Genomic DNA, 57,671 nt, shown 5'->3' with positions numbered 1-57,671 from the left:
CCGTGGTCAACGTGTGCAATGATGGCAATGTTTTTAATAGATGTCATTCTAGCCTTTTAATTTGAAGGCGCAAAGGTACGGTATTCTTTTAGTTGTATCACTGTATTCGCAAAATTTATTTAGCTGCACCACAACACCCTACGTGACTCAAAACAAGGAAGTTGCACTCAAACAAACAAAGCACTTTGAAGAGTCACATACTTCCTCATGCTTCCTATCCTTTCTGCATTAATACCGTTTATTATCCTATCTTTGCGCTCAAAATTGAACAGCATCATGAAACTGGAACATATTCCTCAGTTAAAACACCTGGATAGCAACAACTTCTTTTTATTAGCCGGACCCTGCGCTATAGAAGGCGAAGAGATGGCGATGCGCATTGCTGAAAGGGTGGTAGAGATCACGAATAAACTGGAGATCCCTTATGTATTTAAGGGGAGTTTTAAAAAAGCTAATCGCAGCAGGATCGATTCCTTTACCGGAATTGGCGATGAAAAAGCACTTAAGATCCTGAAGAAGGTCTCAGAAACCTTCGAGGTACCAACAGTTACCGACATCCACGAGGTAACCGACGCTGCCATGGCTGCAGAATATGTAGACATCCTGCAGATCCCTGCTTTCCTGGTAAGGCAGACCGATCTGGTGGTGGCTGCAGCACAGACCGGCAAAACCGTAAATCTTAAAAAAGGGCAGTTCATGAGTCCTGAAAGCATGCAGCATGCCGCTAAAAAAGTATACGACAGCGGCAATGAGCAAGCTATGATCACCGACAGAGGCACCATGTTCGGGTACCAGGACATGATCGTTGATTTTCGAGGTATTCCCACCATGAAGCAATACGCACCGGTGGTACTTGATGTTACCCATTCTCTCCAACAACCTAATCAAAGCAGCGGGGTAACCGGAGGACGTCCGGATATGATCGAAACCATTGCCCGTGCAGGAGTAGTTACAGGAGTTGACGGACTCTTCATGGAAACCCATTTCGACCCTGCCAATGCCAAGAGTGATGGAGCCAATATGCTTCACCTGGATCATTTGGAAAAGTTGTTGAGTAACCTTGTAGCGATTAGAAAAACAGTAAATTCACTTTAAAATTCAGATACTATATATTGCTAAAATGCCGGGAAATCCCGGCATTTTTTGTGAGCAGTGAACAACTTATAACATCTCATTAACAAATAGTTGGCGTAAACTCATTATTTTGTAGGCTTTTAACCACAAATACAACCTAATGAGAACCTTTAAATTCATCACCCTGCTGGCAGTAACCTCTTGCTTTGTTGCCTGTCAGGAAACATCAAAAAACGACCCGGGCATTACTGTTGGTGATGTTCATATTTCAAAAACATATCCTGTTCAGGGTGACTCCATACAGCTGGCCTTTGCTGCTGACGAAGAAGTAGACAACGTTATTTTATACTACCACACGGGAAAGAAAGGGTACTTAAAAGACCTTGAATTTCAACATACCAACGAGGGGGTTACCGCCAATTTTCAGGTGCCCGACAGCGCTGTTAGTATGGCCTTCGATTTCATGAAAAAATATGAAGCCGTTAATGAGACGGCGGCTATAGCCGTCTATTCTGAAGAGGGAGCCGCTTTACCCGGTGCCCTGGCAGGCCAGGCCTACTATTTAACATATACGGGCAAGAGATTCGGTCACAATATCGACAATGACAGTATTCTTGCACTTTATAAGCAGGACCTGGAGACCTACCCGGAAATCAGCCCGGATCACGATATCGCATATGCCTTTCTTTTGATCAAATCCAGTAAAGAAGATGGAAAGGCCATGTTAAACTCCATGGAAAACGAACTTTTGGAAAAAGACAGCCTGGCTATGAAAGAACTGACAAGATTATCAGATGTATACATGGCCATGGACAACCGCGGAAAGGTAGATTCGATCTACGGAGTATTAGCAGACAACTACCCAAACAGTAATCCGGGTATCAGGAAGCAATTTAATGATATTCAACAGATGAAGGACCTGGAGGAGAAAGATGCTGCCACCAAAGAATTTATAGCCGCCCATCCGGAACATGTTACTGCCGGATACCTGACTTCCAGCCTTGCCCAGGCCTATGGACGGGAGGGAGACTATGATAAGTTCAACACCACGGTAGCTCTCATTAACGATCCTCAATCTCGAGGTAGAGCCTTAAATTCCTTGGCCTGGAGCCTTGCGGAAAAGGGAGAAGATCTTGACCGTGCAGCCCAGCTCTCTAAAACGTCATTAGATGTTATACAGGATGCCATGGACGCTCCGGATTGGGATCCAACATTTTCAACGAAAACGCTAACACAACTCCAATTAGATTACTCCCTTAATATGTATAGAGATACCTACGCCCTTATCTTATACAAACAAGGAAATATCAAAGAGGCTATAAAATACCAGGGACTGGCTTCAGGAGTTGAATCAGCTCCTGATGTTAATGAGAAATATATTCAGTATTTAATTGAAGATAAACAATACCCTCTTGCACAAGAGAAAGCAGCATTATACATTAGAAACAATGCGGCTACAGGAAAGATCTCAGAATACCTGGAGGTTGCTTTTTCGGAAAACGGCAGTGAAGGTGTTTTTGCCGATTACCTCGCATCTCTCGAACTGGAGGCTGAAGAGAAATTCAGGGAAGAGCTTATGAAAGAGATGCTGAATGAACAGGCTTCAGGATTTACCCTTAAAAATACCGCCGGAGAAGAGATCTCATTGGCTGAGCTAAAGGGCAAAACCGTGATCCTCGACTTTTGGGCCACCTGGTGCGGGCCTTGTATTGCCTCCTTCCCGGGAATGCAGCAAGCCAAAGAAAAATATGCTGATAATGACAAAGTCGTATTCCTGTTCATCAATACCTGGGAAGGTAAGTCTGATGAAGAGCGACTCAAGCTGGCCGCTAACTTCATGGAGAAAAAGGGGTATGACTTCAACGTTCTGCTCGACAATTACGATCCGGAAACCAGTGCCTTCGAGGTGGTTGAGAATTACAATGTATCGGGCATTCCTACAAAGTTCATTATAGGCCCTGACGGGAAGATCAAATTCAAGTCTGTAGGTTGGAACGGAAGCGCAGAAAAACTTTTAAAGGAAATCGAAATCATGGTAGAATTGGCGCAATCGTAAACAAGTCAGATCATATATTAAAAAGCACTCCCAGGAGTGCTTTTTTTTAATACAAGCCGGCAGCCTCATCCAGCACGGTTTGCAATACCTCGAGATCAAAATCATCCGGATCTTTATAACGCAGGGATCTCACGGTTTGTCGTTTTCCTTTTTCCAGGTTATCCAGGTTGTTCGTTAATCTGTTACCCCTCACGATCCCCAGATCAACGTACTTTTTGTTGGCCAGTAAATAGCAAAAAGGACGTCCTTTCAAGTAGTAAAAAGGGATACCGTATTTGAACAATAAATCTGCTTCGGGCACTTGTTTTTCCACCAATACTTTCAGTTGTAACAAAAAGTCTCTCCAGGGTTCCTTTTGCTGTAGAATATACTGTTCTGCTGGGTTCATCATTTTGCATTTTAAGGCTGGTAATATAACACGAAGCTTCTATTGACGTTTACCTATAAAGAAACCTTTTTTTTGTATATTTAAATTATTCCTCCCCATGAGAACCCTTAGCTTAACTACTTTTGCTCTTTGTGCTTTGTTCGTTCTATGCTCTTGCGCAGGACATAAATCGCAACCCATTTCAGTCCCTGATCTGATCACATGGCAATTGAATTTTATATCAGGATTACAAATGCCTTTAGATGCCCTATACCCTGAAAAGCCGCCCTTAATTATTTTCAATAGTGAAAGTATGATGGTACATGGATATAATGGATGTAATGACTTTTCTATTTCTTATCAGGTAGAAGGCAATGGCCTGGAGTTTTCAGAAACCGGTAAACAAACCCGAAAGGCTTGCCCCGGACCGGGAGCCGATTTTTTTATGGGGCAATTAAAGGCCGTTGACAGTTTCAGCGTTTCAGAAAACCGACTTTTTCTATATGGTAAAAAGGTGCCCTTAATGCGCTTTGTTAAAAACACCGAATTATGATGAAATTAAAACCATTTTGCGCTCTGCTAACCCTATTTGTTATGACCATTGCCGGCTGCGGCCAAAAGGAACAAAAAAACAATAGTGAGAGCCGGCCGGAAAAATCGGAAGTCAACGACCGGTTTAAAGCATCTGACAGTTCTAAACAGAAAGAGACCATGACATTTTTTAAGGCACAGGGCAATGAGCCCTTTTGGAATTTAACCCTTAATGACCAACAACTCATATTCACCTCAATGCTGGAAGGATATGAAGAGTTCATCACGCCTCTCCCGCAGGTGAACAGGGCTGCAGATGCCAATGTAAAACGATACCGGGCAGCAACTGAAAAGGTTACCCTAACAGCTACCATTACACATGAGCCCTGCGCAGATACCATGGCCGACAACAATTATGAATACCAGGTGGCTCTGGAAGTACAGTTAACCGGAGATAGCAAACCGGTTTCCTTAAAAGGATGCGGGAATTATGTGACCGACTACAGACTTCAGGATATCTGGATCCTGGAAAAACTGGGAGAGGAAATTGTTCAAGAAGGTTGGTTTGCCAAAGAACCTCCGACCATGGAAGTGAACGTTGCTGAAAATCGATTTACGGGGTACGCCGGCTGCAATCAGATGAGGGGTAATATTTTTTGGGAGCCCGGACTCTTAAGGTTCACTGATGTGATCTCTACCAGGAAAGCCTGCCTTCCTGAAAACAAAGAAGGTGAGTTTCTTGACAAGCTGCGTAAAACCACCACCTATAGCATTGAAAACAACCGTTTAATGCTCTCCAACCCGAACCATCCCCTGATGGTTTTCAGGAAGACAGATTAAATAAGTATACATTCGTCTAAAATTTCTGCACTATACTAAATAACTGACAATCAGAACATTATTTTTCGCTAAATTTAAAAACCCCTATGCCCTGCTCACTCACCTCATTTATGTGCCTGGTAAGTTTACCGGACGTTACACCTTGTTATTCCTCTAAAAAGTACATTTATGAGATCTATTTACATTCTTTTCGCAATAGGATTATTCCTGGTTTCTTGTGGTTCCAGCACCTCGATCAGCGAGTCATGGACCAACAAAGAAAAATTAACCACCAAGAGTTATAAAAACGTATTCATTGTGGCCATTACGGGAAATATGGCTGCAAAAACCCTGATAGAAGATGAACTTGCATTTTATGCCGAGAAAAGTGGTACCAGGGCTATAAAAAGTCATGAGGTTTTTCCCGCTACCTTTATAAAAGGTAACACGCCCTCCAAAGAAGCTATTCTTGAGATCATACAAAATAGCGGGGCTGATGCCATTTTTGCTGTTTCCCTCCTGGATGAACAAAGTGAAACCCGTTATGTTCCGGGCAACACCAATTATGCTTACGGGTATAATCCGCTCTCTTACAGCTATTACGGCAGTTTCTATGGTTATTATAATACCATGAGACCCATAGCCTACGACCCGGGCCATTATACCACTGATAAGATCTATTACCTGGAGAGCAATCTTTACGATGCACAGTCAGGCGAATTGCTTTGGTCTGCGCAATCGAAAACATACAACCCCTCCAGTTTAGAGTCGTTTACTCAGGATTATACAGAGGCCCTGATAAAAAGGCTGGAAAAAGACGGACTACGGGAGCCTGAAAGTTGATAACCGATGATATGCATCGGCAGAATAACAGATCACATCATAAAACATACATCCCGCATCGTGGGCTGTCAGGTTTTCTATGGGTTTTAACCTTTCTGATATGCTTTATCCAGGGATATAGTCAAACCCAAAACGACACCATCTTTTTAAAAAATCAGGACAGGATCATAGGAGAGATCAAGAGCTTAGTGAACGGCGTTTTAAAGGTTGAAACCGATTATGGTAAAAAAGATTTTGAGATCACCTGGCTGGATGTGGCGGTGATCCGGTCTACCCAATATTACCTGCTTACCCTCGAGGACGGAGGCAGATACAATGGCACCATGCGAACAAGAGAAAGAGACAGCTCTGTAGTAACCCTGTATACCTTTGAAGGCACACATACCATTGATCTTGAAAAGATCGTGTATTTACATCCCATAGAATCGCAGGTAATTTCCAGGTTTGATGCCTCCATATCAGTTGGGTTTAATTTTACTAAAAGCAACAATTTGCAACAATTCAGCATTAAGGGCCGCTTAGCGTATAGTGCGCGAATTTGGGCCGCCAGTGCTTCGATCAATACAATTAGTAATACCCAGGAAGGTGTAGAATCGACAGCTCGGACTGATGCCGACATCGGCGCCATGTACTTTCTGAAAAAGGATTGGTTCGTCGGGTTGAACGCAGATTTTCTGGCCAATGAAGAGCAACAACTTGATCTGAGAACTGCCCTGAAAGGTTACATAGGAAAATACCTGATACATTCTAACAGGATCTATTTGGCATGTGTTGGAGGGATCGGTTGGAACAATGAAAATTTCAGCGATGCAGAAAACACGAATCGGAACAGTTTGGAGGCCGTTTTAGGGAGTCAGTTTAACGCTTTTGACCTTGGTGATTTTAAGGTGTACGCCAGTCTTTTTGCTTATCCAAGTTTAACCGAATCAAACAGGATACGGGCAGACTTTAAGACAGATCTCAAGTACGATCTGCCAAAAGATTTTTTTATCACCCTTGGTTACACCCTGAACTTTGACTCACAACCGGTAGAAACGGCCGCCAGAGAAGATTATATTTTCCAGGCTACTTTTGGATGGGAACTTGATTAATAAAACTGAAACAGGCCTCATCGGCAATCAACTAAATAAGACAAAACCAAAAATTCATTCACTATGTTAAAATCTCTTGCAAACAGCTGGAAGGCCCTCATCTTTAAAGGTATTATTCTGATCATCCTTGCATTATTAATGTTTAGCAATCCAACCGCTACGGCTGCCAGTATCGTCATGTGGTTCGCCATCATGATCGCTCTGGACGGTATTATTACCCTGATCACAGCCATTCGCGAATGGAAAGAAAGGGAACATAAATGGCGGTTTCTTCTGGAGGGTGTACTGGGACTAATCGTTGGAGCGGTTCTCTTCGTATCCCCGGAAATCCCTATGACTTTTATCGGACTGGCCGTAGCTTTCTGGTTCATCTTTATCGGTATCAACCGCATCCTGATGGGTCTAAGATTGCGCAAAGAAATGGAAGGAGAAGGCTGGGTGATCTTTAATGGTTTTCTTACCCTTCTACTCGGACTGGCCATAGCAGCCACACCCTACCTTGCGGTTTCCTTTCTGGTTTGGGTAATGGGAATAGGTTTTCTTTTGGCTGGGGTCGCATTAATTTTCCTGGGGGTTAAATTGAAAAAGGGCAAGAAAAAGATCCTTGACAAACTTGATGATCTAAAGGATAATATGCGTTCAGAAATGTCTTCTGATTAAAATAAACCCGGGCTCCGATATAAATAAAGAAAAAAGAAGAAGAAGATTTCCGAAACCCGGGATACCTGTTTTCACGTGGTCAGGTCGGCTTCATTTATCGCTTTAGCCGTCTCTCCACCTCATGTTGTTCATTCCCGATCACCAATAGGATGGCATTGGAGTGGGCAAATATGCTAGGTAATTTTCATAATATTTTATTTATATTTATTACTCTTTACATAAATAAAAAATTATGGATTTCACTTTGCATCAAATGAAGATCTTTTTGAAGGTCGCCGAACTGGGAAGTATCACCCGGGCAGCAGAAGAGTTATTTCTCACCCAACCTGCTGTATCCATACAACTTAGAAACATGCAGGATCAATTCGATGTACCTCTTACCGAGGTCATCGGACGCAAATTATATATAACCCCTTTTGGAAGAGAGGTGGAAAAACACGCCAGGAGTATCGTCAGGGAAATGGAGCAGATGAAGCACCAGACCATGGCCTATAAGGGGTATTTGGCAGGTGAGCTGAAAATTTCCATAGCCTCTACAGCTAAATATGTGATGCCGTATTTTCTCTCCGAGTTCATGAATCGGCATCCCGGACTTGACCTGACCATGGACGTTACCAATAAGCAAAAGGTGATAAGAGCTCTGAACAATAATGAGGTTGATTTTGCTATGGTATCGGTTATTCCCGAAAAGCTTAAGGTAAACACCATTCAGCTCATGAAAAACACCCTATGCCTGGTGGGTGCCTCAGGAAAAGAATATCAGATTCGCAAACCCAAAGATCTGGAAGACACCTCCCTTATTTTTCGTGAAAAGGGATCAGCTACACGGGGGGCCATGGAGGATTACCTTCGACTGCATGAGGTAGATTCGCATAAACAGATCGCCCTTACTTCTAATGAGGCCGTAAAACAAGCGGTGATTGCAGGGTTGGGTATTTCTATCATGCCTCTGATAGGCATACGAAATGACCTTAAAAAAGGTGATCTCCAGATCATTCCTATCAAAGGACTACCCATAACTACCTACTGGCAATTGGTGTGGCTTTCAGATAAGGAATTAACTCCCGCCAGTAAAGCTTACCTGGAATATGTAGAATCTCAAAAGCAACAGGTGATCGATAAACATTTTTCCTGGTTTGAATCCTTCGATCCCGAAAAACAGATCTCGATCTGATACCGGGCGGATAAGCTGTCAAATATCAGGAAATGAAGGGCATAAATTTTGTAGTTTTAACAGGGTTCATCGAATTTCAGTCATGAATATTAGTTATGCCATCATTACCGGATGCCTTGCCGCAGCCGCCCATGTATTCTCCGGGCCGGATCATCTGGCCGCAGTGGCCCCATTGGCCGTAGGAGGTTCGGCAAAAAGCTGGCAAATAGGGTTATTCTGGGGACTGGGGCACCTGGCAGGTATGTTGTTGGTCGGGGTATTATTTACCCTGCTGCAGGACTTTCCTCCTCTTGAAGTGATCTCTTCTTACAGTGAGGCCCTTGTAGGGTTCGTATTGATCGGAATCGGAATTTGGGCTCTTATCAAGGCCTTTGCGCCGAACGCCGGAACTGTTGCTCACAGGCCCCATACTCATGGTAATAAAGATCACCTGGCCTCTTTCTCTATCGGCTCCCTTCACGGGTTGGCCGGGGTTGCCCATTTTATTCTTTTTCTCCCTGTCCTGGGGTTTGAGTCCAGGTCTGAGTCTGTTTTTTACATCATTGGGTTTGCCATTGGAACTGTGGCTGCCATGGTCATTTTCACCTTTGCATTAGGAAAAATCAGTTCTTTTCCTTCCTCTGCCAACAAGAAAAACTTTATGAAATCACTGCGGATTATCTCGGGAATAGCAGCCATTGCGATCGGGATTTACTGGATCTTGATCAATTAACAGATCCTCGGCAGTTGTTCTCCTATCAAAGGAGTTACCACTCTTCGGCCTCCTATTTTACTTTCCAAAACAACCATTTCAGGATGAGCTGTAGTAATCTCTCCGATAATGGCAGGCGATGCTTCCGGATCCTGTACTTTTAACGCTTCCAGCAGATCATGGGCAATGTCTTGGTGAGCAACCACAAGGAACACCCCTTCGTTGGCTACATACAAGGGGTCAAGCCCCAGAAGATCGCAGGCAGCTGCCACCTGCTTTTGAAGAGGAATCGCTTCTTCTTTCAGAAATACTCCCAGGGATGTGTCTACAGCGATCTCGCTAAGCACTCCGGCCACACCACCACGGGTTGCATCCCTTAACAAATGTATTTGTGTTCCAAAACGATCCAGAATATCAGAGACTACATAATTAAGATTGGTGGTATCACTGGAAATAGCTGATTCAAAAGCAAGCCCTTCCCGTTCAGACATAATCGCCATACCGTGTTGCGCCAAACTGTTGTTTACAATGATCTGGTCGCCGGGCAGAATTCTCGACATGGTAATATCAGCCCCCGGATGCTTCATTCCGACAGCAGTGGTATTAATAAAGATTCGGTCACCCTTGCCTTTTTCCACCACCTTTGTATCGCCGGTAACCACCTCAACACCGCTACGCTTAGCCGCTATGCTGATACTTTGTAAGATCTTTTTCAGATCTTCCACCGGCAATCCCTCTTCAATAATAAAAGCAAGAGAAAGATACTTGGGTATGCCCCCGCACATAGCCACATCATTGACAGAGCCATTTACCGCTAACTCTCCAATATCCCCTCCTTTAAAGAATATGGGAGACACCACAAAACTATCTGTTGAGATGACCACCTCCCCTGTTAGAGGAAGTACCGCCCCGTCATGCTTTTGATCAATATACGGATTACGAAAGGTAGAGAATATCAATTCATCCAGCAGCTCTCTGGTAAGAAGGCCTCCACTGCCATGTCCCAGCTCGATCTTTTTTTTATCCATTTCAATTCAGGTTTTAATCAGGTGATCGGAAAAATGATAATAGGCTGCACAAGCCCCTTCAGACGATACCATAGGGGCCCCCAGGGGCTTCGCAGGGGTGCACTCTTTTGCGAAATACGGACATTGATGTGGTTTTTTTAACCCTTTCAGGATCTCGCCTGCAATACATCCGGATGTGTTTTCAGCCGTATCAGAACACACTCCGAATTTAAGTTCTGCATCAAAATCGACAAAGGCATCCCGAAGCCTATACCCACTATCGGGAATGGGGCCAATACCTCTCCATTCACGGGTAGCGACCTCAAACACAGTTTCGATCACCTTTCTGGCTTCGAGGTTCCCTTCCTTGCGAACCACCCTTGAATATTGATTCTCCACCTTATACTTGCCTGCTTCCAACTGTTTTACTGCCCTGTAGATGCCATCAACCAGGTCCAGAGGTTCAAATCCGGTAACCACAATAGGAATTTGATATTTTCGGGCTAATGGCTCATAAGCGGTCGTACCCATGATGGCACATACATGCCCTGCTCCCAGAAAAGCATCAATGACAGCATGCTCATCGGCCAGGATAGCCTCCATGGCCGGAGGCACCAGCACATGAGAAACCAGTATCGAATAGTTGGTAAGTCCCTCCTTTTTTGCATGCAATACAGAAAGGGCGTCAGCAGGGGCGGTTGTTTCAAAGCCTACAGCGAAAAAAACCACTTCTTTTTCAGGGTTGTCACGGGCTATGGTTACTGCTTCTATAGGACTATAAAGCACTCTGAGGTCGCCTCCTTCGGCTTTTGCCTGCAATAAACTTTTAGTGGTTCCCGGTACCCGAACCATATCTCCGAAAGAACAGACAACAACTCCTTTTTCCATGAGCTGAACCGCCATATCAATTAGGCTTTTCGGGGTCACACAGACCGGACAACCGGGGCCATGTATCATTTGCACCTCATCAGGGAGCAGATCTAATAGTCCGTTTTTAACCAATCCATGGGTTTGCCCTCCGCAGATCTCCATGATCTTCCAGGGGCGGGTTACCGTTTCCCGGATCTGTTTTAGAAAAACCCTGGTGGCATCCCGGTCGCGATATTCATCCAGATACTTCATCTTCTTCCTGTTTACAGTTAAGGGCGTACATCAATTGCCCAAAGCATGTATTCTCATCATTAGGGCTTAACTCTTTATGAAAATACAGCTTGTAGTTATTCCCTGCCTCGTCAATAACCAGATCAGTGAGAATGGCATTCTGAAATACACCTCCACTAAATGCAAGGTGATTGAAATGGTAGTTTTCAGCTACCTTAAAGATAAACCTTCCCAGGGTTTTCAAAAAGCTCATGGCCAATACCTCAGGCGAATAACCTTGCTGTAATTCATTGAATACCCGGCTGATAAGCGCAGCCGGATTCAGATCTCCGTCAGCCACCAGATCGTTCCAGGCCACAGCTTCTTCAGGATCTGCCTTTTCCGCAAGTGCTTCCAATTGCATAGCGGCCTGCCCTTCAAAACTATTGTGATGGCATATCTTCAGTAAGGCTGCCACTGCGTCAAAAACGCGACCCATTGAAGAGCTTCTAAGGGTGTTTTTCTCTTTTAACTTTTGGTAGACTGTCCATTCCTCCCGTGAGAATTCTTCAGATAGGTATTTTAACACCTCTGGATCATCAGTCATGGCCAGCAAAGCTACACGAGGTTCTACTGCCATTTTATCACCTGCGATCCACGGAAAATATTCAAGATGGCTCAGCCTGCTGATCCTGTGATCTTCATACCGAAAAAACTCTCCACCCCAAACCTGTCCATCGTCACCATATCCGGTGCCATCCCACACCACCCCCAGTACATCATGAGGTTGATCGAAAAGGTTGTTTTCAGCCAGTACAGCGGCAAAATGTGCTTTATGATGCTGTATTAACTGAAATTCTGCACCTGATTTCCCTGCCAGCTTTTTCCCTTCAGCACGGCTTTGATAAGCCGGGTGTTTATCGGCCAGAACAATATCAGGAGTAAATCTGAACATGCTTTGCAGCCTTTGAAGTACAGCGTGGTATCGGGTATACGTTTCCAGGCTTCCAAGAGCTCCGAGATATTGACTGATGTATAAATAGCTATTGGGTATCATTGCAATGGCCGACTTCAATTCACCGCCCATAGCCACCCATTTCTTTTCGGTGGTATAAGGAGCATCAAAGTAATTAGGGGCTAATCCCCGTGATCTTCTGAATACAATCTGTCGGTGGTGTTTGGGAGTGAATTTTACCACCGTATCATCCTGAGGGTTTATGATATACTGGTTATGCAGTAAAAATACGTCTGCCACTTCCGCAAGCTTACTCAAGGCCTCCTGATTATCAGCTATAACAGGCATGGCATGTAAATTTCCGCTGGTGGCCACAAGGGGGGCTCCAAAGGCAGCCGCTAATAGTTTCAGGATTCCGTTATAGGGTATCATGACCCCAAGGTGTTCCAGGTTAGGAGCAAGGGCAGTAAAGGCCAGCTGCCTTTCGGGTTTCTTCCTCATAGGAAGGATCACTATGGGGCTCACCCTTCCCTTTAGTTCTTGTGCTGCCTTCTCAGCACAGTGAACCACTTCCTTCACCTGTTCCATATCGGGGAAGAGCACTGCAAAAGGTTTGGAAGGACGATGTTTACGGGTTCGTAATTGATTAACGGAGGTTTCATTTGAAGCATCACAACACAGCAGAAATCCTGAGCTGTTCTTTACGGCAAGGATCTGCCCCTGTTGTAATTTTTCAGCCGCCTCCTTAAAAACTTCCTCTCCGGTAACTGCCAGGGGTTGTTTATCAGCTTCCAGCCAGCAATAGAATCCACATTCAGGGCAGCTGATCGTCTGGGCATGATATCTGCGATCTTTCAGGGTGGTATACTCATGTTGACAGGAATCGCACATGGGATGATCGCGATAGGAGGTATGCGCTCTTTCAAAAGGATAATCCGCTGCTATGGCCCAACGCTGTCCGCATTCCACACAGGCAGTAAATGGGTATGAAAAGCGTTTGTTTGAAGGATCTTCAAGTTCTTCCGAACATTTTTTACAAATAGCCATATCCGGGGTAAAAGGCAAATTGAGGGTTTTGCCTTCAGGGGAAGGAACGATTTGAAAGACTGTGAATTTCTGAAGCGGATGTGGTTCGATCTTAAAACTTCTTATCCTGGCCAACTCATAGGGATAATGCAATAGTTCGTTGTAAAAGTCATCGATTACTGCCTGATCTCCGGTAACGAGTATCTGTACTCCTTTCTCATTGTTGCACACCTCGCCTTTCAGATGAAAACGATCTGCCACCTGGTGTACAAAGGGTCTGAACCCAATGCCCTGTACCAATCCGCAGATCGTTATCTTTCGTGTTACCTTCACGAGACTTCAGTCTTGGCAGCCAGTGTCCTGGCCATGGTAAAGGCCATTTTAGTAACCTTGGGAATAGCATTCCTTACAGCCAGGCTTAAGGTGGTGCTCATCGGGTAGATCTCGGAGATAGAGATGGTCATCAGATAAAGCTCCGGTTGAAGATCCATCAAATACACCGCTTCGATCATATCTTTTAACCCTACATCGTGAACACTCAGGGCGCTGGGAAAATCGGATGCAAATTTGGGTTTCTGTAAACGAACCGTTCCCGGAGGTTTCCCATCCATAGTGGCGTCGATAAAAATGATATTCTTATAAGCCTCAAAACAATTGAGCAACAGAAAACCACCTGTACCTCCATCCAGGATATCAGTTTTTGGAGGCAGCTCCTGCCTGGCCATATACTGAATAACCTGAACGCCAACACCTTCATCTCCCATCAGGTAATTACCCACCCCCAAAATGAGGGTCGTATCCGATTTGTCCTTTTCATAAAAAAATGAATCGCTGCTTATAGCCACTGGTTGTTGATGAGATGGTTCCATAGGGTGTATATTTTAATTTAACATTGCTCTATTGTTGATTCTTCTTCAGGTTGTGTTTGCTCTACTTTTTCCTTCACCCTTTCATCCCGTACGAACTTATATCCCCCGAACATGGAAGAAACCTCTCCCCTGCCTTCCAGCCAATCGTGGTAAAACACCAGGTATACATGTACGAGGGTAAAGAGGATGAACAGCCAGGTAGTTACATGATGAATGGTGCGGGTAATAAAATCGCCTCCCAGGAAATCGGGTACCCAGGCAAATAACTTAGGTAACCACCACCCGGAATTATCGGCATAGAGACCAAACCCGGTAAATACCTGGATAAGGGCCAGGAAGAAAAGCACCAGGTATGAGAACGCAGCCACACTATTGTGTCCTACCGAAATATTGGTCAGATCAAATTTCTTTTCATTTTGAAGCAGTACATCTATCTTGACCACGTGTATAAAGTTATGCCAGGCCTTTTTGGTAAAAGGAAGAAACTGTTTCCAGCTGGCAAAACGATTCCCTACGAACGACCAGTAGATACGCATGAGCATATTGAAAAAGAATATATAGGCCGTACCAAAATGAATGGCCCTGATGGTGCCGAACCAAAAAGATTCACTGGCTTCTGCTGCAGACATGATGGGCGGTGGATCTGCGATCATAAACCCCGTTGCTCCAAGAACCACGATACACATGACATTCACCCAGTGGAAGATGCGCACAGGGAGCTCCCAAACATAAACCCGTTTAAAATCTTTTGTTCTCATAACCTCAATTTAGATCTCACATCCGGCAACATTGGATACCTGAGATATGTGTTTTCCATGCTCATCGTAAAGATGCACTGCGCAGGCGATACAGGGATCAAATGAATGTATGGTTCTAATGATCTCCAAAGGCAGTTCTACGTCGGCCACGGGAGTGCCCAGCAATGTCGATTCATAGGCCGATCGCTGCCCTTTCGGATCTCTGGGAGATGCATTCCAGGTAGAGGGCACCACCAACTGATAATTCTCTGTTTTTTGATCTTTGATTCGAATCCAATGTGCCAGGGCTCCACGTGGCGCTTCGGTATGCCCTACCCCCTTGCATTCCTGCGGCCATCGTTCAGGCTCCCGTTCTTTAGCGTTGGCCATTCGGGTATCTCCGTTCTTGATGTTGTTGATCAGGGTATCATAAAATTCCATGGTCCAATTGGCCACCAATTGGGTTTCAATGCCTCTTGCAGCCGTTCTTCCCAGGGTTGAAAACAAGGCCTCCACAGGAACATCGAGTTTCACAAGACTTGCATTCACGATCTCCTGGATCTCCTTATTGCCACGGGCATAGCCTACCAACATTCTGGAGAGCGGCCCTACTTCCATAGGATGGCCCTTCCATCTTGGAGTTTTTATAAAACTGTAGCGGTCACTCACATCCAATTGATCATAAGGTGGTTGCGGTCCGGTATAATTGATATTGGTTTCTCCTTCCCAGGGATGTCTTCCGGTATCAGCACCTTCTCCATAAGGTTCGTACCAGGAATTATTCACGAATTCTTCGATATCGTTGTTTCTTCGATCAACATCATGAACTTTGGAGAGGTCAAAATTCAGGATAGCCCCCTGAGGAAACTTAAAGCCGGAAGGATCGTTGTACCCATTCACCGGAAAATCTCCATAAGACATATAGTTTCCGAATCCTTTCCCAATAGCGCCCCAATCTTTGTAAAACGAAGCAATGGCCAGCAAGTCGGGAATATACACCTGCTCAATAAACTGTTTCCCTTCTTCGAGAAGCTTACCAACATAGGCCAGCCGCTCTGCATTGAGTCCGCCCGGATCTTCTGTATTTATGGCACAGGCCATACCTCCAACCAGATAATTAGGGTGTGGGTTCTTACCACCAAAGATGGTGTGTACTTTTACGATCTCCTTTTGCCATTCAAGGGCTTCCAAATAATGCGCTACTGCCAGCAGGTTCACCTCAGCAGGTAATTTCATCTGCGGATGCCCCCAATAGCCATTAGCAAAAATTCCCAACTGCCCGCTCTCTACAAAACGGGTGATCTTTTTCTTGATATCGGTAAAATACCCCACCGAGCTTTTTGGCCATGGAGAAATGCTCTGTGCTAATTCGGAGGTTTTTGCAGGATCAGCCTTTATCGCATTAACCACATCAACCCAATCAAGGGCATGCAGGTGATAAAAATGGACAGTATGGTCATGCATATAAAGGGCTCCTTCCATGATATTGCGTACCATCTCGGCGTTTGGCGGGATGGTAATTCCCAGGGCATCTTCTACAGAACGCACTGAAGCCAGGGCGTGCACCGTGGTACACACACCACAGGCCCGCTGTACAAAGGCCCACACATCTCTGGGATCTCTGCCCTTTACAACGTTCTCCAACCCTCTTACCATCGGACTTGAGCTATAGGCGTCTGTGATCTTCCCGTCTTTGACCTCTACTTCTATGCGAAGGTGGCCTTCTATTCGGGTAACCGGATCAACTACTATTCTGTTTGCCATGATGATTATTTTTTAGAGGTCTAAATTTTGTTCGTTTTCCCTGCCGCCCCTGGTCCGGGTACGAAGCTCTTTGCGTTTAGAGATATTGACAGCAATGGCGTGGGCTGCTATACCTCCGGCCACCACACCGGCTGCTACTTTTCCTATCTGATCTGCCGAACTTTCAATACCAAACCTGTCCAGCCCTGTAAGACGCTCATAAAAGGGTCCGTTATCCCAAAAGTCATCTTCACTACAGCCAATACATCCATGCCCGGATTGAATAGGGAAACTCACTCCATTATTCCATCTAATGGTACCGCAGGAGTTATAGGTCATAGGCCCCCTGCAGCCTACTTTGTAGAGACAATATCCTTTCTTGGCATTTTCATCATCAAATGATTCTGCAAACAGTCCGGCATCATAATAAGGTCGTCGGTAGCAGGAATCGTGAACGCGTTTCGCATAAAAAGCCTTAGGCCTGCCCATCTGATCCAATTCAGGCAGCCTGCCAAAGGTGACCATATGCACAATGATCCCTGCCATGACTTCCCCTATGGGCGGACACCCGGGAACGCGTATAATAGGTTTGTTTTTTATGATCTTGTGAATAGGGGTGGCATCAGTAGGGTTAGGATAGGCAGCCTGTACACAACCATTAGAAGCACAACTACCCCAGGCAATGATGGCTTTTGCTCCTTCTGCAGCCTCCAGGAGAATATCCTTAGCCGATCGGCCGGCTATACAACAATAATTACCATCGGCCCCCATAGGTACTGAGCCCTCTACACATAAAATGTATTCACCCTTGTATTTTTCCATGGTATCGTGCTTGGCCTTCTCTGCCTGGTGGCCTGAAGCGGCCATCAGGGTAAGGGTATAATCAAGAGAGATCTTGTTGAGAATAATGTCAGACACAATAGGGTGATCAGATCGGATAAAGGATTCACTGCAACAGGTGCATTCCTGAAAATGCTCCCAGATCACAGGCACCCTGTACGTGGTTTCGAGAGAATTGACCACCTGCCCTATCATGGAGGTTTCGACACCCATATAGGCTGCGATATAAGTGGCGAACTTCATAAAGTCACGCCGGCTGTACCCCTGCTTGATAATGCTCTCATAATAGGTCTCCCTCCCTTCTTTCCTGGTTGCCATATGTTTGGTATTTACTGGAGTGGTTTTTGGTAAAGTCCTTTAAAAATACCATTCCTAAACTGTTAAAAATCTGACTGTTGTCATGTTTATCTCCTTTTTTAGTTGTTAATATTGATTATAACACGGAGTATCACTGAAAAATCCACAATGCACGAATTATCAATAGCCATGGGGATCGTTAAAATTGCCCGACAGGAACTGAAAAAATCAGGGGCCCATAAGATCCTGCGCATCGATCTGGATATCGGAAAATTGGCAGGCATTGAATTTGAAGCCCTTGACTTTGTATGGCCTATGGCAGTAAAAGATACCGTATTGGAAACTGCAGAACGCCGGGTAAATAAAATAGAAGGCAAAGCAACCTGCCTGGAATGCGACACAGAATTTGCAGTAAAACAGGTATATGATCCCTGTCCGGAATGCAACAGCTACCTGAAAGGGATCATTCAGGGAAAGGAATTAAGGGTACAGGCCCTGGAAGTAGAATAATTTAAATTGAAATATTATGTGCGGAACATGTGGCTGCGGAGGAGATGAGAATAACATCATTCTGCTGGGTAAAGAACATCATCACCATGATCATCATCATCATGATCATCACCACCATGATCACCATCACGAAAATGGTCATGAACATCACCATGACCACCATCATGGAAACGGACATACGCATGAGCATGATCATCACCAACACGATCATAAACAGAAGGTGATCGCGGTAGAGCAGGATGTGCTGCAACATAACGAATTAATGGCAGCGCGCAACCGCGGCTATTTTGAAGGCAGGAATATACTTGCTTTAAACCTGGTGAGTTCTCCGGGATCGGGTAAGACCAGTTTATTAGAACGTACGCTGACGGATAAGAAAGATGATTTCTCCTTTTATGTGATCGAAGGCGATCAGCAGTCATTAAACGATGCAAACCGCATTGCTGCCCATGATATCCCCGTAGTGCAGATCAATACGGGAAAAGGGTGTCATTTGGAAAGTGATATGATATACAGGGCCGTAAAAAAACTGGATCCTGATCAAAACAGTATTCTGTTCATAGAAAATGTAGGCAACCTGGTGTGCCCGGCCATGTTCAATCTCGGGGAAACCGATCGCATTGTGATCATCTCAACCACGGAAGGGGTCGACAAGCCTATCAAGTATCCTGACATGTTCCTGACCTCCCGGGTATGCATCATTAATAAAACAGACCTGCTGCCCTACCTTGGCATCGATCTGAACGAGCTTAAGGAGAATGCCCTAAAAGTAAATCCGTCTCTGGAGTTTATAGAAGTCTCAGCCACCACCGGCGAGGGTATGGACCAATGGTATGAATGGTTGGAGAAAAAGATGAAAGCAACCCCGGAAATAAAATAATAATGTGCTTATCAATACCAGGAAAATTAATTGCTATAGACCAGGTGTTGGACGATACTTTCAGAACCGGGAAAGTATCGTTTGACGGGGTTATTAAAAATGTAAGTCTCACCCTGGTTCCCCAGGCAAAGGTGAATGACTATGTAATGGTTCATGTCGGGGCTGCCATAAGTATTGTAGATGAAGAGGAGGCTAAAAAAACCTTTGAGGTGCTGAAACAGCTTGGAGAACTTGATGAACTAAGACCTCCCGATAACACCTGAGACTATGCCGTATTTTGAACTTAAAAAAGGAGCAACCGAATTTCCGCCCGCCCACTTTGCCGATATCGACGGACTCGTGGCTGTAGGCGGTGATATTGATGCTGATATACTTTTAAAGGCCTATAATAATGGGCTCTACTATTGGCACCACCCTATGAAGCATATCAAATGGTGGTCTCCTGATCCGAGAATGGTATTGCAATTGCCGGTAGAAAGCCCCCAACCGGAGCTTAGAACTGTCAGGCCAACATTAAAAGTGACGCCCACCGAAGACGCTGAAAACCTTTTAAGGCACCTGCAAACAGTAGTGAACATAAAAGAAAAGATGGATTCCCAATGGTTATCAGAACGCATGTTCCGCATCTTTTCTGAGTTGCAGCAGAGAAATTACCTGAAACTATTCGCTATCCGGGAAGAAGGTAAACTTATCGGCGGGCTCTTTGGTACTGCTATTGGCAGGATATTCTTCGGAGAGTATATCTGGGCACCTGACAGTGAGGCCATGGCATTGGGAATATACACCCTGGCAGATCATTGTAATAAGAACGGATTTAAACTGATCGATATGCAAAAACCAACCTTCCAAAGCCCGGAGGTGCCTTGTGATGAAATATCAAGACTAAGTTATGTTGACTACTGTAAAATGAATGCGATTACGAACCACCCCTAAACGAATGATTATGGAACCCTCAATGTTTATTGAAAATGTAGAAAAGGCGCTGGAAACAACCCGCGATCATGCCGAACGCTTTACCCTGCAAAACTATCTTGTTGAACTCTATCGAAAAACGAACAGGATGGAGGAGGCTGTTGCCTTACTGCGTACCATTATAAAGGATCAAAGTGAGGGTGACCGCTCAGACAGTAATACCCTGGCTGCCCTTTACAACAATCTCGGATTGCTGTTAAAAAGCACCGCCATCCAGGAAGCTATTTCGAGCTTCAGGGAAGCCGATAAACTGTATCGTGAGAATGAAATGGAAAATGCGCTTCGAATTGCCGGGGTAAACTACCAATTAAGTCAACTTTTCACCCACTTAAAAGATGAATATTATACCAAGAAATACCTGAAGGAGTGTCTTGTGTATTTTAATCGAGTAGAAACAGGGCAGGTCTTCGAAGCCAAGGCCAGGGCTCATGATCAACTGGGGCAACTCTACAGCGAGAAGCTGCTGCTCTTTGATGCCCGGAATCATTACAAAAAGGCTTTGGATATTTATCAGCAGATCTACTCCGGAAAAGAAGCAGATATTGCCATGATCATAGGGAGCCTTTTGAATAATTTAGGGGTCACCTACCGGCAAATGGAGTCCTTCAAACAGTCGGAAGATTATTTTAAAAGAACGCTGGAACACTACGAAACCCTCGAATCAAAGTCACAGGGGTTTCTTCCATGGATAGGGTCAACACTCACCAACCTCAGCAATCTTTATGCAGAGCATCAATCTACCGAAGAAGCGATGTATTATGGTGATAAAGCCCTGAAGGTATACACTCACCTGAGTAAAAAGGAACCTGAACATTATGAGCATTACCTGGCTACCAGTCTCCATAATATGGGGGTGTTGTTTATGGAAAATGACCCTGATAAGGCAGAGGATTATTTCAGAAAAGCGATAACCCTTAGAAGAGGTCTCGCTGATAAAGAGCCTCATGCTTTTAATGCCGATCTGGCCGCAAGCCTCATGAATCTTGTTGAACTCTATCATTCTCGCTGGGAATTTACCCTTAAAAAGGAATTTAAAAGTAAGGCCCTGGCTTTATTGGGAATGACAGATAAAATAGCTAAAGAACTTCCCGTAAACCATCCGGCCGTTCAAAACATACTCAATGACCTTGACTATTACAATGGCCGTTTCAGAAATGAGGATGTATCAGGGTTGCATTATCTAAAAATAAGCAGGGAGATGATGCCTTTAAGGCAAGAAGTCAATTCTACCATACTTCCCGGAGAAAAGATCGCCTACCAGGAAAAGATCCTGAAGATCCTGCGCGGTCACGTCATGAAGTTTCCCGGTCACTACAGGGGCATGGAATCGTTTTCCGATGCTTTGAGCGAACAGGCGTGGTATTACCTCAGGTTAGGAAAAACTAAAAAGGCCGCAGCCCTCTTGAGAGAAATGCGACAACTAAAAAGTGACCTGTCTTCCGAAGCAAAATGCAATTTGGCGCATTACTACCTCCTCTCCGGCAATGAATTGCGAGCTCTTGAGTTCTACAAACAAATTTTGCCCCTTAAAAATGAGGATAAAAAATCCATGAAAGAAACGCTTATGAAAGATTTCAGCACCCTGAGGTCTGACGGTATTCTAATGACCCCTCCACAGGCCGTGGAAGAACTTCTGGAACACTATACCTGATCAGTACCGTCAACGTAGTCCTGCAAATAGCTGTATCGTTCGGTGAGTTTCCCGTCTTTAGTCATCCTGGCACGTTCCAGGATGCCCTCGGCATCATCATCGAAAAAGGCCGGGATCACGTATTGCAGGAAGCTTTCACCAAATCCTACACTGGCATCGGCAGGCAGCTCACATGGCAGGTTATCTACAGCCATAACCGCTATGGCATCTGAAGCCTTGAAATCAACCTCTTTTTCAGACCCGGCATCATAACCATAGATCGGATCTTCAATGGTAGAAGGTCTTATGGTGGTAGCAACAGGGCCATCAATATCACAGCTGATATCGGCCACTACCCTGATCTTAAAGTCATCTGAACGGGCATCTTCCCTGGTAAAGAGATAGGGAGATCCATCTCCATAATAGTGTCCTGCTATGAACATATCGGTAACCCGGGCAAATTTCATAAAATCCGACTCGTATTCTTCCGGATGAAAATAGAAATGATGCACCGAATGGTCTTCACCTTGAGCGTGCCTGTTGTAATCAAGCACATCAAGTTGGCAATAAACCGGGTGCGCATTCTCTTCATGAAGATACTCCTCTACAGACACCTCACGAATTCGCATAGCATCGAGGATCTCCTTGGCCCCGCCGCCAACTCGCCCTTTTCCGGTCAGAAGGATCTTTACAGGAGGTAGTTCAACCGTTTTCAAAGTGGCGATCATTCCCTTAAGGTCCGGAAGGGTTTCTGCCTTAGGCAGATCGAAAAGACCAAATTTTAATCCATAGGTTCGTATACCGTTATAAGCACCCACCAGTCCGGCATAACGTCCAAAGGCAACCAGCCGCTGCCCTTTTTGATTGGTGATCACCTCATGATCATAGAGTTCAATATTCTTTTCGAGTACCGCCCTTAATAACTCGCGGTTATAAGGCTGCTTCTTAATAGTATGAGAAAAGAAGAAGTATTTCTTATTCGGAATCAACGCATCTATAGGTACTTCCTTCACTCCGAGCAATACATCGGCAACAGTCAGATCGTCGCTAACCACCAGGCCGGCATCACGATAAGCCTGATCAGCATAGACCCGGATATCTGAAGGTTCCACAACGATCTGAGCTTCAGGGAATTTATTCAGGACACTTTGGCAGGCTTCTGGAGAAAAGACTACCCTTCTGTCGGGCGGATTCTTGCGTTCTTTAATTATTCCGAAGGTGATCATGTTCTTTCTTTTCCGGCTAAAATAACCGCTTCCGAAAGAATACACAAACGGAAGTACTATTTGCATAAAAGGGATTATCCATTTAAGGATTAAGTGATATTTATCACTGAATAAGAAGGTTTTGCCCAGTACATTAGCTCGCTGAAAACAGTTATAATACCCTGCTAGCTTAACGGGGTTATGGATAAAAACACTATTGAAAATGGATCTAGCGAAAGAAATATCCCGGTTAAAACAAGAAAAGAATGCGGTCATCCTGGCTCACTACTACCAGATACCGGAAATACAGGATCTTGCCGACTATGTGGGAGACAGCCTCGGACTTTCGAGGGTGGCTGCAGAAACCACCGCAGATATGATCGTTTTTGCCGGGGTGCACTTCATGGCAGAAACAGCCAAGATACTCAACCCTGACAAAAAAGTGGTGCTCCCTGATTTGAATGCGGGTTGTTCGTTGGCCGATTCCTGCCATCCGGATGATTTTGAAACCTTTATAAAACAACATCCCGATCATACCGTAATTACCTATGTAAATTGTTCTGCAGGGATCAAAGCCCTGAGCGATGTGGTGTGCACCTCCTCTAATGCCATAACCGTCGTAAATTCGATCCCGGAAGACCAGCCCATTATCTTTGCCCCCGACCGAAATCTTGGCAAGTATATTATTTCCAAAACCGGTCGTGATATGAAACTCTGGGACGGGAGTTGTATGGTTCATGAAGCCTTTAGTTTAGAAAAGCTCAACCGACTCAGGGAGCTTCATCCCGATGCCGTGATCATCGCCCATCCCGAATCGGAATCTCATATTCTGGCTACCGCAGCATACATCGGATCTACAGCCGGCATGATCAAATACATAAAAGACCAGCCCGAAAAGAAGTACCTGGTAGGTACAGAGGCAGGTATCCTCCATCAGCTCCGAAAAGAGGTGCCCGGCACCCAACTCATTCCGCTTCCTGTTAGCGAAAATAACAGCTGTGCCTGTAGTGAATGTGCATACATGAAATTAAATACCCTCCAAAAACTCCATGCCTGTCTGCAGGATGAGACCCCTGAGATCGTTCTTGATAAAGCCCTTCAGGAACGTGCCCTGCAACCTATTGAGCGAATGCTCGAATTATCTTAAACCAGACAAACATGAAAACAGATCATCTCGTCATTGGTTCGGGTATAGCGGGACTTACCTATGCCATCAAAATGGCTGAAAGGTTCCCGGAACGAAGTATCACGATTATTACCAAGGGTGAAAAAGAAGAAAGCAATACCAGGTATGCCCAGGGAGGAGTAGCAGTGGTTTTGAATAATGACCGGGATTCTTTTAACAATCATGTAGAAGATACCCTGAAGGCCGGCGATGGTATTTGTAACCGGAATGTTGTAGAAATGGTAGTTAAGGAAGGTCCGCCTCGCCTTGAGGAGCTTATTACATGGGGTACCCGTTTTGACCGTAATCCTCGGGGAAAACTTGAACTCGGACGGGAGGGCGGACACTCTGAGAACAGGATCGTTCATCATAAGGATATTACCGGGTATGAAATAGAAAGATCACTACTAAACAGGGTGAAGCAACTTTCTAATATATCCTTGCTCGATCATCATTTTGCCATTGACCTGATCACTGAACACCATTTCATGAACTGCCTCCCGGAATCTATACATTGCTACGGAGCTTATGTACTGGATCAACAGAGCGACAGTATCATTACCATATTGGCCGTCACTACCCTGTTGGCCACCGGAGGTATTGGCAGGGTTTATGGGCATACCACCAACCCCTGTGTAGCTACCGGAGATGGCATCGCCATGGCCTACCGGGCAAAAGCGAGAGTCACAGATATGGAATTTGTGCAGTTTCACCCTACGGTTTTCTACGAACGTAAAGACGGCAAATCATTCCTGATCTCTGAAGCTGTTCGCGGCTACGGCGCACGGTTGCGTAACCGTAAGGGAGAACGGTTTATGTTCAATTACGACGAACGGGGCGAACTTGCCTCCCGGGATATTGTGTCTATGGGGATCGACAGGGAACTTAAGAAAAGTGGAGAAGAATGCGTTTACCTCGACTGCACCCACCTTCCTGAAGATGATTTTCGAAGTCACTTCCCGAATATCTACTCAGAATGCATTCATCGGCACATTGACCCCGCCAGGGATTGGATACCTGTATTGCCGGCATCGCATTACCTCTGCGGAGGTATCGAAGTTGATACCGAAGGGAGAACAACGGTAGGCAACCTCTATGCCTGCGGTGAATGCAGCAGAACGGGACTACATGGAGCTAACCGACTGGCCTCCAACTCCCTGCTGGAAGCCCTGGTCTATGCGCATAATATTTTTAAAAGCCACAGCGAGCTTATTCCGGTTAACCCCGGATTATCCCATGCTATTCCAGATTGGAATGATAAGGGCACCGAAGTACCAAAGGAGCACGTGGTCATTGAACACAACCGTAAAAAGTTACAGGCCCTCATGCGCGATTATGTAGGCATCGTAAGAAGTGACAAGCGACTGGAACTGGCAGGAAAAAACCTGGAAAACATTTACGAGGAGGTGGAATCGCTCTACCGGGAATCAAAGGTGAGCACTGCGCTTTGCGAATTACGCAATATGGTAAATATTGCCCACCTCATCATTTGCCAGTCGAGGGGTCGTACAGAAAACCGGGGTGGCTTTTATAATATGGATAACATCGGAAAAGATAAGACGCCCCAAGGTGACAAAATTTCGGTAAAACCCAGGAAACACGAATGCGCAAAGAGTGGTATAACTTTTGTATTAACAGAGTAGGTAGCAGTATCAGAAAAAATTGTAGTTTTGCTATCCTGCTTTTCCCGAAAGAGAAAAGGGAGGTTCTTTGAAAAATATTGGGGTCGACTGGTTTTGACAGCGAGTCTAATTGGAGTGTAAGCATGCAGAGCGCTGGGATACAGCTCTTAAATCTCATATTTCAACCTTTTTAAATGGCGAGAATAACTACGCTCTTGCTGCCTAATCTGAATTTATAGTAGGATTTCGGCCACGTCCCCGCAAGGCGGGGAGGCGAGATGTCTCTGGGAAGCCCTTGTTGATGGCGTCCCGTTTTGAGGCACCATAAAAGTCAACATAGAGGTCGTGTAGCTTCGTCACGATCTTAAATCTTAAGAAGCTAAGCGTAAGGTAGGCAGTTTCCGGTCAGCCTTGCGTCGAAAACCAAACGGTAACTAAGCATGTAGAAAGCATTTTAATTGCTTGTTTGGACGGGAGTTCGAATCTCCCCGACTCCACTGGGTGGACTTTAAAATTCACCAAAACCCCTTAAACCACCAGTGTTTACGGGGTTTTTTATTTTTCTTACATTCAATTAAAACCCTTTAAATACTGTTAAAAAGGGGGTAATTCGGGACCAATTTTTAAAACTTGAAATTTGGTCACCAGCTTTTTCAAACCACCTGTATTCATAGGGGCTGTCACGATTTTCTTTAACATTTGATTTCCAGAGTTTTTGTACCTTAAATAGGAATTCTGGTGACCAATTTTGGCACCTTAAATTTAAGGGTATGAAAAACACCTATTCCATCCGCTTCATTATCCGCAAAAACAAGCTGGACAAACAAGGGAAATGTCGCATTTATCAGCGAATAACGCTGAACGGACAACGTATCGAAATCAGCACCCAAAGAAAGGTGAACCCTAATCTATGGAGCAGCAGGAATGAACGGGTAACAGGAACCCAGAAGGAAAACCTGCAGATCAACGCCCACCTGGAACAGCTTATTTACCAGACCAACAAATACTTCCAGCAGCTTCAGGATAACGGCAAGCCCTTTACCATCCACCAACTTCGCAAGATGGTGCAGAACAGAGCAAAGCCTTCAAAGATGATCCTGGAGATCTTCAGGGAACACAATGAGCAATTAAAGAAGCTTTCAGGTAAGGGCTATGCACCTGCCACCGTGATACGGTACAATACGACCAAAGACCATTTATCCCAATTCATAGAGGAGGAATACGGCTGGCAGGATATGCCTGTGAATGAAGTAGACCGGGCTTTTATTCAACGCTTTGAATACTTCTTAAAGACCCGGCGCAACTGTAACCACAATACCAGCATGAAGTATGTGAACAACTTCAAAAAGATCATTCGGATCGCGGTAGCCAATGAATGGATCACCAAAGATCCGTTTTACGGTTATAAGATCTCCTACCAATGGAAAGAAAGAGAATACCTTACCCAAAGTGAACTCGATGCCTTGATCAATAAAGAGATAACCATCCCCAGGATTGCCCAGGTGCGGGATATGTTTGTGTTTTGTTGTTATACCGGCCTTGCCTATGCCGACATCAAAAAGCTTACCCGGGATCATGTAGTTACCGGAATCGATGGAGATCTCTGGATTCGGATCAATCGAACCAAGACGGAATCCAAAAGCAGGATCCCCCTCCTCCCTCCTGCCCTCAGCATCATGGATAAGTACCAAGACCATCCTGAGGTGGAAAATGGGAACTGTCTGATCCCTGTACTCACCAACCAGAAAGCCAACGCCTATTTAAAAGAGATCGCCGATCTATGCGGTATTAAAAAACGACTCACCACCCACCTGGCCAGGCATACTTTTGCCACCACGGTAACCCTAACCAATGGAGTACCTATTGAAACGGTGAGTAAAATGCTCGGACACCGGGATCTGAGAACCACCCAGATCTATGCCCAGGTATTAGACCGGAAGATCAGCGAGGATATGGGTGTTTTGAAATCAAAGTTGGTTAAGAAGACCAAAGAGAATCAGGTGAGTAGTTAAACTTCGCTACACCTTGAAAAGAAAATTAAATATCCGTTTTTAAACGTTTACAACGTTTTTACGTCTTTTCATTCGAAGCTAAAAATTTGAATGGCTCGTTCACCAGATCCGTCTCCAGGATCAGGGAACGAGCCAAAAATTTCTTCCAGTTTAAATTTTTGACCTATAAACTTACCCCGTCAGGTTCGTCAAAAAACCTGAGTTAATCCTGAAATCAAATAAGTCATATTCAAAAATCTAAATTTAAGGTTTGCATTCTTGAAAAGTTAATAGAACAAGGAATTTCAGAATGAGATCGTAATGGTTTATATGCCATGGTTGAGAGCAGTACTTTTAAGGTGCTTTCATGTTTGGGTTGTTTGGGAACTGCCTAATAAAGTAATGTGATAAAAATAGCTCGTTTACACGTACTGGTTTGAGGGCCTTTAAACGAGCTGAAGGAAGTTTCATTTATGGTTTATACACCATTGTTGTTAGCTGCAGTAATATTTCTTATTTATTTCTTTTGTTAGATTCGACATATATTCAATTGATGACTGACTGAAATCTTCGAGAAAGCTTTTATTGTTTATTCGAATCATTTTTTGACTTGGTCCAAAATAAATATTATGCTCCCGAATGATTGAAAGATTTTGATTAATCTCACCGTACTTATGAATGATTGAATTTCTAATAGCTTTGAATTCCATTAATTTTTTCCAGCCCTCGTTTGTCGGATCTGCAAATTCAATTTCGCCAATAAGGTTCAAGTACTTCCGGTAAGAGTCTATATCTCCATTGCCTTTTATATCTTTAATTTCAATCTTGGAGTTTAATTTTTTCTGAATCTGTTTTGCACATGAAAGCATGAAATTTTCAAAATAGGAGTAGGAAGAAATAAATAGTGAGTGCAATAAAATCCATTCAAAATGGAAGTCATAAAGATTAAATTCATCAAATTCTTCTTGACTGAATTTTGATTGCTCCATTATCTTTTCCCAAGACTGATCTCTTTTTTCTTCTCTAATCTTATTTGAGTCTTCATAAATCGTAAGTATTGATTTGATGTTATCTGAAAATAAGTTTAGGGTATATGTCATTTGAGTTTTCATTATTGCAGCTAACGGTCGGGTTATCCCCAGTGTGGTTGGCTGGCCTGGCCGACCTTTGGGCCTTTTCTATTGGCCGAGGCCAGGACAGCGAGTCACGTAGCATTTAGTTTGTTCTGAATTTGAAGATAAGTAATATGGTCGCTACTTGTAAGAATGATAGCGCTTGGGTATAGCCGAAGTTGGCTAGAGTTTTGTATATATTTTTGTTGGATTTGTTCTATTATCAATTAGAATTTGAAGTGGTTTTTCAAATTCATTTCTTATATTTTCTAAGTTTTCAAATATTAATTCCTTATCTCTCAAGTTCTCTTCAAGAATAGAGAATTCTTCTAATATTACTGAGGATCTTTTGTCAATCTCACTTCTTGTTAATTTACTATTATTTCGATGAGTTATAATTTGAGTTAATATATGATCTTTTAAATCAGATTTAAGCTGATCCATTTCGTCATAAATACTATCTTCAAAATTAAACTCTATAATGGAATTATATATCTCTTCAATTTTACCAATCCTGTTAGGGCTTGGCTTTTTATTAGATAGATTTATTTTTAGTTCTATAATTTTAATAAGCTGGTATAATTGTTCGGATTTCAAGGCAATTTCCGAATACTTAAAGAACTTGCTATCATTAATTTTTCTTACAATCTGATTGATTTCTTTAAGGGAGTTTTCAGTCAATGGCTTTATTTTATCATCAACTCCTTTTATTAAGTTAGATAAACGGGATGACATTATTTTGACTTCCCTTTTGGTTGTAATAAGCCTTCTCTCAAGCTTAGAACTATCTTCTGATATTGTGTCAATTATTTCTTCCTTTTTTTCATCTCCTTTTTTCCTCTCAAAAGTGTTTATGATTTCTTTTTGAGCAGACAGTAAGTATTCAAATCGAATAATTGACAAGTCATATTTTAATCTATCGACGGTAACATAATCTTCGGTAGTGAAAAAATTCCGATTGTTTAATTCGTTTATTTTAGTGTTTATATATCTCAATTTTGCCAATCTTTCATTATGATAGATGTTTATTAGTTCATCAATTCCTTTTTTGATTGATTCTAATTGCTTTGTTAAGCCATTAAAATAATATTGACCAGTTAGCATTGCAGCAAATTGGACAGCTAAAATTGGTGTAAAAACAGTAGGATTTGCACTAACAAAACCTGCGTGACTTCCGAATTGAGAACCGTTCATTGTTATTGAACTCAACGAGCCATTTCCGTAAGTCATTAAACTTCTTGTATTCGCGGTTGCGGTATATAATCCATTTGCTGTATAAGCGACTGAACTTCCAATAGATGAAGTTCCAGCAATTTGAGAGAGAAAATTTAATTTGTTGTTTTGAGTAGTTATTAAGGACCAACTTTTATCGATACAAATATTATTGTTTAACTTGAAACCTAAATCTGAAATATCATTTTTCAAATTAAAACTATCTGCTATCTCAATAATTTCGGTTTCTTTTTTTTTTGGTTTTAGATTTTCTATTGAGTTATAAATCTCAATTAGTTGGTTTTGAGTCATAGAATTGCTTTCGACAATATTTTTGTCGATTGTATCAATTCCGAGTTTTTTCCTTAACCATTTTATCATTCTCGGTCGTACGTTTTAAATTGTTAGCAACGGCAGGCTATGAGGCCTTGTGGTATGTGGATCTGAGCCTGGCGTTGGCCTTTACCTCTGGCGAGGCTCAGAGCCACGTTGGAAACGTGACGCTTCATTTTTGTTCTTGGAGTTCAATATAAGGAAATAGTCTAAATATTGTAAGTTGAATATTGTGATTTATAACTCCTTGTTGGCTATCGCTCGTTCTTGATTATTCATTAAATCTTTGATTTGTTTTTTTGCATTAAAGTCCGAAGGTGGCTCTGCATTATAGTCAACAATGTTACCAGCATCATCTATAACCATATATCTGGGAATACTGCTAATACCTACCTTTTCAAGAAATTTTGGATCGTTAGCCAAGGATAACTGAATTCCTTTCAAATTATGAGTTCGGATTGTTTTTTTCCAGCGCTCCTCTGTATCCCAAATATTTATGCCAATTACTTCAAATTTCTCTCCTTGATTGTTGACCGACAATTGGTTTAGATAAGTAAACTCTCTAATGCAGGGAGCACATGAGGAAGACCAAAAGTCCAGGTAAAGAATTTTACCCTTAAATTCATTCAGCGAAATTAGCTCCCCTTTTGTGTCCTTTAAAAATTCATGCGAAAGAAAAGATTCAAGTCGTTTAGTATTCAAATTATTGTAAATATTTTGGACAAATTCTAAATATTCTTGGTTTGAATTGATCGCTTTAAAAGACTCGTAAAAACCATCAAGATTCTGTGCCTTTCCTAACCACCATTTTGATATTAGGAATGACGTTTCATTTATTATTTTTTTATTGTTGAGAAATGATTCCAAATTGTTCAAATGCTCAAGGTATAAATCACAATTCAAGCATTTCAACTTCTCTGTAGATGTATCCAGATTAATTTTATTTTTCAAAAAGTAATACGGATTATTTGCTATTAATGGGATGAATAAGGGTATATCTAAAAAGCTCTCGTCATTAAAATCCAATGTTTCCTCGGGATGAGGAAATGAACCAGATACCTTGAAGTCCTTATGTTCAGTCAATAATCTTTTACTAATTTCAAATCCCATCAAATTATAGACATTGTCCAAAAGAATTGATTTTCGTTCCAATTCTTCAAATTTTTTATTGTTGGAAATGCTTTTTTGAAGCAAGTCTATGTATAAGTTTCTAATAGAATCATTTATTTGAAGGAAACGATTTTCAGATAGTTTTGCATGGTACTTGTAATTGTCGAAGTAAAAAGTTTCCTTTTGCAGAGAATCCTTCTTTTTTAAGTAGTCATTTTCGATTTCACCTATACCGTCGAATGTGATTATATTTTTTTCAAGATCAATATGTAGCGTTAAATCGAAATTAGGTTCCAGATAAATATTAATGTTTTTATTTCCAATTTTCAGTGAATAATACCCACTCGTTATTTCCAGGTTCTCCTGGAATGTTTGGTTATTTGATACAGACAAATCAACTTTCTTGAACTTATTGCTGTATCCCTTCTTTTCTAAATAAACCGTTTCAACTAAGCCTCCTGAAATACTTCCTTTGAGAATTGTGAAATCTTTATTTTTTTCTGGACTACAGGAAATTATAAGGAAGGCAATAAAACATATCGTTAGATACTTGCAGTTCATTTTTTGAGGTATTACCGATTAGGCTAAGGCTCGTGGCGGGGGAATGCTATAGTTGTCCCCGGCAGCGATGGAAAGCCCGGTTGAATTCTTAAATTTATTATTTATTTGAGTAGAAACCTAGAATGAGATATTAATCAGAAAACCTGCCTAATATTTATTCTAATTGTATTACACAGGTCCCAACAATTCCATTTTTAAACGTTTACAACGTTTTGAAATTTTTCCATTCGAAGAAAAGAATTTGAATGGCTTGTTCACCCGATCCGCCTCCAGGATCAGGGAACGAGCTTATCCAAAAGCAGATAGTTGTTACGAAGTTAAAAGCATTTATTGTAAGAATTTTATTGATTATTCACAACAATTGTTGATAATTCACTATTCCATTACACCTACAGAACCTTAGACTGTTCCTATATTAGTAATCCTTTAGCGTAAAACTAATTATCTCTTTATGGAATATATATTGGAAAACATTGAGTGGATTGGAGGAATTATTGCAACACTTTTAGTTGGAACTTTTCCTTTTTTAAAGAAATCGATTAAACCTAATTTCGCCAATAGAATTATTAATAATATTAATATTAGCCCTTCCGCTATTGATAAACCTAATCATCCGCAGAAACAAAAATCACCTGAAAAAGGTGCGATTAAAATTTTGTTTATTGATGACCAGTATTCCGACTATAAGATCATTTCAATATTAAAAAGATCAGGTTGGGTTAATACTAAAGGAGTAAAGGATATAACCAATTTAGATGATTATAAGGTTAGAGATGCACATATAATTTTTGTAGACATAAACGGAGTTGGCACCTCTATGTTTAAGGATCAAGGACTTGGCCTTGCTTCAGCTTTAAAGGATAGACATCCAGATAAGAAGATTGTTTTATATTCAGCTGAAAACAAAGGTGACCGTTTTCATAAAGCGTTAAGGGAAGTTGATGATTGTCTTGCAAAAAATGCTGAACCTTATGAATTTATAACTCTCATAGAAAGCTTAATTTAATTCATTTCTCAAATGAAACACTTTTCTATAAATGTTCCATATAAATCCATTACATCCCAGAATCTATTAGACGAGTGTCGGGTATGCATGGCAAATTGTAATGATATTTACAAAAGTGTTAATCCATGTCCGGTATACAATGATCGCAGAAAGCAAGGTTTCAAACAAACTAAGAAATCAAATATTTTTCTTTGCTGTAATCAATCAAAAACTACCGCACTATTCAAAAATAAGCTTGATGCCTTGTCCTATGCCATGGGAGATATTGAACTTCCAGTAAATGAGATTACAGAAAACATCAAAAAAACTGAACAAACAAAAGTAAATCGCCTGATACATAACTTAACCTCAATTAACGCATACAATATTCAGGAAATATATGATCTCGTACCGCAAGAAACTCTATCTAGTAATTGGAAAAAACAGTTAGAGTTCATTAAAAGAGAAATTATATCTGACCCCGATAAAGCGGCAATGTTATTTTTAAGGATTGCTAAAAATAACATCCATATGAAATCAGAGTTCTCTATATATAAGAAAATAGAAAGATTAGACTCAAAAGACCTGGAAATAAAATCACTACCCGTAAGAAAGGTGTTCTTAAATGTTTTACACACCTTTTTTTCTGATTTTTCTAATAATGAAATATATGTAGATGTTAGAGAGTTCGAAGGAAAAACCCAAATTGATTATGAAACAATGCAGGTAGCATTTTACCATTTAATTGAGAATTCAACAAAATACACGCTCCCCAACTCTATAGTAACGGTTGATTTTAAAGAGGATAAAGATACCGTAGCGATTAAAATGAATATGACCAGTCTTTATGTCCCTATTGAAGAAAGAGAAAGTATATTGAACGAAGGGTTTTCAAGTCGATTAGCTAAAAAGTTAGGTAAAAGTGGTGACGGTATAGGATTATGGAGGATAAACCAAATGATCCAGTTGAATCATGGTGAATTCAATATTCATTTTGGAGATGAAATCGAAAATATACGCGGTATTGATTATGGTATCAACAGTTTTGAAATTGTCTTAAGAAAAAGTTTATAATACAATAATTAACAAAAGATTGACCTAAACATACTTGTTATAATTGACCAGAAATTTCCTTTAGTTTTACTCTTAATTCCTGGTAGGTCATTTTCATAATCCTTGGCAGTTGATAAACCTTTTGTACTATTCCCTTCTTTCGATAAATCGGTGTGTGAATTTTTATCTTGAATCCAATCATCCTCTATTGCCTTCTGATTCAAATTGCTTAAAATTTCTTTGTAACGTTCAAGTTGTTCCTCGTTATATTCCTCCTCTTTTTGATCCTTTACCTTAACTAAATCCTGGGTATCTGGTACTACCTCAATACTTTTTTCGCCCAAATCCTTTACCCTTTTATCGGAAGACTCAATCCCACCCACTGATGTAGAATTTTCTTTCCCTTTTTCTTTTGTGATTTGAGAATGATTTAATGCGTCTTTTGCCGACGAAAGCCCTCGAAAGTAGAAATTAATAGGTTTGGTCTTTCCGGTTTTTTCAAAATCGATTAAATATTCTTCTCTATCTAAATTTATCTCTATAACTTTTCCATAGCCCCAAATTGGGTGATGTACCAAATCTTTCAGCTTAAAACTTTTAGGCTTGGGTAGCCCATTTAATTCTAACTGAAACTTTTTTTTTGCTTCATCTATTATATCTTGACTTAATTTTCCTTTTCTAACAAAAAAATTATCACTTATTTCAAATAAAAAGCGAGAAGGATATTTATTGGAGCCAGTACTAAAATTAAATCCTTCTGAATCAGTCATGTAAAAGGCTTTTTCTGCTCTGGTTATTGCAACATATGTCAAGCGACGCTCTTCTTCTATAGCTTTCTTGCCTCTTTCCTTTATGGACATTGCACTTGGTAAAATCCCCTCTGTAAATCCACATAAAAAAACATGCGGAAACTCTAATCCTTTGGATGTATGAATGGTCATTAGTTTTACCCTGTCATTTCTATTATCATCAATATCCATATCGGTGTACAAAGCAATTTCCTGGAGGTACTCTGTTAAGGTGAAATTCTCTTCAGTATTATTTTCTTGAGTTATTATTGAATTTTGTAACTCCTTCACATTTTCCAACCTGTCCGTGTCACCATCAAGTCTATAGTAGCCTGATAAACCACTTTCATCCATTATTTCCTTTATTAAATCCGAAACTGAAATTGAATCTTTTATTTTTCTTTTACTCTCAATCAATTCAATAAATTCAATTGCACCTTTTCTATTTAATCCTTTCCTTGAAACATTAGTTTTTAATGCTTGATACAATGAAACATTATCCTTTTCAGCAATTTCAGCGACATTTTGAATAAATCGTTTACCTAAACCTCGACTTGGAACATTTACAACTCTCAAAAAAGAAAAATCATCTTCAAATTCAATTAAGCGTAAATAGGCTAATACATCTTTTATTTCCTTCCTCTCAAAAAATCTAATCCCACCAAAGACAGAGTATGGGATGTTTTCCCTGATAAAGGATTGCTCAATATTTCTAGAGATATAGTTTGCTCTGTATAGTATTGCGAAATCTGAATATTTGCAATTATCCTCGTATACGAGTTTTTTAATTTCGGTTGCTACCCATAAGCCTTCTTCATTATCATTTTGCGCATGAAAATGAATCACTTCAACACCTTCCGGATTTTGGGTAAACATGTCCTTTGCGACACGTATCTTATTGTTTTTTATAATGTGATTTCCAAGACTTAATATGTTTGGTGTTGACCGATAGTTCTGATTCATTACTATCGTTTTGCTATCAGGATAGGTCTTGTCAAAATTTACAAGTATTTCAGGTTTAGCACCACGCCATTCATAAATGGTTTGATCTGGATCTCCAACAACAAAAAGGTTTTTATGAAACCTAGATAACAATTCAACTAATTTAAATTGCTTGTCTGAACTGTCCTGAGTTTCGTCAACTAAAATATAATGAAGTCTCTTTTGCCATTTTAGAAGTGTATCTGGATACTTAGCTAGTATATAAAGAGTGAAATTTATAAGATCATCAAAATCCAAGGCAAAATTTCTCTGTTGTTTCTCTAAGTACCTTATAAAAATTTTATCGATCTTATCTTTTGATTTATTTTTCTTAGAATCTAAGATGTACTCGAGGTAATGCAATTGTGTTTTCTGTCTACTTATAAACCGTAAAACTTGTTTAAAGGTCAATTCCTTGGAAGTAATTCCCAGTTCACGGTATATATCGCGAAGAACCGTTTTTTGGTCCTCAACATCCATTATGATAAAATTTTTCGGATAACTTATTTTATTTATGTCCTCCCGGAGAATTCTGACACAAAATCCATGATAGGTGGTTATATATCCTAAATCCGAATTACCCCCTATTAGCTTTTTCACCCGAATTCGCATCTCCCTTGCGGCCTTATTAGTAAAAGTGACACAAAGAATATTTGATGAGCTAATGCCTAAAGCACCAATGATATATGCATATCGAGAGGTAAGAGCTCTTGTTTTTCCCGAGCCTGCTCCCGCAATAACTCTCACGTACCCCTCTGTCGACGTTACAGCTTGAAATTGTTCATTATTTAATTCAGCCTTTAATTTTTCAGTACTATACATCAAAACAAATTTAAATCCTAGAATTAGTATTAATTCGCTACTAATTAATTAGATAAATCTTGGGGGAGGGAGAGGAAGGGGTATCGATAATTTTAGTCTTACTAAGATATAGATTAAATTCTTTAATTGAGATTTTATCCATTGTACTGTTTATAATTACGATTCAATACCTTCTCTCCTATAGTTTGATAAGCTGAAAGGCATACTTAAATAATGGTTAGTAAAATTAATAAAGGGGAATAGCAAGAGGGCAACGCGCTGAAGCTCGTTGCTTTTATCCATAATTCCCCTTAACCCCTGTTATTACTGATGAACTAGCATGTTGCATGTTATCCATCACTTAAAGACCTTTTATTACAGTTTTACCACAACATTTCATAGGTTAGTTATGGAAGATTATGGGGGACCAAGCGTTTAGAAAAGGTCCGGTGGACCTTTTTAGCGAACCTGCCTGGCGGTAGCCAGGGGGGCCAGAAGGCGCGCTGGCCTTTATTACAAATAACATGCATGGAATGGGCGGAAAGGATTCTCATGGCAACAACCCACCCCGTCTCAGGGTTACACCCTGATCTACCCCGCCCTGACCAGGGCGGGGAGCCTGTTACTAATTATAATTTGGGGGGTAAATCCCCTCAAAATGTTTTCAACTACACCTTAAAGAAGTTAAACTATGTTAAAAAGGTGGGTATTCGGGACCATAAAATTGACTCCCTCCCGGAAGCCTTGTAAACATTGCGATTACAGACTTCGGTCGACTCTCCCCGACTCCACGATCAAGAACAAACCCCGCAGCGGATGCTGCGGGGTTTTGTGTTTTCTGGGGTGAGCGAAGTTTACTTCAGCGAACAACCGGAAAACACAAAACCGCTGCGCACATAGTGCCCGGCAGGGTTTGTTCTTGCAGTACTGGAATGGCGGAGATCACCGAAGAGCGAAGCGAGGAGGTAATCTTCGTTGAGCCAAGAGTCAAGAGCAAAGACGAGGCCTTTGTAGGGGCTTGTTCTTGCAGCACGGAAACGGTAGACATCACCGAGGAGGTAATCTCTGAATTAGTGTAAAAAGCCCCCCTTTGCCCTTCGGGCATCCCTGCCTTCCGGTAGGCAGGTCCCCCCAAAGGGAGGAGAATTCCGATTATATTTGAACTTATAGAATGAGCTGGAATCTTTCTTGCAATAAACAGCCATGTCAGCGGTAAAGGCATTTGAAGCCAAGGCTGCAAAAATCTAAACTACTTTCTTTTCGATCTCCCTGAGGTTTTCCATCTTTTTAAGTTCCAGGAAGCCATTGATATCTTCGAAGTGTTCTTTGACACGCTTATTACCGAATTCGAAAACCTTGGTCACTAATCCGCTTAAGAAATCACGATCGTGCGATACCAGGATCAGGGTACCGTCAAAATCTTTCAGTGCTTCCTTAATAATATCCTTGGTTTTCATATCAAGATGGTTGGTAGGCTCATCGAGAATAAGAAGATTGACCGGTTCCAGAAGGAGTTTGATCATGGCCAATCGGGTCTTTTCACCTCCCGAAAGCACCTTAACTTTCTTTGTGGAGTTATCTCCGCCGAACATAAAGGCCCCTAGAATGTCTTTGATCCTGGTGCGGATATCTCCTTCGGCAATACGATCTATGGTATCAAAAACCGTGATGGATTCATCGAGCAGGGAGGCCTGGTTCTGGGCAAAATATCCGATCTTCACATTATGACCCACTTCCAGATTCCCCTCAAAATCAATCTCATTCATAATGGCTTTGATCATGGTAGACTTTCCTTCGCCATTTCTTCCCACGAATGCTATTTTTTGTCCGCGTTCGATCACCATATTGGCATTCTGAAAAACCAGGTGATCGCCGTATGACTTGGTGAGCTCTTCCACAACAACCGGATATTTCCCGGCACGGGGAGCAGGAGGAAATTTCAGGTTCAGGGCAGAGGTATCGACCTCATCCACTTCCACCAATTCCAGCTTTTCCAGCATTTTAACCCGCGACTGCACCTGTAGTGTTTTCGAATAGGTACCCTTAAAACGCTCGATGAAGGCTTTGGTCTCTGCGATCATTTTTTGTTGTTCATCATAGGCCTTTTGCTGATGCTCCCGCCTTTCCTTGCGCAATTCCAGGTAATGGGAATATTTGGCTTTGTAATCGTATATGCGCCCCATGGTTACCTCGATCGTTCTGGTGGTAATATTATCTACAAAAGCCCGGTCGTGAGAGATCACCATAACCGCCTTGGCCTGGTTCACCAAAAAGTCTTCCAGCCATTGGATACTGTCCATATCCAGGTGGTTGGTAGGCTCATCCAACAGGATCAGGTCCGGTTTCTGTAACAGGATCTTGGCCAGTTCGATACGCATACGCCACCCACCACTAAACTCAGAGGTTGGCCTGGTAAAATCTTCTCGTAAAAAACCAAGTCCTAACAATACCTGTTCTACCTCTGCCTCGTAGTTCACTTCTTCTATCGAATAGTATTTCTCACTAAGTTCGGTCACCTTTTCTATGAGCTTCATATAATCGTCGCTCTCGTAATCGGTGCGTACCGTGAGCTCTTCATTGAGGGCATCAATCTCTTCCTTCATTTTGAAAAGGGAGGCAAACGCCTTGGAAGTTTCCTCAAAAACAGTAGCGTCATCGTTGGTCAGTAAATGCTGTGGCAGATAAGCAATCACTGCCTCTTTTGGCGCTGAGATCTGACCGCGGGTAGGCTTGTTTACCCCTGCAATAATCTTTAATAAGGTGGACTTTCCCGCCCCATTCTTACCCATAAGGGCGATCTTGTCTTTCTCATTGATGGAAAAGCCCACCTCACTGAAAAGGGTGGTTCCTCCAAATTCTACTGCGAGTCCGTCTATGGTGATCATTTGCTCCGTTTTTTAGAAGGCGCAAAGGTAACTCATTTACCGAATACAAGATGGAGAATTTTAATTCACAAAAGGCTAGCGCAAAGGTTGTACGGAAGCGTTTGTTCTTGCCTGCCAATTCAAGGCAGGTAAACAGGACGGGGATGGTTTGTGTAGATCACCAAATCTCGGGAATCGTTAGTTGTTAGTCGGGAGTAGTATTATTTAACAGAAATACCAAATACAAAGACGTCCCTGCTTGCTATCCGCGGGAAGGCAGACGCGGTAGTGGAGTAGTATTTCCTAAAACATAATCCCGAAAAAAAGCCCCCCTCTGCCCTCCGGGTATCCCCGCCTTCCGGTAGGCAGGCCCCAAAAAGGGAGGAGAATTACGATCATACTTGAATAAAAAGCATAAAACACAAATCAATCAAAAGGCAGATACCTCTCTTTCTGAATCACCTTTAACTGAGGATTGGTCTCATTCAGGGTTTTACCCTTGAGTACGGTATCGTATTTTTCGAGGTAACGCAGTGCCATTATCTTGCTATTAAAATTCTCAACGGCATATTCATGACACCATCTTGGGTTGTAATGATAATCATTAGCTATGGCCTCTGCAATAACATCTTTCTTATTGCTCAGAAAGCCTGCTTCGGGGATAACGATCTCCTTCAGTGAACCATATGGCGTTCCAAATACCGGACAACCATAAAATAAACTTTCAATAATGGCCAGGCCAAAGGGCTCATGCCATAACACAGGAAAGATAAGACCTCGTGATTGATTCAAATAGGTTTCTTTTTCTACCCCACCAACCATACCTCTGAAATTCACCTTTCTGGAAAACATATAGGTCGGCCCTAATTTAAATACCCGTTCACTGAATCGCCTGCCGCCCAATACATTTAAATTCTCCTGTTTGACCTTTTTGATGATATCAATAGCACCCTTTAAATTTTTTACACCCCAGGCAGCCCGTCCTAAAAAATGAAAAGAATTACTATATCGGTTTACATTAGGTTTTGAATACTGGCTCCAATCCAGTCCTTTATGTACATAAGACACCGAACCATATCTTTCTGCATGATTTTTAGAAACAAATACCGTGTTTTTGTCAAAAACAAATTCATTGTTAACATTGCCATGCATCGTTATGATGTAAGGCACATTTAGGTCTTCCAGGTTCTCAGGAAAGAAATTGAAATGAACCACCTCCGTATCGGCCGGAATTTGTTTTAACAGGGGGATATCGTCATCGATGGGTATTACAGAAGCGAAATCGCAGGAAGAACCTTTTTTCACCAAATACGTTACGCTGTGACCAAGATCTGTTAACTCCTTTCCAAGGGCCCAAATGACTCTTTCTGTACCGCCATAAAGGTTCACCGGAATTACAGAATTATCAACTATTAAAATTTTCATCCTTATGTATTACCTCTAAAAGAATAACCCAATGATCAAACCCTTAACCTAAATCATGCACATTGCAACATTGTATATTCTGACACTGCAAAAATAGGAGGATTTGATGAAATGAAGGTCACTATTTTTAAAACAAACGGAGCCTTTACAGTTTCATCATTCAAGTTCAAAGGATATTGTTCTCTGGAGAGGATCATTTTCTCTTTATATATCCATTTTAAATCTGGTGACATCACCCGATGTTACCCGGGTGTACTTGAAAATAAATGAGGTTTTGTCTCATATTGTGCAGGCAGTTTTAAAGAAAATTGATGATGATCTCCTGTAGCATCGGGATGACTGAATCAGATATTTATTCATTTGGGAAATATGAAACGAATTACCTGCATTGAAGGCCCTACAATTATTTTAGAAAGAATCAGTATTTTAAATGATCCTACTTCCCAGGCCCGTGAGATATTCCGGGATAAATTATTTAATACTCCTTTTTAGGCTTGGTTAAACAGTAAGAAGGCAAACGACCTAAAATTCCACATATAAAAAAAGGCCACTTTTCGTGACCTTTTCAGTAAAACCAACCAATTTATATAATCAAAATCAACTAATAATTATGAGACCTTATCTCCTGTTTCAAGGGGGGGCGTGAAACAAGGACTTATCTCAAGTAGGATAAGTGATATTTTTAGAGTGATACCAGAGGTAAAAACCTCCCGATCAACTGTCTTTTCAAAATTTCAACACTGCAAATATAGGGTGCTACCCCATTTCAACTCTTGTATAAAAACAACTTTAATTTGCTTTTTATCAGCATTTTATGCATTTAATCGATTATTGCTTTTGGGTTTGTAGGATTAAACCAACTAAGTGTAGCTCATAATCAATTAGTTAAGGGTTTGAGTTTAAGGGACGAGCCTGGCTGCCGCCACCAGGCAAGTCTGTTTCATGGCAGGTAAATTCGCTAAAAAGGTCCACCGGACCTTTTATTAATGCTCGCCCCCATATCCCTAAAAAACTAATTGATTTTCATTAACTTAGATTTTCAAAACAATTCCCCGGATCTTAGTCAATCACATTAAATACCACTATTATGAAGATCCGTTTACTTTCATTTTTCCTATTCTGTTTTTACTTCTCATTACAAGCACAGGAAATACGTCTGAACACCTATGCCGATTACGTATTCCAGGACCGGTTCAGTTCCTATTTCGGTAATAACTCCTATTTTGAAGGAAAGGTTGAAGATGGCTTTCGGTGGGGAGCCGGAGTTGAATTTCTGATGGGACAGGGTACAGCATTAGAATTACAATACCTCAGACAAGATACCAAGGCGCCAACCTCTTATCGTGGAGGCGGATTTGGATCGGTACAATTCACCAATTTTGATCTGGGTATTAACTACATCATGTTGAACAGCACCCGCTATTTTTCATACAACAAACCCATAGAACCCTTCCTGAGCGGAGGAATAGGATTGGGCATCTTTAATATTAAAAATCCTGAACAGCGTATCAGTGATTCTGCCACTAAATTCGCCTGGCAGATCCGTGGTGGGGCTAATCTATGGTTGAGTCCCCGGCTGGCTTTCAGGGTACAGGCCTCCCTCATGTCGGTAGTACAGGCCGTTGGTGGCGGGGCTTATTTCGGCACAGGAGGTTCCGGGATTAGTTTTAACAGCTATTCTACCATCTACCAATTCGCTCTTGGCGGTGGCATCGTTTTCAAGATTCCCCGAGGGTGAAACCCTGAAAAAAACTAAAACCGCACCTATTTAAGTATATTCTTATTTTTAAATACAAGAAGTTGTGCTTAATTTATAAATAACTCCAATATCAATCATATGAACTTAAACCAGATCACCATACCCTCATTGGACCTTAACAGGTCTGTTCCCTTTTACCAAAAATTAGGGCTTTTGCTTATTGTAGATGCCCTACCCCATTATGCAAGGTTCGAATGCCCGGATGGGAACGCTACCTTTTCTATACACCGGGTGGAAAAACTTCCTGAAGGAGAAGGAATCTATGTATATTTTGAGTGTAACGATCTGGATGAAAGAGTTGAGCTTTTAAAAAAGCAAGGCATTGCATTCGACCAGGAGCCCACTGATCAAAATTGGTTATGGAGAGAAGCCCGCCTTAAAGATTTAGATGGTAACCAATTGGTGTTGTACTATGCCGGTGAGAACCGTCTTAACCCGCCATGGAGGGTAAAATCGTAACTAAATACCTTCTTCCTCCCCAAAAACCAGAGCATTAATTTTATTATTTTCTTATCTAAGCCCTTACTCAAATACACCCAAGATATATCTACCCTGCATTATTCATTCTATTTTCATAGATTAGAGATTCCCAACTCATTATTAGCACCTTACCTCTTTTCAAATTGTCCTAACCAAAAGGATGATGTCATTCCCTAACGCTATTGAAATAACTTTAAGACCAATATTGAACCATGATTCAAATCTTCCGTCACATACGGCGATCATTAATTGAACAAGGCAGTATGGGGAAGTATCTTAAATATGCATTCGGCGAAATTGTTTTAGTGGTATTAGGAATTCTTATTGCCTTACAAACAAACAATTGGAAGCAGCACAGACAGGGAACCCCGTAATCACGAATATAAGTTACGGCTGCATAATAAACTATGGAAACGAGTTCAGGTACCCACCCCTAAGGGCACTTATAAGATCGTAAGTCGGCCCGTAGATCCGGAAAAGTTTTTACAAAAACCTGAGTTGCTTGACCGGATTAAAATAGCACAGGACAATTTAAACTTCTACAAGCATAAAATACCCCATATCAAGAGTACTATTGAAAAGGGATTGAACCTAGTAAACAATGAATTAAATGAATACGAAAACGAATAAAATTTTCTCATCATTCAGTAAAAAAAGGAGCTTCCCCCGGTAACAAAACACCACAAATATCATGTCGAAAATCATTTACTATGTAGCCACTTCTCTTGACGGATATATCGCCGGACCCGATGATGATGTGAGCGCTTTCCCCAAAGGTGGAAAGGGGGTAGAAAAATACCTGGCCGATCTAAAAGAATTTAAAACGGTGATCATGGGTCGCAGAACCTATGAATTCGGCTATCAATACGGTCTCGAACCGGGACAACCCGCCTACCCTCATATGGAACACTATATTTTCTCAGACTCGCTTCAGTTAGAAAATATTGCCGATGCGGTTCATGTTGAAAGTTGTTCGGTTGATCGCATTGAGGAAATAAAAAGAGATTCTGATACGGATATCTATTTGTGTGGCGGAGGAACCTTCGCGGGATGGCTTTTAGACAACGACCTTATCGATCAATTAAAATTAAAGCTCAATCCCTTTATCCTGGGTAATGGAATCAAACTGTTCGGCAACTCCCCTAAAACAGTTCATTGGAAATTAAGTCAAAAAGAAAGCTTTGAAGAAGGATTGCAGATCCTGACTTATGACCGTTGGGAGAAATAATGCAGATCTCCCTCCTATTATTGAGACTGATACGTTTCATAAAACAACTGCATCAGTCGCTCTCTAACCTTAAGGGAATAAATCGCCCGGTGGCTGCGATCAGGATACACCCTGTTAGAGAGAAATACAAAAATCCATTCGCCCTGAGGGTCTGCCCAGACAAAGGTGCCGGTAAATCCTGAATGGCCAAAGCTGGCTTCACTTGCCCCGGGCGCCGGATAAGCCTCCTGGATATCCAATTGTCCATTATCAAGCAAGGGTTTATCAAACCCGAGTCCCCGTCTGTTCCCATTTTCCGGGAATTGCACCCTGGTAAATTCATTCACCACGGCTTCACTGAGTATTTGTTTTCCGTTAAACACTCCTTTATTCAAATAGAGTTGCATGAGCCTGGCCAGATCCTCGGCTGTTCCGAAAAGCCCTGCATTTCCGGAAACTCCCCCCATAATGGCGGCATTCTCATCATGCACATAACCTTTCACCAAAGACTTTCGAAACAGGGTGTCCTTTTCTGTAGGCACGATCAATTGCTCAGGATACCAACCTTTGGGATTAAACATCAGGGTGGTTGCACCAATAGGTTCATAAAAGTTTTTCCTCACATAGGTGCGATAAGACATCCCTGTAATCTGCTCTATCATATCAGGATAGAGCAAAAAGGAAAGACCGGAATATTTATACGTTTTTTGATCACTCACCGAAGATTTGCTGATGTCACGAACTATTCGCTTACTGAATTTTTTTGAGACAAAGAGTTCATTGTTTACAGGCTTCGTATATTTTTTATCAGCTACCGTATTGACATACTTCTTATTGTAACCTTCATCGGTCATAAGGTGATTCATAAAGGCGATATAAGGCTTGAGCCCTGCCTGGTGAGCCAGCACTTCCCGAAAAGTAATCCCGGCTTTATCCTTTTTATTTTTCCAGGGTTCCCAATAGTTGCTGAAGGGTGCATCGAGATCGATCTTTCCTTCCTCAACCAATTTCATCAAGGCAGGGAGAGGTCCTGCTATTTTAGTTACGGACGCCAGGTCATAGAGGTCCTTCCTTCCCACAGGAACCAAACTATCATAGGTATGGTAGCCATAGGTTTCATGAAAGATCACCTCCCCTTCTTTCACCGCCATGAATTGTGCTCCCGGAAAGGCCAGTGTCTTTATAGCTTCCTCCATAATGAGGGCTGCCTTATCCTTCAGTCCTGCCACCAAGGTGTCCTCATAAACCGTGTATGGCGTTAACAGCATGTCTGATTCCAGGTCGTGCTGCGCGTAAACAGAGGTGGAAAATACCAAAAGGGTAAAGTACAAGCAGGATTTGAGATTCATGAGTGTTCTTTGGTGAACTAAGGTAGTAAATTACGAGATACCTGGGTAGGCGGGTAGGCGGAGGGCCGAGCGTAAAAAAAGGTCTTGCAGACCTTTTTAGCGATCCTGCCTGTCGCCAGACAGGGGAGCCAGCTGGCGGGAGGGCAACGCGGGTAGGCGGGTAGGGAAAATATTAAAATTTATCTATCCCTACATCCCTACATCCCTAAAACAATCAACGTTTCATCACCTTATACACCTTCCTCCTGCCATTTACTTCGACGACCAGAGCATAAATTCCGGGAGGGGCGTTACCCATCTCCATTCTCTTTTCATAGGTAGTACTTCCTAAGCCTATACTCTGAGAGAGGAGGTTATTGCTGGCCAGGCTAAAAACCTTTAGGCTAACCGGAGCGGGTTCTTCTAATTCAAGATTCACATAAAAAAAGGAATCTGTTGGATTAGGATACACCTTGATAACTTTCAAGGCAAAGTCTCCTTCTGCCTGATCGGTACCTGAATTCGTTTCTTTATCTGTGATCACGATCTTTTTATACAGGGTGCTTTGACACCCTCCGGTTTTTACGCTCATTCCTATCTCATATTCCCCTGCTTCTTTAAAGAAAAAGGATATTCCATCCTTGTTTTCATCAGAAAGCCGGGCATTGGCAGGCAATTGCCAGGAAATATCTTCCGGCACCGGGGTAGTCAGATCGATCGCAATGATCTCTTCGTCAACAAACCCAAAAGACGACATGATAAACTCCGGTTTCACTTCTGTATTTGACCGGATCACATCGAAAGATTTGCTGTAAACACACTTACCGGAACTTACCTTTAACAGGTAGGTGCCTGTTTGAGAAACCCGCATGATTCTGTTTTCTGATAACAACATTTCATTGTACCACCATTCATAGCGTGTATTTACCTTGTCAGATCCGGCTTCAAGCAAAGCCTCCCCCGCAGTGCAAAGGGTAACAACATCCGGAACCTGAATCGTGTAGCTCTCTGCCTGAGAAACGTTTATCTCAATTGAGACTACCTGCCCGTCCTCCATCAAAACATCAACTGAATAATCGCCGGGGCATAAATTCAACACCTGAGGTCCATAGACTCCGTTACTCCATGCATATTGCACCGGATTAAGATCGGGATCGTTTAGCATGATTACTATGGCACCGTCACATGATTCAGCGCAGGTGGGTGGGGTTGTAATTATTTCCAATTGAGGTGGCTGCCTCAGAATTACTTCCCGGAAACTATTACAGCCACTATCATCACGCAATTCCATATGGTAGGTGCCCGCTTTTAATTCAGATAAACGATATACACGATCACTGCCACGGTAAACCAATTGATCATTGGCATAAAGTTCAAAAGGTGGAGCCCCATCCTGAAATTCAAAAAGAAGCTCCCCGTCATTTCCCTGATATTCCGAGGGATCATCTGCCCGGGTTACGATCAACTCGAGTTCATTTTCGCCTTGCACCCGGTAAACCTCGGTAATGATACAACCATTACTATCTTCTACGCTTACGGGGTATACACCCGGAGACAGTCCCTGATGCAGTGTTGTATTCTCTCCTGTTTCCCAGGTAATAAAATAAGGTGGAACACCCCCAGTGATCTCCATCATAATTTCACCGTCCCGGGCATTACTGCAACTGGCATGCGTAATGTTGGCTGTTCCTAACATTAGTGGAGGCGGGACTTCAAGGGTTACCTCCTTTGAGATAGCTATTATGCCGTTTGCATCAATAACCTCAAAAAAATACACTCCGGAGGACACCCCTTCCAAAACAGTAGAGGAATTCGTTATTTCATGAACTTCTTCTGAGAATTTCCCATACCAGGAAATGGTATATGGAAGCACTCCACCCGTGATCCCGGCTTCCAGAAGTCCATCATTAGAATCATGACAACGTAATGGCTGTACTACAGAGAGCTCTGTAAGCAGAGGTTCGGGTGCAATTACCTCAAATTCCTGCTGTATTTTACAAGCTGGGATCAGTTCTGATCCGGCATTAGCATCCGTTACTATAACCGTATATTTTCCTTTCTTGAGGTTATGAATAGAAGGAGTCTCCGCTGAAAAGCCGTCAGATCCGACCCATTGATAACTATAAGGGGGGGTGCCTCCGGCTATCTCTATCATTAAACTGCCGTCATCAGCTCCAGGCTCACTTAAATTGATAATACTTACACTTTCAATTTCTAGTTTTTTATTGGGGCCCATTATTTCAACCGGGGTATTTGCATTGGTGTACTCACAATCATTCGCATCAACTACCCTATAGAAATATCTCCCAGGCTCCAACCCCTCAAGATCCTGACCTTCCCTGTAAAAACCGGAATCTTCCATCAGGTTCCATGTTACCTTATAGGGGGGAGTTCCCCCATTAATATTCAATGTAATTTCCCCGTCAGACATCCCATAGCATTTTACATGGGTTACCTCTGTGTTTGTTTCAATGACTGCCGGTGCCGTAATTTTGAATTCGGAAGTGGTACTGTTCCAGTATTTATCGAAAACGGTAACCCTGTAATTTCCTGCGGCAACACTGGTTAACACCGGATCTGTAGTTCCATCTGACCACAGGTAGGTATAGCTGTTATCTACTTCAGAGGCGCTCCCTGTGCCTTGAGCCCGAAGTACGGTTTTATCATACGCACAAAAAAGCGTATCCTTTTCTGCAAAGAATAACACCTTAAGTGGATCCGGTTGCTCCAGTTTGAGAACCGGGGTTTCGGCAGTACAACCCAGGGCATCAGTCGCAAAAAATTGGTATTCTCCAGGTCCCAGGTTCTTAAGATCCATAACCTCCGAAAACGGTTCACCATCTTTGGTCCATAAGTACGAGTAGGGCTCACTACCCCCTGTGACGAACATCTTAACAAATCCGTCATCAGCCTCAAAGGCGGTAGGTGAAGAGGTTAATAAAAAAGCAGCTTTCGGAATTGTTTCCGGCTCCTCTAAAAAGACCTCTCCCTGAATCTCACAGCCGTTGGCATCTCTTCCCGTTATGGAATAGCTACCTGTTTTTAGCCCTTCAAACATTTTGGCTTCCTTCCACTTCTCCCCATCTATAGAATAGGTATAAGGCGACACCCCTCCTGTTAATTCAACTGTTATCGTACCCTCTGCCCCTCCCCGGCATGGGACATCTTTTTTAGTGAGTTGCATGACCAATGGCTCTGGCTCACCAATTTTAAAAACATTACTTTCTCTTGCTATATCAGGTATACTTGAAAGATCATCATCTCCTTCCTTGGTCATCCATCTTACCCGGTACGTCCCGGGAGATAAAACCGAATGCCATTGCCAGGTTGCCTCAGAAAGGTCCAAAGCACTTAGGGTTTGACTTTCCAAAAATTCAAACTCTTCACCTATAAGGCGATATAGCATCACGATCATCTTCTCTGAATGATCAGCATAGAGTTCTCTGTTGAACGAGAGCCTGAAGCTTCCTGAGTTATCTCCATGACAGGCAACATCAAAAACCTGTGGAGATTGTGTCAATTCGGGAGAACAGCGGTAAACAGTAAAGCTGTATGGGCCTAAAACAGCCTTACCCTGACCTTTTGTTTCTAACTCCGAGGATGCATTAGAGGTATTAAACCCATGAAAAGAACCACTACCCGATGCCTTAATGACAAATCTCAATTTGATAAATTGGAAAGATCTTAACCCCGTTGAAGTACTCATATCAAGTTCCTCCAGGGTAACATCCAAAGGATATCGATCTTTAAAAGGTCCATCCAGAGGCATCCATTCAGATGATTCATCACCAAGAAACTCCCACTGCCCATCACTAATAGTAACACCCTTTCCTTCAAAAAGTTGTTCGCAATACCCCAATGCAGTATTCTCCCGTATGATATTAGGCAGAAGCCATACCTTCATATAGCTCAAAGCTTCGTTATGATCAGGGTTGGAGAGATTGGTGGAGGCATAATTTCCATACACCAACGGAACTTCTTTCCTGAGCATCATATCTTCCCTGTTTACCCTGGCCTCACAGTAGGAGTTCATTTTTCCGGTAAAAGCATCCCGGACATTATACCTGTTGCTTTGACAATAATCGATCTGTTCAAAAGGTTTGTTTTGATCTTTAGATGCCTTCTCATAAAATGAGACTGATAACTCCTCCAGGTCTGTGAGGTATCCGTCTGAAATTTCACTTAATGTTTCTGAAAGGATCAACCCGGGAGTACGGTCAGCATAGGTCCAGCATGAAGAACAGGTACCACTGCCATCTGCAAACCCATCATTGAATTCATAATCATAGGAAACGGGAAGGGTCACCACCCGGAACTTCTGCGCTTCAACCATATAAAACGTAAAGAATAAAAAACAAATGAGCAGTTTTCTCATGGTATCAGAAGATTACTGTACCCTCAGGGAGTACTATTTTTTGACCATTGCCATACAGACCGGTCACTAAATAACTATAGGTGTTGTTAGGAGCAACTTCGTCATCAGAATAACGTTTTATCGCACCCGAAAAAGTTTTATACAAGGTGAAGGGATCGTTGCCTTTGCGACGGTACAAAAGCACTTCCTTCAGGTTTTCACTATCCAGCTTCCATTGAATGTGGATAGATCGCTGATCCCTGTTTGCATAAAGACCTAACTCATCATTTAAAACGAGGGAGGGTTCAACCGGAATTTTAATCCTTATAGGTTCGGAAGGCTCACTTTCTCCATGGAGCTCTGTCCTTCCAACTATAGTATACCTGTAGGTTTTGCCCGGGATAGCGTCTTTATCTACAAACCGGTCATCCTTTTGGGGTTTTAATGCAGCCAACAGCTGCCACTGATTTATTTCAGCCTGATGGGTGTCCTGACGATAAATCTGAAATACAAGATCCGGATGGTGTTCTGCTATCCATGAAACCTCCAATCCAGTCCCGATCCGGTAAAAAAAATCTTTTATAACAGGCGGTTGCAGTTTGCGTTTGAACACCAGCCGTACCGGCTCAGAATCCTTGGATACATTGTAACGTTTATCGACCGATCGAACTTTGAATCTGACTGAGGTAAGACTGTGATCTTTCTTTAAGGAATAGGTGAAACCTGAATGTGGAATTGGTGTCTTATTCAGCATGGAATATTCAAATTGCTTAGCGGGCGAAAAGAAGATATCATACCCCATTAAATCCGGCTCCGGAACATCATCCCAGGTAATCTTGATATTCCCGGCCTCATCTTGTTCAGCAATCACATTCTGTGGGATCGATGGTGGAAGGGTGTCCACGGTCTGTACCTGAAAAGTATTAGATGCCCGTGAACGCTGGTAAGCATCTATTGCCAGCAGGCGATAATAAGCTACCTCTTTTGATTGTGGCACCTCTATGGTCGCCTTATAATATGGGATGGAATCCAGCAACACTTTAAAATCTCCTGTTGGATGGTCAGACACTGTTAGTCGCATAAACCCGGCAGGGAGATTTGTATCCTGAAGAATTCGGCAATGAAGCATTATCTTTCCATCGGTACCCGTATCATATCCTGTTATTTCCGGGTTAGCAACAAAGGGAGGTAACAGACGAACGCGAAAAGCCTCGGAAGGATTGCTTTCATTACCAAAAACATCCAGGCCTGTAATGCGATACCAAAAATCTCCGAAAGATCCGGGATTATCCAAATAGTTGGTATTTCCCTTTCCGTCTGAGGATACAGGTGAAATTGGCTGCTCATTTATGCGATAAAATTCAGTTCCGTCAACAGATCTTTCAATATGATAGGAGGTATAATGCTCAAGCTTTTCCTCAAAATTCCAGGCAAGAAGCACTATACTATCTTTGGCCACGGCTACCGGACCCTCAGGTATTGGTAACCTCGATGCTTTCTCAGTTTGTACATAGGCTAAAGACTCGAACCTACCGGGATGATCAGGGTTGTTCAACGTTAACAGGTAAACATAGTCTTCTCCTGCCACTACAGACCGGTCTGTAAAGCCGAGACCTCCCATCACCGCCGCCTGAAAACTTAGATCGGCCGCATGGAGGGAAAAGGCAAAACGTTGGGTCAGCTCATCTGCTTCGAGTATGAATTCACCAATTCCGGAAGAAGGCCTGATTCCTGAGGTATTAAACGATTTGCCGTAAATAGCCTGGGCCACCACCCCTGCCAACGGATCTGTACTTACAAGGTGTTCCCAGGCTTTAAGTTCAGCAGGTACTATGGTTGATGCCAAGGTGACTACCTCGGGATACTCCAAAACCCGTCCGTTCCGGGAAATGGTTTTACGGATTAATTGATACCCAAAAGTCAATCCATCTTTCCATAAGTATTTATCTGACGGCGCCCACCTTAGTAACACCTCGTTGTTCCCTGTAAAAGTTTTCAGGTATAGGATGCTCTCAGCAAGAGGGGTATCCTGAGCTATACCATGTGAAATACTCAGAAGCCCTATAAAAAAAGTGTGTATTGCAGTCTTCATCAAAACGTGTTTTGGTAATCCACCCTGATCTTATTTCCGGTGGTTCTGGTTGGTAATATATAATGCAGGTAAACCTTGTACTTCTCTGTATTCACATAAGGAAACACCCCATTGATCAGGTATTTGTATTTTTCGTAAGCTGCGAGATCAATCCTGTCAGTATTCAAATATCTTTCTACCAATTGCTGCTGAAGATCTCTGAAATCTCTCTTATAAACACGAGCCATTCGCCAGTGAAAAGGAAATTGGGACTCTAAATAAGGATGCCCGGGATCAGATCTTATCAGGCTGATATAGATCAAGGAGGGCTCTATAGCTTTTTGAGGCACCAATCCATAAATAGTGGTATCTCGTAAAAACCTAATTCCCTTGTCGGGAGGGTAATTATGGTATAGCAGAGGTTCGACCTCCAATTCATAGTAATCATCGGTCATATAAGCAAGTGGCCTTATAAATGCTTTTCCTTCATTATAGCGTGCTCCGGTAAGATCATGAATATCCCAGCGTTCACTTTGAGCTGTCTGAATTGAAAAACCTGCAACATCATCATCTCCATCAATAAAAAGAGAGTGATTAACCACATTCATCGCTTTTATCTTTTCCTTGAAAGTATCGTATCGGCTTGTACTGAAATCAAACTCCAGTCTTTTAAACACTGCATTGCTATTACCTGTCCTGTTTATACTGTTGCCGGATACTGAGAGATCCTCGTCAATATTCTTGTATACGGAATTGTTTCCGGCCTGTTGCATTGCAGGCAGAAAAGAAATTAACTGAAAAATGTAATCGCGGCCATTTCCTAAAGGCGGTAAGGTATAGCGGATAATATTATTGGTCTTGTCGTAAGTAAAGACGCAAAATTCAGCTTTACCCTCTCCTTTCGGGGATATAACAGCCTTGGTTATGAGACCGTCGTCAAAGAGATAATCCTGACCCTTTTTTAATTTTACATACCCCTTTTCAAATTCCTTCGGAAACATGAAATTGTGAGACACCACCGGATACATGCTTGAGATATTGCTGTAGGGGATACTTTGAGGTGCCTCCCCGGTGGTAAAGCTTATTTTTCGCTCTTCAGTAACCGGGAGGCCATCTTGAGTAAGGGTTTCCCAGGTGCCGTTTTTATATTCAAGGAAGCTTAGTTTTACCCAGGCCATAAGATTACTTTTTTCAGGTAAGACTTCCGGTGAGCTCCATGTAAAAAGATCACCTTGGTCATTACGAGTGATCTGTCCGGGCAACTTTTTATTGTCCTGATAAACGACCAGGGTATCAAGTACCGCCTTAAAATACCTTTTGCCGGAAACCGTTTCTACCCTGATCATTTCTCCTTCCGGCATATTCAGGGCAACGCCTACAGATTCAAATATATCAACATTATCAGCCCCGTCATGCGGACTCATATCGGCTATCAGGTCTAGTTCTTCAAGTCCTTGCTTATTCATGAAGTCACAAGGTTCTCCCAAGACTACTTTTAATCTCGTCTTGATATGTATATGCCCCAACACATGGAATTCAAGTCCGGCATATCCTTTTATGAACCAGGGGTTCGGAAGTTGCGCCTGGGCCAATAAGGCCAATCCGCCGCGAATTACCGGAATATCCATTTTCATTAAAAACAGATCAACCCTGACCCCGATAGCTCCCTGCAGGTAGGCATAAGATTGTCCGGAGGCATACCATCCGTTCATTCCCAACTGTCCCGAATTGCCCGTGCAACCAACGTCTCCAAAATTCTTCATCATTAGGTCAAAGCCTACTCCTGCCTCTACATTTGCATAGACGAGCCCCCAGTCGAATCCGACTCCTAATGCCAGCGATGCTCCAAAGGCATAGCCCTGGTCATTAAAAGGTTGATCGGAATACGCATGATTAAAAGAAGTACCTAAATCCTGAGCGTTCAGCAATTCAGCAATATGTGCAGGAGGTGGTGCGGGAGCGGGCAGCAAGGTGCCTGCCATATAATACAAATTAGCACGAGCCATGAACGGACCCACCGGAATATCTCTTACCCCGAAACGCTTTTCAGGGGTGCCCACATAGACATACCAATCTTCGGGACCACTGTAAAATTCAAGGTAGCCCAACCGGTTCTTTTCTCCATCTCCTTTTATTCCTCCAAGGTTAAGATAGGTGTCAAACATACCCCAGTAAATGTCGTTACTCAGGTCATAATCTATGGCTACCTGGGCTGCAAATACCTCCTTGCCACTGAGGATATCAGGAAAAACCTCCGAAGCAAAGTAGCGAATCCCCATCCGGTCCAATGATAAATCATTTGTTGCCGACAATGCGGTCTCCTTCTCTGATTGTAATTCCTGAACCTCCCGAAGATCTCCCAGGGTATTGCTCCCACCCTCTAAAGTATTTACAGGGTTTAAAAGGGAAGCTGCTCCATAAAAACCAATTCTTCGAACACCCCCTCCTGCTTCTGATGAATTGAAGCTCATTTCAAGCCCGGCGAGACCGGTAAACATCACTTTCTTTTTTACCTCAAATGCTACCATAGCTTTAAATCCTATATTGGTATTGATATCAGGCTCGTAGAGTATTCCGGAGGGATTTCCGGAATTCCTGTCATAACCCACCTTTTTCATATGATGATACAGCCCTCCGGAGAGATTATATATTTTCAAAGTATTGCTACCTGTAGAAGATGGCATGCCAAAAGCATCTGCAAACCAATAATGGAATCCGTCTTTTTTTCCAAATATTGCCTTTGCCCCAATTTCCAGTTTCAGGGATTGGCTTAGAAGCTGCAAATGCCCTGCGAGTGCATCGCCGTATGTTTCATGCGATTCAACGAAGTGTAAATTCCCTGTCAGCTCAAAGTTGCTTTTTCGAATGTCAATTCCTACTGAGCCCACATGGAAGCGTTGAAACTTCCATTGTGTCAGGTCGCCCTTCTGCATCGAAGCCTCAATACGCATAGCAACGTCTCCCTTTATGCCTTCTTTATCCAGGTTAAGAAAAGCATTGAAATTTAATACAGCTTGCCCTTCTTGTGCTGTGTTGAGCGTTATTTGGTGTACCCCCAATTCAAACCCCATATACTTCGGAGACGAAATACTATCAGTGAATGCGAGGTAATCTGCCTCCAAAAAGGGAGGTTCTTTAGAAGCTATACGGAGGTTTTGAAATAGTAAACCATTTAATTCAAGCCTGTTTATGCCATGATCTGAGACACTTTTTGTGTCAACAGAATCAGGGATGCCCCTATTCTGGTTTCCAAACTGCATTATCCCCGTGAGGTTGGCCTCCGGATAAAATGTCTGATCAGATACTTCCAGACGTATGTACGAGCCTTTAAAAATTCTCGCCTTCGCCTTAAAAAGGTCGAAATCCAGTTCTTTGTCTACCGCTACCTCTAACAGGTATTCATTATAAGGAGAAATAAACCCCTCATAGTCCATCCCTCCGCCCTGACCTTGCTCTGTAACCGGAAGCCTTATCTCCCCGGCAAACCCTGCCCCGGTAAAAACGTTCGCCACCACAGCAGCTTTTAATTCAGATACTGAAAACTGCCACCCTCCAGCATTGCCTTTATTGAGGGGAATAATATTTTCTGCAAAGAACTCTCCCGTAACACCATGTTCATCTATGATCAGGTCATAGGCTCCAATGCTGATCCGTTCCTCAGAAGCGGTAAGCTTGAATTCGGGAGGTAACATCACTTCAACCTCCCTGGCATAAAACCCACGCCATAATTCCCGTTGCCCCCTGATTAAAAATCCATTCTCCGTATAGGCCTTTGGAAATTTCATCCCGGAAAAATTCTGCACATCACTAAGATCCAGCGTACAGTCTTTAAACTTAAATCCCCATCCTTTCAAAGACCTGAGTTCAAAAAGTGGTAAGGAAAGACTGAAAATAAAATCCCCGGTTTGGTTGGCGTGGATCTTAAAACCAGCCCCCAAATAGCTTTTATTGTTTACAGGATTACTTCCGGAATTCGGTTCCAATTGGTCCGGAAAAGCGTAATCACCATTAGTTTTTAAGGGCACGGCTATGTTCTTCGAAATCCTGACATCGGCTGACAGGGAAAGATCTACCAGGTTGCCTTCGCAATCTATGGTTATAAAACTCTCATCATTTGGAGAACCATTACGGCGGTAGTCACCCCTGAAGGTTAACAACCACTGACCCCCTTGTTGGATCACCGGAAAATCTTTTACCAGGTGGAGCTTTGCTTCTTCATAAATTCCACCTTTACGCGAGATCTTAACGTTGGCAGCGGCAAAGTACAATACCGCATTCAATTCATTCAATTCAAGCCTGGCAAAGAGATCTACCTCGGCATAAAGTGAATGAAAACTGGCCTTAACCACGCCAATACTTAAATGAGAAGTCGGAGAAACCTTTTTTCGAATACCCACCGGTAAGTCTAATATTTTCTTCCCGGAAAGAACATCAATAAACCGTTGATGTTTCTGTATCTCATTAAAAACATTACCGGCAATGGCAATTATGGAATCTGCTGTTTTATCTATCCCGAGTACCTGCGACAAATATTCGGGAGTAAATTCTATCATGCTGCGATCTTCCAGACTGTAGAAGTCAGAAATGTTTCTCCCGACTTCCATTTCCGGAAACGTTCTCAGAGTCATCCCGGCCAGCTCTTTTGATCGTTTACTTTCCTCCGGATCGGGTTTATTTATGAAAATGCTGTCATTTTCGTTTCTTTCAGATACTAAAGCACAGGAAAACCCATACAACCCATTAAGGGTCATGAGGAAGGTAACAAGCAGCAGCGACCATTCTTTCATTGGTGAAAAATTGAATTATTGGCTGCTATCAATCTGATTTTATGTGTAGTACGATGTAAAAAGGGATATGCAATATAGAATATTTTCTATATTATAAACAAATATTCTGAGATATTTTCGATGAAGCTCTTGTTTTTTAATGAAAAGATCGCCACAACCTGCTCTGCAGGTTTACCGCTGACGGATTTTAATAAAGTTAAAAATAAATGGAGGCTCCCCGCCCTGGTCAGGGAGGGGTGGCAGCGATTAAATCGCTGACGGGGTGGGTTGTAAGGATAAGTCATGTGGCCAACAACCCCTTCCGACTCCGCCTGCGGCGACGTCACCTTCCCCTGACCAGGGGAAGGAGCCCGTTGTTGTTTTATTTTTCAATCCGTCATGACGATACACAAGAAATCTGGATTTCAAAAACCTCGCGTAGACGATACCTTTTACTTGCCTGCCAAGCCGCAGGCATGGTCACCTGTTACCTGTTATCTGTCACCTGTGACCTGTTACCTGTGACTTCAGGCCATAAAAAAAGCCCCTCACTTTCGTGAAGGGCTTTCAAAGAAGGCGGCGACCTACTCTCCCACTTTCGTAGTACCATCGGCGCTGTCGGGCTTAACTGCTCTGTTCGGAATGG

Annotated in this window: 42 protein-coding genes, 1 rRNA gene and 1 other RNA gene (1 of these 44 running past the window's edge); 23 read left to right on the top strand and 21 right to left on the bottom strand. The window is 42.4% G+C overall.

Translation table 11 applies throughout. The annotated features are described in order from the left end of the window. Window positions 1-47: the beginning of a translational GTPase TypA gene (gene typA / locus E7Z59_RS10830; protein WP_136336373.1), read on the bottom strand. It extends 1,759 nt beyond the left edge of the window; 47 of the gene's 1,806 nt are visible here — the first part of the coding sequence; it begins with the start codon at window positions 45-47; the stop codon falls past the left edge of the window. Between the two features lie 229 nt (window positions 48-276). On the opposite strand from typA, the gene kdsA reads away from it, so the two are divergent. Continuing rightward, window positions 277-1,095 (top strand): 3-deoxy-8-phosphooctulonate synthase, encoded by an 819-nt coding sequence (gene kdsA, locus E7Z59_RS10825; protein ID WP_136336372.1) that lies wholly within the window; start codon window positions 277-279, stop codon window positions 1,093-1,095. 139 nt (window positions 1,096-1,234) lie between these two features. Continuing rightward, the gene (locus tag E7Z59_RS10820) at window positions 1,235-3,130 is read left to right on the top strand and encodes a TlpA disulfide reductase family protein (protein ID WP_136336371.1); all 1,896 of its coding nucleotides are present in this window, start codon (window positions 1,235-1,237) and stop codon (window positions 3,128-3,130) included. 46 nt (window positions 3,131-3,176) lie between these two features. On the opposite strand, the gene E7Z59_RS10815 is transcribed toward E7Z59_RS10820, so the two are convergent. Further along, window positions 3,177-3,521 (bottom strand): DUF1801 domain-containing protein, encoded by a 345-nt coding sequence (locus E7Z59_RS10815; RefSeq protein ID WP_242015688.1) that lies wholly within the window; start codon window positions 3,519-3,521, stop codon window positions 3,177-3,179. A 94-nt stretch (window positions 3,522-3,615) separates the two neighbouring features. Here E7Z59_RS10815 and E7Z59_RS10810 point away from each other — a divergent pair, with 94 nt between their 5' ends. The 7 genes from E7Z59_RS10810 to E7Z59_RS10780 all read left to right on the top strand — a co-directional run bounded on the left by E7Z59_RS10810 (window position 3,616) and on the right by E7Z59_RS10780 (window position 9,327). Further along, on the top strand, window positions 3,616-4,050 hold the full coding sequence (locus E7Z59_RS10810) for an META domain-containing protein (protein WP_136336370.1): 435 nt from the start codon (window positions 3,616-3,618) through the stop codon (window positions 4,048-4,050). After that, complete coding sequence (locus tag E7Z59_RS10805) at window positions 4,047-4,868, top strand: META domain-containing protein (RefSeq protein ID WP_136336369.1); 822 nt, start codon at window positions 4,047-4,049, stop codon at window positions 4,866-4,868. The genes E7Z59_RS10810 and E7Z59_RS10805 overlap by 4 nt, the downstream gene beginning before the upstream one ends. Window positions 4,869-5,036: 168 nt before the next feature. Next, window positions 5,037-5,690: a hypothetical protein gene (locus E7Z59_RS10800; protein WP_136336368.1), complete on the top strand. Its 654-nt coding sequence runs from the start codon at window positions 5,037-5,039 to the stop codon at window positions 5,688-5,690. An 11-nt stretch (window positions 5,691-5,701) separates the two neighbouring features. Further along, a complete protein-coding gene (locus E7Z59_RS10795; protein WP_136336367.1) occupies window positions 5,702-6,781 on the top strand; it encodes a DUF481 domain-containing protein in 1,080 nt (359 codons plus the stop codon). A 63-nt stretch (window positions 6,782-6,844) separates the two neighbouring features. Further along, window positions 6,845-7,441: an HdeD family acid-resistance protein gene (locus tag E7Z59_RS10790; protein WP_136336366.1), complete on the top strand. Its 597-nt coding sequence runs from the start codon at window positions 6,845-6,847 to the stop codon at window positions 7,439-7,441. Between the two features lie 232 nt (window positions 7,442-7,673). Continuing rightward, the gene (locus E7Z59_RS10785) at window positions 7,674-8,615 is read left to right on the top strand and encodes a LysR family transcriptional regulator (protein WP_136336365.1); all 942 of its coding nucleotides are present in this window, start codon (window positions 7,674-7,676) and stop codon (window positions 8,613-8,615) included. Between the two features lie 82 nt (window positions 8,616-8,697). After that, window positions 8,698-9,327: an urease accessory protein UreH domain-containing protein gene (locus E7Z59_RS10780; protein ID WP_136336364.1), complete on the top strand. Its 630-nt coding sequence runs from the start codon at window positions 8,698-8,700 to the stop codon at window positions 9,325-9,327. Here E7Z59_RS10780 and hypE read toward each other — a convergent pair. From hypE to E7Z59_RS10745, 7 genes are read right to left on the bottom strand one after another with little or no spacing between them, the layout of a single operon-like run. Continuing rightward, window positions 9,324-10,334, bottom strand: a complete 1,011-nt coding sequence (gene hypE / locus E7Z59_RS10775; RefSeq protein WP_136336363.1) for a hydrogenase expression/formation protein HypE — start codon at window positions 10,332-10,334, stop codon at window positions 9,324-9,326. The genes E7Z59_RS10780 and hypE overlap by 4 nt on opposite strands. Window positions 10,335-10,340: 6 nt before the next feature. After that, complete coding sequence (gene hypD, locus E7Z59_RS10770; RefSeq protein WP_136336362.1) at window positions 10,341-11,435, bottom strand: hydrogenase formation protein HypD; 1,095 nt, start codon at window positions 11,433-11,435, stop codon at window positions 10,341-10,343. Continuing rightward, window positions 11,419-13,707, bottom strand: coding sequence for a carbamoyltransferase HypF (gene hypF, locus E7Z59_RS10765; protein WP_136336361.1), 2,289 nt, complete (start codon window positions 13,705-13,707; stop codon window positions 11,419-11,421). Before hypF ends, hypD begins: the two co-directional genes overlap by 17 nt. Then, entirely contained in the window at window positions 13,704-14,243 is a 540-nt protein-coding gene (locus E7Z59_RS10760; RefSeq protein ID WP_136336360.1) for a hydrogenase maturation protease, read from the bottom strand. The genes hypF and E7Z59_RS10760 overlap by 4 nt, the downstream gene beginning before the upstream one ends. A 17-nt stretch (window positions 14,244-14,260) precedes the next feature. Beyond that, window positions 14,261-15,001: a Ni/Fe-hydrogenase, b-type cytochrome subunit gene (gene cybH / locus E7Z59_RS10755; protein ID WP_136336359.1), complete on the bottom strand. Its 741-nt coding sequence runs from the start codon at window positions 14,999-15,001 to the stop codon at window positions 14,261-14,263. 9 nt (window positions 15,002-15,010) lie between these two features. Continuing rightward, window positions 15,011-16,744 carry a nickel-dependent hydrogenase large subunit gene (locus E7Z59_RS10750; RefSeq protein ID WP_136336358.1) on the bottom strand — a complete coding sequence of 578 codons (1,734 nt, stop codon included), beginning with the start codon at window positions 16,742-16,744 and terminating at the stop codon, window positions 15,011-15,013. 12 nt (window positions 16,745-16,756) lie between these two features. After that, entirely contained in the window at window positions 16,757-17,881 is a 1,125-nt protein-coding gene (locus E7Z59_RS10745; protein ID WP_136336357.1) for a hydrogenase small subunit, read from the bottom strand. A 147-nt stretch (window positions 17,882-18,028) separates the two neighbouring features. Here E7Z59_RS10745 and E7Z59_RS10740 point away from each other — a divergent pair, with 147 nt between their 5' ends. From E7Z59_RS10740 to E7Z59_RS10720, 5 genes are read left to right on the top strand one after another with little or no spacing between them, the layout of a single operon-like run. Continuing rightward, window positions 18,029-18,370 (top strand): hydrogenase maturation nickel metallochaperone HypA/HybF, encoded by a 342-nt coding sequence (locus E7Z59_RS10740; RefSeq protein WP_136336356.1) that lies wholly within the window; start codon window positions 18,029-18,031, stop codon window positions 18,368-18,370. A 16-nt stretch (window positions 18,371-18,386) separates the two neighbouring features. Then, the gene (gene hypB / locus E7Z59_RS10735; RefSeq protein ID WP_136336355.1) at window positions 18,387-19,250 is read left to right on the top strand and encodes a hydrogenase nickel incorporation protein HypB; all 864 of its coding nucleotides are present in this window, start codon (window positions 18,387-18,389) and stop codon (window positions 19,248-19,250) included. 2 nt (window positions 19,251-19,252) lie between these two features. After that, window positions 19,253-19,513, top strand: coding sequence for a HypC/HybG/HupF family hydrogenase formation chaperone (locus tag E7Z59_RS10730; protein WP_136336354.1), 261 nt, complete (start codon window positions 19,253-19,255; stop codon window positions 19,511-19,513). Between the two features lie 4 nt (window positions 19,514-19,517). Then, the gene (locus E7Z59_RS10725; protein WP_136336353.1) at window positions 19,518-20,183 is read left to right on the top strand and encodes a GNAT family protein; all 666 of its coding nucleotides are present in this window, start codon (window positions 19,518-19,520) and stop codon (window positions 20,181-20,183) included. Window positions 20,184-20,193: 10 nt separating this feature from the next. Then, the gene (locus E7Z59_RS10720; protein WP_168731290.1) at window positions 20,194-21,873 is read left to right on the top strand and encodes a tetratricopeptide repeat protein; all 1,680 of its coding nucleotides are present in this window, start codon (window positions 20,194-20,196) and stop codon (window positions 21,871-21,873) included. On the opposite strand, the gene E7Z59_RS10715 is transcribed toward E7Z59_RS10720, so the two are convergent. Next, the gene (locus tag E7Z59_RS10715) at window positions 21,864-23,075 is read right to left on the bottom strand and encodes an NAD(P)-dependent oxidoreductase (RefSeq protein ID WP_136336900.1); all 1,212 of its coding nucleotides are present in this window, start codon (window positions 23,073-23,075) and stop codon (window positions 21,864-21,866) included. The two genes, E7Z59_RS10720 and E7Z59_RS10715, sit on opposite strands and share 10 nt — an antisense overlap. A gap of 205 nt (window positions 23,076-23,280) precedes the next feature. On the opposite strand from E7Z59_RS10715, the gene nadA reads away from it, so the two are divergent. The 4 genes from nadA (at window position 23,281) to E7Z59_RS10695 (ending at window position 27,856) form a co-directional block, all read left to right on the top strand. Beyond that, window positions 23,281-24,204 (top strand): quinolinate synthase NadA, encoded by a 924-nt coding sequence (gene nadA / locus E7Z59_RS10710; RefSeq protein ID WP_136336351.1) that lies wholly within the window; start codon window positions 23,281-23,283, stop codon window positions 24,202-24,204. A gap of 11 nt (window positions 24,205-24,215) precedes the next feature. Continuing rightward, window positions 24,216-25,865, top strand: a complete 1,650-nt coding sequence (gene nadB / locus E7Z59_RS10705) for an L-aspartate oxidase (RefSeq protein ID WP_136336350.1) — start codon at window positions 24,216-24,218, stop codon at window positions 25,863-25,865. Between the two features lie 79 nt (window positions 25,866-25,944). Further along, window positions 25,945-26,344, top strand: a transfer-messenger RNA (tmRNA) gene (gene ssrA / locus E7Z59_RS10700). 270 nt (window positions 26,345-26,614) lie between these two features. Continuing rightward, entirely contained in the window at window positions 26,615-27,856 is a 1,242-nt protein-coding gene (locus E7Z59_RS10695; RefSeq protein ID WP_136336349.1) for a site-specific integrase, read from the top strand. Between the two features lie 473 nt (window positions 27,857-28,329). On the opposite strand, the gene E7Z59_RS10690 is transcribed toward E7Z59_RS10695, so the two are convergent. The 3 genes from E7Z59_RS10690 to E7Z59_RS10680 all read right to left on the bottom strand — a co-directional run bounded on the left by E7Z59_RS10690 (window position 28,330) and on the right by E7Z59_RS10680 (window position 32,163). Continuing rightward, window positions 28,330-28,935 carry a hypothetical protein gene (locus E7Z59_RS10690; protein WP_136336348.1) on the bottom strand — a complete coding sequence of 202 codons (606 nt, stop codon included), beginning with the start codon at window positions 28,933-28,935 and terminating at the stop codon, window positions 28,330-28,332. Window positions 28,936-29,130: 195 nt separating this feature from the next. Continuing rightward, window positions 29,131-30,540 carry a V-type ATP synthase subunit I domain-containing protein gene (locus E7Z59_RS10685; RefSeq protein WP_136336347.1) on the bottom strand — a complete coding sequence of 470 codons (1,410 nt, stop codon included), beginning with the start codon at window positions 30,538-30,540 and terminating at the stop codon, window positions 29,131-29,133. Window positions 30,541-30,729: 189 nt separating this feature from the next. Further along, complete coding sequence (locus E7Z59_RS10680) at window positions 30,730-32,163, bottom strand: TlpA family protein disulfide reductase (RefSeq protein ID WP_136336346.1); 1,434 nt, start codon at window positions 32,161-32,163, stop codon at window positions 30,730-30,732. A 451-nt stretch (window positions 32,164-32,614) separates the two neighbouring features. Here E7Z59_RS10680 and E7Z59_RS10675 point away from each other — a divergent pair, with 451 nt between their 5' ends. Both E7Z59_RS10675 and E7Z59_RS10670 read left to right on the top strand, forming a co-directional pair. Then, window positions 32,615-33,169: a DNA-binding transcriptional response regulator gene (locus tag E7Z59_RS10675; RefSeq protein ID WP_136336345.1), complete on the top strand. Its 555-nt coding sequence runs from the start codon at window positions 32,615-32,617 to the stop codon at window positions 33,167-33,169. A gap of 12 nt (window positions 33,170-33,181) precedes the next feature. Beyond that, window positions 33,182-34,222, top strand: a complete 1,041-nt coding sequence (locus tag E7Z59_RS10670) for a histidine kinase (protein ID WP_136336344.1) — start codon at window positions 33,182-33,184, stop codon at window positions 34,220-34,222. 8 nt (window positions 34,223-34,230) lie between these two features. Here the strand turns inward: E7Z59_RS10670 and E7Z59_RS10665 are convergent, their stop codons facing one another. The 3 genes from E7Z59_RS10665 to E7Z59_RS10655 all read right to left on the bottom strand — a co-directional run bounded on the left by E7Z59_RS10665 (window position 34,231) and on the right by E7Z59_RS10655 (window position 41,060). Continuing rightward, window positions 34,231-36,792 carry an ATP-dependent helicase gene (locus tag E7Z59_RS10665; RefSeq protein ID WP_136336343.1) on the bottom strand — a complete coding sequence of 854 codons (2,562 nt, stop codon included), beginning with the start codon at window positions 36,790-36,792 and terminating at the stop codon, window positions 34,231-34,233. A 1,223-nt stretch (window positions 36,793-38,015) separates the two neighbouring features. Next, window positions 38,016-39,656 (bottom strand): ABC-F family ATP-binding cassette domain-containing protein, encoded by a 1,641-nt coding sequence (locus E7Z59_RS10660; RefSeq protein ID WP_136336342.1) that lies wholly within the window; start codon window positions 39,654-39,656, stop codon window positions 38,016-38,018. A 405-nt stretch (window positions 39,657-40,061) separates the two neighbouring features. Further along, entirely contained in the window at window positions 40,062-41,060 is a 999-nt protein-coding gene (locus E7Z59_RS10655) for a glycosyltransferase (protein WP_136336341.1), read from the bottom strand. A 1,087-nt stretch (window positions 41,061-42,147) separates the two neighbouring features. Between E7Z59_RS10655 and E7Z59_RS10650 the strand changes: the two genes are divergently transcribed. The 3 genes from E7Z59_RS10650 (at window position 42,148) to E7Z59_RS10640 (ending at window position 44,527) form a co-directional block, all read left to right on the top strand. After that, entirely contained in the window at window positions 42,148-42,798 is a 651-nt protein-coding gene (locus E7Z59_RS10650) for a porin family protein (protein WP_136336340.1), read from the top strand. 99 nt (window positions 42,799-42,897) lie between these two features. Continuing rightward, window positions 42,898-43,278, top strand: a complete 381-nt coding sequence (locus E7Z59_RS10645; protein WP_136336339.1) for a VOC family protein — start codon at window positions 42,898-42,900, stop codon at window positions 43,276-43,278. Window positions 43,279-43,990: 712 nt separating this feature from the next. Next, on the top strand, window positions 43,991-44,527 hold the full coding sequence (locus E7Z59_RS10640) for a dihydrofolate reductase family protein (RefSeq protein WP_136336338.1): 537 nt from the start codon (window positions 43,991-43,993) through the stop codon (window positions 44,525-44,527). 17 nt (window positions 44,528-44,544) lie between these two features. Here the strand turns inward: E7Z59_RS10640 and E7Z59_RS10635 are convergent, their stop codons facing one another. From E7Z59_RS10635 to rrf, 5 genes are all read right to left on the bottom strand, one after another. Next, on the bottom strand, window positions 44,545-45,855 hold the full coding sequence (locus tag E7Z59_RS10635) for a serine hydrolase domain-containing protein (RefSeq protein WP_136336337.1): 1,311 nt from the start codon (window positions 45,853-45,855) through the stop codon (window positions 44,545-44,547). Between the two features lie 214 nt (window positions 45,856-46,069). After that, window positions 46,070-50,209 carry a T9SS type A sorting domain-containing protein gene (locus E7Z59_RS10630; RefSeq protein WP_136336336.1) on the bottom strand — a complete coding sequence of 1,380 codons (4,140 nt, stop codon included), beginning with the start codon at window positions 50,207-50,209 and terminating at the stop codon, window positions 46,070-46,072. A 4-nt stretch (window positions 50,210-50,213) separates the two neighbouring features. After that, a complete protein-coding gene (locus E7Z59_RS10625; protein WP_136336335.1) occupies window positions 50,214-52,280 on the bottom strand; it encodes a fibronectin type III domain-containing protein in 2,067 nt (688 codons plus the stop codon). Continuing rightward, window positions 52,280-57,046 (bottom strand): hypothetical protein, encoded by a 4,767-nt coding sequence (locus tag E7Z59_RS10620; RefSeq protein WP_136336334.1) that lies wholly within the window; start codon window positions 57,044-57,046, stop codon window positions 52,280-52,282. The genes E7Z59_RS10625 and E7Z59_RS10620 overlap by 1 nt, the downstream gene beginning before the upstream one ends. 550 nt (window positions 57,047-57,596) lie before the next feature. Then, a 5S ribosomal RNA gene (rrf, locus tag E7Z59_RS15520) occupies window positions 57,597-57,671 on the bottom strand; the annotation flags it as partial.

It is taken from the genome of Robertkochia marina (assembly GCF_004799345.1).
Classification (GTDB): domain Bacteria; phylum Bacteroidota; class Bacteroidia; order Flavobacteriales; family Flavobacteriaceae; genus Robertkochia; species Robertkochia marina.
This window is presented reverse-complemented; position numbering and strand designations above follow the sequence as displayed.

Coding starts and splice junctions, on each gene's coding strand:
- kdsA (WP_136336372.1), top strand. CDS start 277: ATGAAACTGGAACATATTCCTCAGTTAAAACACCTGGATAGCAACAAC.
- E7Z59_RS10820 (WP_136336371.1), top strand. CDS start 1,235: ATGAGAACCTTTAAATTCATCACCCTGCTGGCAGTAACCTCTTGCTTT.
- E7Z59_RS10815 (WP_242015688.1), bottom strand. CDS start 3,521: ATGATGAACCCAGCAGAACAGTATATTCTACAGCAAAAGGAACCCTGG.
- E7Z59_RS10810 (WP_136336370.1), top strand. CDS start 3,616: ATGAGAACCCTTAGCTTAACTACTTTTGCTCTTTGTGCTTTGTTCGTT.
- E7Z59_RS10805 (WP_136336369.1), top strand. CDS start 4,047: ATGATGAAATTAAAACCATTTTGCGCTCTGCTAACCCTATTTGTTATG.
- E7Z59_RS10800 (WP_136336368.1), top strand. CDS start 5,037: ATGAGATCTATTTACATTCTTTTCGCAATAGGATTATTCCTGGTTTCT.
- E7Z59_RS10795 (WP_136336367.1), top strand. CDS start 5,702: ATGCATCGGCAGAATAACAGATCACATCATAAAACATACATCCCGCAT.
- E7Z59_RS10790 (WP_136336366.1), top strand. CDS start 6,845: ATGTTAAAATCTCTTGCAAACAGCTGGAAGGCCCTCATCTTTAAAGGT.
- E7Z59_RS10785 (WP_136336365.1), top strand. CDS start 7,674: ATGGATTTCACTTTGCATCAAATGAAGATCTTTTTGAAGGTCGCCGAA.
- E7Z59_RS10780 (WP_136336364.1), top strand. CDS start 8,698: ATGAATATTAGTTATGCCATCATTACCGGATGCCTTGCCGCAGCCGCC.
- hypE (WP_136336363.1), bottom strand. CDS start 10,334: ATGGATAAAAAAAAGATCGAGCTGGGACATGGCAGTGGAGGCCTTCTT.
- hypD (WP_136336362.1), bottom strand. CDS start 11,435: ATGAAGTATCTGGATGAATATCGCGACCGGGATGCCACCAGGGTTTTT.
- E7Z59_RS10760 (WP_136336360.1), bottom strand. CDS start 14,243: ATGGAACCATCTCATCAACAACCAGTGGCTATAAGCAGCGATTCATTT.
- cybH (WP_136336359.1), bottom strand. CDS start 15,001: ATGAGAACAAAAGATTTTAAACGGGTTTATGTTTGGGAGCTCCCTGTG.
- E7Z59_RS10750 (WP_136336358.1), bottom strand. CDS start 16,744: ATGGCAAACAGAATAGTAGTTGATCCGGTTACCCGAATAGAAGGCCAC.
- E7Z59_RS10745 (WP_136336357.1), bottom strand. CDS start 17,881: ATGGCAACCAGGAAAGAAGGGAGGGAGACCTATTATGAGAGCATTATC.
- E7Z59_RS10740 (WP_136336356.1), top strand. CDS start 18,029: ATGCACGAATTATCAATAGCCATGGGGATCGTTAAAATTGCCCGACAG.
- hypB (WP_136336355.1), top strand. CDS start 18,387: ATGTGCGGAACATGTGGCTGCGGAGGAGATGAGAATAACATCATTCTG.
- E7Z59_RS10730 (WP_136336354.1), top strand. CDS start 19,253: ATGTGCTTATCAATACCAGGAAAATTAATTGCTATAGACCAGGTGTTG.
- E7Z59_RS10725 (WP_136336353.1), top strand. CDS start 19,518: ATGCCGTATTTTGAACTTAAAAAAGGAGCAACCGAATTTCCGCCCGCC.
- E7Z59_RS10720 (WP_168731290.1), top strand. CDS start 20,194: ATGGAACCCTCAATGTTTATTGAAAATGTAGAAAAGGCGCTGGAAACA.
- nadA (WP_136336351.1), top strand. CDS start 23,281: ATGGATCTAGCGAAAGAAATATCCCGGTTAAAACAAGAAAAGAATGCG.
- nadB (WP_136336350.1), top strand. CDS start 24,216: ATGAAAACAGATCATCTCGTCATTGGTTCGGGTATAGCGGGACTTACC.
- E7Z59_RS10695 (WP_136336349.1), top strand. CDS start 26,615: ATGAAAAACACCTATTCCATCCGCTTCATTATCCGCAAAAACAAGCTG.
- E7Z59_RS10690 (WP_136336348.1), bottom strand. CDS start 28,935: ATGACATATACCCTAAACTTATTTTCAGATAACATCAAATCAATACTT.
- E7Z59_RS10685 (WP_136336347.1), bottom strand. CDS start 30,540: ATGATAAAATGGTTAAGGAAAAAACTCGGAATTGATACAATCGACAAA.
- E7Z59_RS10680 (WP_136336346.1), bottom strand. CDS start 32,163: ATGAACTGCAAGTATCTAACGATATGTTTTATTGCCTTCCTTATAATT.
- E7Z59_RS10675 (WP_136336345.1), top strand. CDS start 32,615: ATGGAATATATATTGGAAAACATTGAGTGGATTGGAGGAATTATTGCA.
- E7Z59_RS10670 (WP_136336344.1), top strand. CDS start 33,182: ATGAAACACTTTTCTATAAATGTTCCATATAAATCCATTACATCCCAG.
- E7Z59_RS10665 (WP_136336343.1), bottom strand. CDS start 36,792: ATGTATAGTACTGAAAAATTAAAGGCTGAATTAAATAATGAACAATTT.
- E7Z59_RS10660 (WP_136336342.1), bottom strand. CDS start 39,656: ATGATCACCATAGACGGACTCGCAGTAGAATTTGGAGGAACCACCCTT.
- E7Z59_RS10655 (WP_136336341.1), bottom strand. CDS start 41,060: ATGAAAATTTTAATAGTTGATAATTCTGTAATTCCGGTGAACCTTTAT.
- E7Z59_RS10650 (WP_136336340.1), top strand. CDS start 42,148: ATGAAGATCCGTTTACTTTCATTTTTCCTATTCTGTTTTTACTTCTCA.
- E7Z59_RS10645 (WP_136336339.1), top strand. CDS start 42,898: ATGAACTTAAACCAGATCACCATACCCTCATTGGACCTTAACAGGTCT.
- E7Z59_RS10640 (WP_136336338.1), top strand. CDS start 43,991: ATGTCGAAAATCATTTACTATGTAGCCACTTCTCTTGACGGATATATC.
- E7Z59_RS10635 (WP_136336337.1), bottom strand. CDS start 45,855: ATGAATCTCAAATCCTGCTTGTACTTTACCCTTTTGGTATTTTCCACC.
- E7Z59_RS10630 (WP_136336336.1), bottom strand. CDS start 50,209: ATGAGAAAACTGCTCATTTGTTTTTTATTCTTTACGTTTTATATGGTT.
- E7Z59_RS10625 (WP_136336335.1), bottom strand. CDS start 52,280: ATGAAGACTGCAATACACACTTTTTTTATAGGGCTTCTGAGTATTTCA.
- E7Z59_RS10620 (WP_136336334.1), bottom strand. CDS start 57,046: ATGAAAGAATGGTCGCTGCTGCTTGTTACCTTCCTCATGACCCTTAAT.